Genomic DNA, 56,450 nt, shown 5'->3' with positions numbered 1-56,450 from the left:
GTGTCGTACCCGTCGGGCAACGTCCGGATGAACCGATCCGCGTGCGCCGCCCGGGCCGCCTCCTCGATCTCCCCGCGCGTGACCTTCCGCGCGGCGGCCGCCCCGTACGCGATGTTCTCCGCGATGGTCCCCCCGAACAGCCAGGTGTCCTGAAGCACCATCCCTATCCCGTCCCGGAGCTCGTCCCGGGACATGGACGCGATGTCGACCCCGTCCAGGGTGATACGCCCACCGGTGACCTCGTAGAACCGCATCAGCAGGTTCACCAGCGTGGTCTTCCCCGCCCCCGTCGGCCCCACGATCGCCACCGTGTGCCCCGGCTCGACCACCAGCGACAGATCCTCGATCAGCGGCTTGTCGGCGTCGTACCGGAAGGACACGCCCTCCAGCGCCACCCGCCCCCGCAGTTCCTCCGGCCGTACCCCGGGGACCGCGTCGGCCTCCTGCTCCTCCGCGTCGAGCAGCTCGAAGATCCGCTCGGCGGACGCGACACCCGACTGCACGAGGTTCGCCATCGACGCCACCTGCGTCAGCGGCATCGAGAACTGCCGCGAGTACTGGATGAAGGCCTGCACGTCACCGATGGACAAGGCCCCCGAAGCGACCCGCAGCCCGCCCACGACCGCCACCAGCACATAGTTGATGTTCGACACGAAGAACATCAGCGGCTGCATGATCCCGCTGTTGAACTGGGCCCTGAACCCGGCCTCGTACAGCCGCTCGTTCTCCTCGGCGAACTGCTTCGCCGACTCCTCCTGCCGCCCGAACACCTTCACGAGCGTGTGCCCGGTGTACATCTCCTCGATGTGCGCGTTGAGCTTCCCGGTGGTCCGCCACTGCGCCACGAAGTGCGGCTGCGACCGCTTGCCGACCCGCGTGGCCACCACGAACGACACCGGCACGGTCACCAGCGCGACCAGCGCCAGCAGCGGTGACACCCAGAACATCATCACCAGCACACCGATGATGGTGAGGAGAGAGTTGACGAGCTGGCCCATCGACTGCTGCAGCGTCTGGCCGATGTTGTCGATGTCGTTGGTCGCCCGGCTCAGCACCTCACCGCGCTGCCGCTGGTCGAAGTACGACAGCGGTAGCCGCGACAGCTTCGCCTGGAGCTCCTCGCGCATGTGGTAGACGGTCCGGTTGATGGCCCGGTTGGACAGCCGCGTGGCCGCCGCCATCAGCAGCCCCGCGACCAGGAAGATGCCGAGGGCAACCAGAAGAACCGTGCCGACGGCGTCGAAATCGATGCCCTTGCCGGGCGTGAAGTCGGTGCCCGCCAGCATGTCGGCGACCCCGCCGTCCCCGCGCTCACGCATGGACTCCAGGACCTCGGCCTTCGTGGCGCCCGCCGGCATGTCCCGCCCGACGACCCCCGCGAACACCAGGTCGGTCGCCTTGCCGAGGATCCACGGCCCGAGCACCGACAGCCCGACGCTGAGCACCGCGCACACGACCATCGCGTACATCGTGAACCGCTCGGGCCTGAACTGGGCGAGCAGCCGTTTCCCGGACCCCTTGAAGTCCATGGAGTGCTGATCGGGGGCCCCGGCCCCCGCCATCCGTGCCAACGGCCCGGCCATCAGGCTGCCTCCGCTTCCGTGAGCTGGGAGAGGACGATCTCCCGGTAGGTCTCGTTGTCGGCCATCAGCTCGTGGTGGCGCCCGGTGCCGACGACCCGGCCCTCGTCGAGGACGACGATCCGGTCGGCGTCCCGGATGGTCGCCACCCGCTGGGCCACGATCACCACGGTCGCGTCGGCGGTCTCCCGCGCCAGCGCCGCCCGCAGCGCGGCATCGGTCGCGTAGTCGAGCGCGGAGAACGAGTCGTCGAACAGGTAGATCTCCGGCCGCTGCACCAGCGTCCGCGCGATCGCGAGCCGCTGCCGTTGCCCGCCCGACACGTTCGTCCCGCCCTGCGCGATGGGGGAGTCCAGCCCGTTCTCCAGCCGCTCGACGAACTCCTTGGCCTGCGCCACCTCCAGCGCGTGCCACAGCTCCTCGTCCGTGGCGTCCGGATTGCCGTACCGCAGATTCGTCGCCACGGTCCCCGAGAAGAGATACGGCTTCTGCGGCACCAGGCTCACCGTCTTCGCCAGCAGCTTCGGATCGAGCGTCCGTACGTCGACCCCGTCCACGAGCACCTCGCCCTCGGTGACGTCGAACAGCCGGGGCACCAGCCCCAACAGCGTCGACTTCCCGCTGCCCGTGGACCCGATGACGGCGGTCGTCTCACCCGGCCGCGCCACGACCTCGATCGACCTGAGCACTGGCTCCTCGGCACCCGGATAGCGGAAGCCCGCACCCCGGACCTCCAGGAACCCGTGCCGCCGCAGCTCCCGTACGGGCGCGACCGGCGGCACGACACTCGTGTCGGTGTCGAGCACCTCCTGGATGCGCTCGGCGCACACCTCAGCGCGCGGCATCATCATGAACATGAAGGTGGCCATCATCACAGCCATGACGATCTGCATCAGATAGGCGAGGAACGCGGTGAGCGCGCCGATCTCCATCCCGCCGCTGTCGATCCGATGGGCGCCGAACCAGACCACCGCGATCGACGAGAGGTTGATGACGGTCATCACGATCGGGAACATCAGCGCGAGCATCCGCCCGGTTCCCAGGGACACATCCGTCAGCTCGACGTTCGCCTTCCGGAACCGGTCCTTCTCGTAGTCGTCCCGTACGAAGGCCCGGATGACCCGGTTGCCGGTGATCTGCTCGCGCAGCACCCGGTTCACGATGTCGAGCCGCTCCTGCATCGAGCGGAACAGGGGGCGCAACCGGCGCACGATCAGGCTGACGGAGATCCCGAGCACCGGAACGACGGCGAGCAGCACGCCCGACAACGGCACGTCCAGCCCGAGCGCCAGCACGATGCCGCCCACACACATGATCGGCGCCGACACCACCAGCGTGAACGTCATCAGCACCAGCATCTGGACCTGCTGCACATCGTTCGTGGTCCGCGTGATCAGCGACGGCGCCCCGAAGTGACCGACCTCACGCGCGGAGAACGACTGCACCCGGTCGAACACGGCCGCCCGGATGTCCCGGCCGATCGCCGAGGCGGTGCGGGCGCCGTAGTACACGGCCCCGATGTTGCAGACGACCTGCACCAGCGAGATGCCGATCATCAGCGCGCCGAAGGACAGGATGTAACCCGTGTCCCCCTCCACCACGCCCTCGTCGATGATGTCCGCGTTCAGAGTGGGCAGATAGAGCGTGGCGCACGTCTGCACGAACTGCAGCAGCACCAACAGGACGATAGGTGTCCGATACGGACGAAGATGACTTCTGAGCAGTCGTATGAGCACGCGAGATCTCTCGGAGTCGAGGACAGGGTTCGGGATGCACCACCCCCCATCGTCGAACACTCCACCCGTGTTACCTCAACCGAATTAACCCAGCGGTGAAGGTCCGGTGTCGAGCTCCCGAAGCCGAGATGTGCCGTTACACCCGGAACGCCCCAGGATGCGTCTGCTCACGAACCGCGACGTACTGCTGCCGAACCGCCTGCCCCACGGCCAACTCGTCCCCCGGCTCCAGCACCTGTGCCGCCGCCCCCGGCCACATCGGTGGCGTACGCGGGTCGAGCGCCCCCTGCGAGACCCCGAGCGCCCACGCCGCCTGCCGTGCCGCGCCCACCGCCGCGTAGTCCGCCGGCTGCGGCACCACCACCTGCACCCCGAACAGCGCCGGCGCCGCCGCCTGCACCGCGGGCAGCTCCGCCGCCGCCCCCAGCAGGAAGATCCGCCGCACGTCCACACCCCGCCCGCGCAGCACGTCCAGCGCGTCCGCGAGCCCGCACAGCATGCCCTCGAACGCGGCCCGCGCGAAGTGCTCCGGCTTCATCGACTCCCGCCGCAGCCCGGCCAGCGTCCCCGCCGTGTGCGGCAGATTCGGCGTCCGCTCGCCCTCCAGATACGGCAGCATCACCAGCCCGTGCGACCCCGGCGTCGACTTCATCGCCAGGTCGGACAGCCCCTCCAGATCGGCCACACCGAGCATCTCGGCGGCCCCGCGCAGCGTCCGTACCGCGTTCAGTGTGGTGACGACCGGCAGATGCATACCCGTCGCGTCGGCCAGCGAGGTGATCATCCCCGTGGAGTCGACGAGCGCCTGGGTGTGTACGGCCATGACGGACCCGGAGGCCCCCAGCGACACCACCGCGTCACCGAGCCCGATGCCCAGCCCGAACGCGGCGGCCATGGTCTCGCCGGTGCCGGCGGAGATGAGGAGCCCCTCCGGCGTCGTACCGGCGGCGTCCGAGGGCCCGAGGACCTCGGGGAGCATGACCTGATGCCCGAGCGCCATCTCCACGAGGTCCGTCCGGTACTGCCCGGTCGCCGCGTTCCAGTACCCGGTACCGGACGCCCCGCCCCGGTCGGTGGTCCGCCGGACCGGCCGCCCCAGCAACTGCCAGACCAGCCAGTCGTGCGCCTGGAGCAGCACGGCGGTCCGCATCGCGGCGTCCGGCTCCGTACGGCTCATCCAGCGCAGCTTGGTCACCGGCTGCGCGGCCCCCGGCACACAGCCGACGGCCTCCGCCCACGCCCCGCGCCCCCCGAGCGCGTCGACGAGGTCGGCCGCCGCGACCTGGGTCCGCTTGTCGCCGCCGACCATCGCCGGGCGCACGGTGTTGCCCTGTGCGTCGAGCGCGATCAGCCCGTTCTGCTGGGAGGACACCCCGATGGCCTGCACGCCCTCCAGCAGCCCGCCGCCGGCCGCCTCCCCCAGGGACAGCAGCCACGCCTGCGGATCGACGTCGGAGGGACGCCCTCCGCTCTCCGCCGGCTCCAGCGGGTGCAGGGCATACCCCTGCCTGAGCACGGCCCCTGTGTCCGAGTCACAGACGACAATGCGCGTAAAATCGGGCGAACTGTCCAGCCCGGCGACTATCCCCATGGCAGAAATTCTGCCGCACGGGAAGGGGTGGGAGCACCGCGCGGCGGTCCGGTCGACGCGATGTGGCCGTTACGTATTGCTGGTACCCCAGTCGTCCGCGGCGGCGCCGTTGGTGTTGCGTTCGCGCAGGGAGCGGACCCGCTCGGCGACCGAGTCGGGCACATGGTCCCCGACCTTCTCGCTGACCACGTGGTACGCCTTGCCGGCGAAGACGCGCCCCTGCTGGGCCGCCGACTCCGCGGTGTTGCGCACGGCGGGGTTCTGCGCGACCTGTCGCGCGGACTTCCTCAACTGCTCGTAGCGTTCGCGTCCGGCCTTCGTGCCCAGCACGTAGCCCAGGGCCAGTCCGGCAAAGAACGTGAGCCGATAGCGCATGGCGGCCACCCTTCCCTTACGTCTGCGTCGGTCCCTTGCGTTGCCCCTGCGAGGCGACGGGCGCGGGGGGAACCGATTGGCGGAGCACCCCCCTGCTTGCGCTAATGTATGTGTCGCAGCGAGCGCACGCCCCCTGGCGAATACCCAGGGAGGTACGTTCGATGCAGCGAGGCGATCCTCCGTAGCTCAATTGGCAGAGCAGCCGGCTGTTAACCGGCAGGTTACTGGTTCGAGTCCAGTCGGGGGAGCTTCGATCTTCCGTAGCTCAATTGGCAGAGCAGCCGGCTGTTAACCGGCAGGTTACTGGTTCGAGTCCAGTCGGGAGAGCAGCGGAAGGAGGACCCCGTCGGGGTCCTTTTTCATGTGCGGGGGAACCGCGCGGGCCGCGCCGAAGTCCTCAAGGTCAAGAAGCGCATGCGAAGGCCGATCATCCGAAGCAGGAGATCGTATGAGCGGCTATGCTGCGGCAGACGGCGCGCACACATGTACGCGACACGCCGCACGGGGCGGTAGCTCAGCCGGTTAGAGCAGCGGACTCATAATCCGTCGGCCGTGGGTTCGAGTCCCACCCGCCCCACTTCTGCAGGTCTCTGACCTGCGGAAACGTTCTTTTTGACTGTCGGAGCGTTAACTTCGCCTGAACGGACTGAATCCGCTGCTCGCGGGTTTGGAGTCCGGCCGTGGTCGAGGGAGCTTCAACCCCTCTGAGCTGGGGCGGAGTAGGTGTTCGAGGTTGTCGCTCGCGGTCCGGGTGGCTGCCTTGAGGGCCGATGCCAAGATCCAGGGGCCGTACAGGGGCAGTTGCTTTGCGGCCGCTCAGCCCAGGCGAAGCCTGCGTCGACGATCCGGTCGTACGGGATGGGCCCGCTGCGATGGTGGTGGTTCCTGACGGCCTGGGGAATCGTGCGGAGCGGGGGGCCTCGGGACTTCGTGCGGTGGATACGGATCGCGGCTGCGTGCTGACCTCGCCGTGCGGCAGGTCCGCTCTCTTCGGCACCTGAACCGCGCCGAGCCCTGTTTGCTGGTCATCGAGGACGGGGTCCGTTGAGGACGCTGGGCGTGACGCGCGGCCAACTCAACCGACGAGGAAGGGAAGTTCAGCGGCCTTTACCTGCCGACGACGTGTCCGTTCCCGCCCGGGTCGCGTCTGTGCCCCAGCTGGCCAGCAGCCGTAGTGCCTCGGCGGACGGGGAGTTCGGTTCGGCGTGGTACGTCACCAGCATCTGTTCGTGGTCGTCGGCCAGGTGGAACATGTCGACGCGGAGATCGAGTTCGCCGACGAGCGGGTGCCGCAGGCGCTGGATGCCGTGGCACTTCTCCTTGACGTCGTGGGTGGCCCACAGCCGCCGAAACTCCTCGCTCTTCACGGAGAGTTCGCCCACCAGCGCGGACAGTCGGGGGTCGTCCGGATGGGATCCGGCGTCCATGCGCAGCAGAGAGACGACGTCGTTCGCTTTGTGTTCCCAGTCCACGAATAGGTCGCGGCACTCGGGCCGCAGGAAGACCAGCCGTGCCCAGTTCCGCTCCTGCGTCGGCAGCTCCGTCCAGTCGCCGAACACGGCGGCGGACATCCGGTTCCAGACGAGGATGTCCGAGCGCCGCCCCACGACGATCGCCGGGACGCCGTCCATGGCGTCCAGCAGTGTCCGTAGAGTGCCCCGCACCTGCTGGGCGCGGACGGCCGGCTTCTTCTTCTGCTGCTTCGGCTTCGCCAGGTGTATGAGATGGGCGTGCTCGGCGTCGCTCAGCCGGAGCACCCGGGCGATGGCGTCGAGGACCTCCGCCGAGACGTTCCGCCCGTTGCCCTGCTCCAGGCGCGTGTAGTACGCCACCGACACCCCGGCCACCAGCGCCAGCTCCTCGCGGCGCAGTCCCGGCACCCGCCGGTGCCGTCCGAAGCCCTGCAGCCCCACGTCCGCCGGCTTCAGCCGGGCCCGCCGACTGCGCAGGAACTCGCTGAGTTCGGCACGCGGGTCCAGGGCGCCGCCGACGGGCTCGTGCACCGGTTCGGGGTGTTCGTCCATCTCTCGAGTATCCACCGGTGGACGCACCCCATCCTGACCCCGCCAGTGGTAGGAACGGCGAACGTATGCGAAGCCGTGGCCTGGGTGGATGCCGGACCGTCCGGCACGTTGGCAACCGCCGGCCGGAAGGCAGCCGGGCACGGAGCCTCTGCTAGGAGAACCCCGGCATGACCACTGTTTGCTGCATACGCCGTACCCATTGCAAGGCTCCTCGGGAGTGCACCATCGAGCACCGCGCGGTCAGCGAGTTCGAAGTCCCGATCGACATCAAGTTCGCCGGCAGCCGCGACACGGACATCCACCGGGCCCGCGAGGGCTGGGGCGAGGCGATCTTCCCGATGGTCCCCAGCCACGAGGTCGCGGGCGTCGGCTCCGAAATCGGCCCCGGTGAAGTTCGCCTTCATCAGTGCGTGTGGCGAGGCAGGACGCGGCGTTTCAGGCCGGAGCCCTTCTGGTCCCTGTCGCGGGTGCCCGATGGAGACCCCTCAAGAGAACGAGCCCTCGGGCGAACCGGAGGAATGACACGGTGGAGATCGAGCTGCGGATCAACGGGTCCGCCCAACGGCTGGACGTCTCGCCACAGGTGAGTCTGCTCGACGCGCTGCGCGAGTACCTGGGCCTGACCGGCACCAAAAAGGGATGCGACCAGGGCGCGTGCGGCGCCTGCACGGTGCTCGCCGACGGCCGGCGGATCAACGCCTGCCTCGCGCTGGCGGTGCAGTACGAGGGGCGTGAGATCACGACCATCGAGGGGGTCGACCACCCGCTGCAGGCGGCGTTCGTCCGCACCGACGGATTCCAGTGCGGCTACTGCACGCCGGGCCAGATCTGTTCGGCGATCGGCATGCTCGCCGAGCACAAGGACGGCGCGCCCAGCGCGGCGACCGAGCACCTCGCCGCCACCAGCGAAGAGCTGGACGACGAGGAGATCCGGGAGCGGATGAGCGGCAACCTGTGCCGCTGCGGCGCCTACAACGGCATCGTCTCGGCGATCAAAGAGGTCGCGAAGTGAAGTCGTTCTCCTACGTCAGCGCACCGGACACGGGCACGGCGCTGCGCACGATCGCGGACAGCGAGGGCGTGAAGTTCCTCGCGGGCGGGACGAACCTCGTCGACCTCATGCGTGAGGGCATCGAACACCCGGCGACGGTCGTGGACATCACCCGCCTGCCGCTTACCGGGATCGACGAACTGCCAGGCGGCGGGATCCGCGTCGGCGCGCTGGTGACCAACAGCCGGCTCGCGGCGGACCCCCTTATCCGGACCCGCTACCCCGTGCTGGCGCAAGCGATCCTGCACGGGGCGTCCGCCCAGTTGCGGAACATGGCGACCGTGGGCGGGAACCTGCTGCAGCGCACCCGCTGCATGTACTTCTACGACGAGACCGCCGCGTGCAACAAGCGCGCGCCCGGCAGTGGCTGTGACGCGATCGGCGGGTTCTCCCGCGGCTGCGCGGTGCTGGGGGCGAGCGAGCACTGCATCGCGACCCATCCCTCGGACATGGCGGTGGCGCTGGTGATGCTCGACGCGGTCGTCGAGGTGGAGAGCGTGCGCGGCACCCGGCGCATACCGGTCGCCGAGTTCCACCGGCTGCCCGGCGACACACCGCACATCGAGACGGTGCTGGCCGCCGACGAGCTGATCACGGCCGTCGAACTGCCGCCGGCCCAGGTCGCGGCGAACTCGCGCTACCGCAAGGTGCGCGACCGTGCGTCCTACGCGTTCGCCCTCCTCTCGGTCGCCGCCGCGCTGGCCGTCGAGGACGGCGTGGTCAACGAGGTCCGGCTCGCGCTGGGCGGGGTCGGCACGAAACCGTGGCGCGCCACCGAAGCCGAACGCGTGCTGCTCGGCCAGCCGGCGACGGAGGAGGCCTTCCGGCGGGCGGCGGAAGCCGAACTCGCCGCCGCGGAGGGCGGACCGCAGAACGCTTTCAAGATCGAACTCGCGCAGCGCACGATCGTGGCGACACTGCGGCGGCTGCTGACCGAGGGGAGCGCCGCCTGATGCCGTACTCAAAGGCAGTCGGTATGCCGAGGTCAAACGCGGTCAGTGTGACAACCATCCGTGGCCGGCTCGCGCGACTTCCGCGTACCGAGCGACTGGGCCGTATGGAAGAAGGCAGGGCGGCATGACCACGATCGGACAACCGCTCGACCGCGTCGACGGCGGCGTCAAGACGACCGGCGCGGCCAGGTTCGCCGCCGAGCACTTCTATCCCGGCCTCACACACGCCGTACTCGTGCACGCCACCATCAGCCGCGGCCGGATCACCGCCCTGCACACCGACGAGGCGAGTGCGGTGCCGGGCGTGGTCACCGTCCTCACCCACCTCAACGCGCCCCCTCTGAAACCGGCGCCCAAGCCCGGCATGTTCAACTTCAGCGGGACGTTCTCCGGCACGTCGGTGAACTATCTGCAGAGCGACGAGGTGCACTGGGAGGGGCAGCCGATCGCGGTGGTCGTGGCGGAGACCTCCGCCGCCGCCCGTGAGGCCGCCGCGCTGGTACGTGCCGAGTACACGGTGTCGAAGGCCGTTGTGGACTTCGCGGGGTCCGAGGAAGACGCACGGCCGCAACCGAACAACGCGTTCCTCCCCCGAGGGGCCAAGAGGGGCGACGCGGAGGCCGCGCTCGCCACAGCACAGGTGACGCTGGACCTGCGGTACACCACCCCACCGCAGAACCACAACGCGCTGGAACTGCACGCCACCACAGCCACCTGGGACGGCGACAGACTCACCGTCCACGACGCATCGCAGACCATCGACTGGTTCCGCACCCACCTCGCGCTGCGGTTCGGGGTCCCCATGACGAACGTGCGGGTCTTGGCGCCGTTCGTCGGCGGTGCCTTCGGCGGCAAGTCCGCGATCTGGCCCGGCACCATCCTCGCCGCCCTGGCCGCCCGGGCGACCAGCAGGCCCGTCCGGCTGGTGCTCTCCCGGGAGGCGGTCTACCGCACGGTGGGCGGACGCACCCCCTCCATCCAGCGGGTCGCACTGGGAGCCGACCGCGACGGCAAACTGACCTCGCTGATACACACCAGCGTCACCCGCACCAGCCGAATCGGCGGCCCTCCCGAGCAGGTCACCTCCGCATCCCAGCACCTCTATGCGTCCGAGCACATCCTCGCGCGGCACGACATCGTCCAGCTCGACCTGCTGTCCAACACCTTCATGCGGGCGCCGGGCGAGGCCATCGGCACCTTCGGGCTGGAGTCCGCGATCGACGAACTGGCCTGTGAGCTGGGCATGGACCCGATCGAGCTGCGCATGCGCAACGACACCGCGGTCGACCCGATCGACGGCAAGAAGAAGTTCTCGCACCGCAGGCTGCGCGAGCTGTACGCGCTGGGCGCGGAGCGGTTCGGCTGGCACGAGCGCAACCCCGAGCCGCGTTCGAAAGGCGACGGGCGGTGGCTGGTCGGGACGGGCGTGGCAACGGCGTACCACCCGGCGTTGAGCATGCCCGTCAACGTCACGGTCCGCCTGTCGGCCGACGGCCGTGTGCTGGTGCGCTGTGCCTTCCACGAGATGGGCATGGGTGCGGCCACGGCCCAGGCCCAGATCACAGCCGACGCGCTCGGCGTGCCGTTCGAGGCCGTCCGCGTGGAGTACGGCGATTCCGAGCTGCCGATGGGCCCTGCCGCCGCCGGGTCCGTCCAGACCGCGAGCGTCGCCGCCAGCGTGATGCAGGCGTGCGAGGAGCTGAAGCAGACACTGAAGTCCATGGCACGCAAGACGGGCGGTGGCAACAACGAGGAGATTCTCAGGCGCGCGAAGGTGCCGCACGTCGAGGCCGTCGTCGGATCGGAGACCCGGCTCGGCCGGATCGGCGGGCGGGTGCGGTTCCTCCCGAACTTCCTGCGCGAGAGCCAGCGGTGGATCAAGGGCGCCTCCGGTGCGCACTTCTGCGAGGTACGCGTCGATGCGGAGACCGGCGAGACACGGGTGTCGCGGTGGGTCGGCGTGTTCGACATCGGCAGGGTGATCAACGCGAAGACGGCGGCCAGCCAGCTGCGCGGAGGCATCGTGATGGGCCTGGGCCTCGCGATGGCGGAGGAGACACTCGTCGACCCGCGCACCGGACGGATCATGAACCCCAGCCTGGCCGAGTACCACGTCCCCGTGCACGCCGACATCCCCCCGATCGACGTGTCCTTCCTGGACGACCCGGATCCGATCGCGCCACTCGGCATCCTCGGCGCCGGCGAGGTCGGCATCACGGGTGTAGGAGCGGCCGTGGCGAACGCCATCCATCACGCGACCGGCAAGCGGGTGCGGGACCTGCCGATCACGCTGGACAAGCTGCTCTGAGCCGACGACGGTGGCGGTCCGCCCTCCGACAAGAAAGTCATGCACATGCTGGACATCGCGGAAGAGCTGAACCGGTGGCTTGAGGAGGGGCGGGGCTTCGCGGTCGCCACGGTCGTGGCCGTCAGCGGCAGTGCGCCGCGCGGTCCGGGCGCCGCGCTCGCCGTCGACGCCGATGGCAACGCCATCGGTTCGGTGTCCGGCGGCTGTGTCGAAGGCGCGGTCTACGACCTGTGCGCCCAGGCGCTCCAGGACGGCCGGGTGGTGCGCGAGCGGTTCGGGTACAGCGACGAGGACGCCTTCGCCGTCGGGCTGACCTGCGGCGGTGTCCTCGACATCCTGGTCACGCCGGTGCCCGCCGACGGACCGGACAGGAAGGTGTTCCAGGTGGCGCTGTCGGCCGCCGCCCGGGGTGAGGCGGCGGCACTCGCCCGCGTGGTCCGAGGCCCGGCAGAACTCCTCGGGCGGGCGCTGGCGGTCCACCCGAGCGAAGCGAGATGGGGGTCCCCCCCGGACGGAGTCTGGGGGAGGATCGTACGAAGGCGAACTCGGCGGACACCCGGACCTGGACCGCGCCGCCGTGCGGGAAACCCGCTCCCTGCTGAACGCCGGCCGCACGGGGTCCTTCGACATCGCGCAGGACGGATCCCACTGCGAGGCCGATGTGGCCCTGTTCGTCGAGTCGAGTGTCCCGCCGCCCCGGATGCTCGTCTTCGGCGCCATCGACTTCGCCGCGGCGTTGGTGCGCATGGGCAAGTTCCTCGGTTACCACGTGACGGTGTGCGACGCCCGACCCGTCTTCGCCACCCGGTCACGCTTTCCCGAGGCCGACGACATCGTGGTCGACTGGCCGCACCGCTACCTGCGCCGCACCCCGACCGACGACCGCACGGTGGTGTGCGTGCTCACCCACGACGCCAAGTTCGACGTACCCCTGCTGGAAGCGGCCCTACGGCTGCCGCTCGCCTACGTCGGCGCGATGGGCTCGCGCCGCACCCACGAGGACCGTGACCGCAGACTCCGCGAGAGGGGCCTCACCGACGCCGAACTGACCCGACTCCACTCACCTATCGGCCTCGACCTCGGCGCCCGCACGCCCGAGGAGACCGCCCTGTCCATCGCCGCCGAGATCGTCGCCGTCCGGCAGGGCGGAGCGGGTCTGCCGCTGAGCGGTTCGCACACACCGATCCACCATGACACCGAGGGGCGCCGGCTCTCCGGTGCAAGCGCGCAAGTGACAGTGTGACGCGACCGCGCACCGACCGGCAGGGCGACCGGAACACCGAGAACCCGGTTCGTGTGGTCGTGGCATGAATGATCAACTCACCCGCCCCGACAGTGCCCGGAGCGCCTTCGGGGAAATCGGCGACGGCCCTCTGACGGCGTACGCGCACGACATGCTGCTCAGCCGTCAGGCCGACGACATGCTGGGGGTTCGATCGGACTCCTGTGGTCGACGCCGACCTGAGCAGATCACGCACGAAACCCGTCGGTCCGGCACCGGTCGGGCACGGACCGACGCACGCACACCATCCTGACCCCGCCAGTAGCAGGACCAGCGGACGTACGCAAAGCCGTGGCCTGGGTGAAGACCGAACCGTCCGCCACGCTGAAACCGTGGCCGGCCGGAAGGCAGCCGGGCACGGAACCTCAGCTAGGAGAACCATCGGCATGACCACTGTTGCTGCGTACGCCGCCCCCGCCGCCAAGGCTCCCCTGGAGCGCACCACCATCGAGCGCCGGGCGGTCCGCGAGTTCGATGTACTGATCGACATCAAGTTCGCGGGCATCTGCCACTCGGACATCCACCAGGTCCACGAGGGCTGGGGCGAGGCGATCTTCCCGATGGTCCCCGGACACGAGATCGCGGGCGTCGTCTCCGAGGTCGGCCCCGGCGTGACCAGGTACAAGGTCGGCGACCGCGTGGGCGTCGGCTGCATGGTCGACTCCTGTCGTGAGTGCGACAACTGCAAGGCCGGCCAGGAACAGCACTGTGTACGGGGGAGCGTCCAGACGTACAACGGCATCGGCCGTGACGGCGAGCCCACCTACGGCGGCTACTCCACGCACGTCGTCGTCGACGAGAACTTCGTCGTCCGTATCCCCGACGGGCTGTCCCTGGACGTCGCCGCGCCGCTGCTGTGCGCGGGCATCACCACGTACGCGCCGCTCAAGCAGTGGGGCGCGGGCCCCGGCAAGAAGGTCGCCGTCGTCGGTCTCGGCGGTCTCGGGCACATGGGCGTCAAGCTCGCGCACGCGCTCGGCGCCGAGGTGACCGTCCTCTCGCAGTCCCTCCGCAAGAAGGACGACGGGTTGAAGCTGGGCGCCGACCACTACTACGCGACCAGCGACCCGAAGACGTTCGAGGAACTCGCCGGCACCTTCGACCTCATCCTCTCCACGGTGTCGGCGCCGCTGGACCTCGGCGCCTACCTCAGCCTGCTCCGGGTGGGCGGCGCCCTGGTGAACGTGGGCGTCCCGGAGGAGCCCGTCTCCTTCCACCCGTTCTCCCTCATCGGCGGCAACAAGATCCTCGCCGGATCGATGATCGGCGGCATCCCCGAGACCCAGGAGATGCTCGACTTCTGCGCCGCGCACGGCATCGGCGCGGAGATCGAGCGGATCGCCGCCTCCGAGATCAACGAGGCGTACGAGCGGGTCACCGCCAGTGATGTGCGCTACCGGTTCGTGATCGACACCGAAACCATCTGAGACCGGTCGCCTGAGACGGATACGCGAGCGATACCCCGGTCGAGCGGTTGCTGTTCGTGTTCGACCCCGATCGCCAGGCCGTGATCTTGGTCGGCGGTGACAAGGCGGGCAACTGGTCCGGCTGGTACCGCGTCGCGGTGCCCCAGGCGGAGCAGGTGTACGCGGAGCATCTGAAGCGAATCGATGGTCCTGGCTTCCCGTGTCGACCGCCTCGCCGAGTTGCGGAAGCGGCAGCACACCACGCAGGTCCAGGTTGCCGGAGCCATGGGTGTCACCCAGGCCCGCGTCTCACGCAGCGAGAAGGGCCAGCTCGAGCGCGGTGAGGTCGACACCCTCGCCGCCTACGTCAAGGCGCTCGGCGGCAAGCTGAAGATCGTCGCTGACTTCGGTGATGAGACCTACGTCCTTGGCTGATCCGATCGACACGTTGCGACCCAGGTCCATACGCAGTCTGCTGGACAGGCTCGCCTCTTGGTGTCAGGGATGATGCTCCACCCCGGGACAAGGGGCGGAGCATCATCGCGTCGGTAAGGGACTCCGCTGTGCGGGGGTTCTATGGAGGAAACGGCCCCGAGCGGTCACTCGGTCCCCGGTCAGGACATCGGGGTGGTCGAAGACGGGTCTCGTCCAGCTCCTCGGGTCAAGGACCGCGGGTAGCTGAGTGTGTTCCAAGGCCCGGTCACGGTCGGTGTGTGACAGTGGGCGGCTCCGATGAACGCGCTCAGATGGGTCACCTCCGCTCAAGCGGAGAGCACGAATCCTGCGCCCACCCGCCTGTGCCTGTGCCTGTGGAAACGTCTCATCGGGGGTGCGGATTCAGGGCTTTGGGTCAATGGGCTGAATCCGCTGCTGCTCCGTGGGTGCGTGAGATTGAGCTGCGCGATCCTCACGGTGACCGGCTCCGGATCGGCACGCCGACGGAATGACACTCTCCGGCAGGTGCTCACGGGCCATCACGTGGATGGCTGCGAACCGCCTTTTGGGGACGTCACCTCGCCCAGCGGTTCGGCGGCCCGCCGGTGGACGGCCAACTCGGCTTCCAGCTCGGCGATACGCTTGTGGGCCGCAGCCGGTTCGGACAGGTCATTGCTGGTCGTGCCAGCCAACTACCCCGTATCGACAAGGTGCTGGCGACGCCATGAACGTCATGGGAAGGGGCCGGACCACTACTGCAGTGGGTCGACCGCGGCTGAGGAGGGCGATGCCCTCATCGGTGAGGGCATCCAGGTGGCCCGCGGCGTCGCCGATGAGCAGGACACGGCCGGCGGTTCTCGAGGCCGCCCGGCTCCGCCGCTGTCCGCTCTCCGAGGGGAAGGATCAGGGCCCGCAACACCGTGGATGCCTGTCCGGACGCGGTGAGCTGCTCGACGTCTTGCGGGAGTGTTCCACGGAGGCTCCTCCGCCAGGAGCCGTCACGCGGCACGGGGAATCCGAACGCGCACCCCACCAGGTTCGATGCTTCAGCGGTCAGCATCGCGAACCCCGGTCGCCAGGTGTCATGCGTGACACGGCGCAGGAAGTCCTTCCGGCCCCGGTACTCCCAACCGGGTGGCGTGGCACAGGCTTCACGTACAGGTCCGCCAGGTCCTCTCGCAGTTCCTCGGCCTGCCGGCGGTTGAGCCGGCGCAGGCTCAGGGGCGTCGTGCGCGTGGCGAGCGGCTGGTGGTCTGCGCGTCTCCGCGATCGGATCGGCCCGGGCGGGGCTGTCACAGCACACCGCCCGGGAGAGCAGGCAGGGTTGGAGCGAGCAGCTGCGCGACCTGGTGTACGGGAGCGGGCCGTGGGGGCGGTCGGTTCCCGGCGAAGGCATCCGGGAGGGCGAGGAAGAGGGAGTCGGAGCCGGTGAGGGCGACGAGGCGTTTCAGCGCCGGGCTGGGGTGGTGCAGTCGCAGGGATCCTCCGGCCGCGGCGGTGCACAACGAGGCGTAGAGGAAGGTGTTGAGGCCGCTGCAGTCGCAGAAGGTCACGGCGGTGACATCGACGTCGATGGTGCGGATGCCATCGTGGAGGCACCGCTCCAGTGATGCGTGCACCAGAGGCGCCGAATTCAGGTCGATCTCACCGGTCAGGGTGACCAGCGCCCGGTTGTCGGTGTCGTGCCGGTAGACGTTCAGGATGGGTGGGACACTCATGGGCAGGGTGCCTCGGTTCACGAGACCGTGCCGGGCTCCCGGTACGGTCGTACTGTCGTGCAGGCAGGTGAACGACCGATCCAGCAGCCGATGTTCCGGGGCGTAGGACCCAGCCGGTTCCCTCGGGGATGCGCGGGGCGACCGGACGAGTGATCCGCTCTCCGCGGGCATGTGAGCCAAGCAGCGGTGGCCCGCCGGGGTCCGGGACGTCCGTACACAGCATAGTCCTGAGGCCGGTCCCACGGTTGGTCCGGGAGAGGGGTACCACGATGTTTACACGGCGGTGATCGGGCGGCTCCGATGCCGGGCTGCTCTGCCGCGTTGCCCACCGACACGGTCGGCGATCCGGTTTGGTGGTCATGCTGGTGACGTGAGTGCCATGTGCGGTTGACAGCACACCGGTTGGGGTCGCTGATCGCAGGGTGAAACACCGTCAGCCGGGCAGTCGTCCCCGTTGTACCGTCCGCACCGTCGAAGGAGCCTTCCATACCCTGCGCTCAGCGGAACCGCACAACTCGCGACTGGGCCAACCCGCATCGACCTTTTCTCGTCCGGTGCGAACAGCTCCATCCGCGCAGGGGGTGCTTCCACGCGACCGCGAAACGCTCACGGACCTCCGTCAAGCTCGCGTCAGCGCCACCGTGGGCGGGACAAGTCCGGCCGTCACACAGTGGCCGGCGAGTTGTCGCTCGGCTTCGTCCTCGCTCTCCGCCATCACGCCGATGGTCACGGCGTCGATGGCCCTCGGGCTCCGGAACTATCAAGGGATATTGATGGAGAATCGCAGAGAAGAAGAGGGACGGGCGCCGAAGCGCATGGTGCTCGACCTGACTGTTGTGCAGGTGGTGGCGAGCGCACTCGCGACGGTGGTGGGCGCGGTGCTGGCGTCCCTGCTGGGGGTGACCGGGACGATCATCGGCGCCGCCGTGGTCAGTGCCAGCGCGACCACCGGCGCGGCGGTCTTCTCGCATGCTTTCCGACGGACAGGCGAGGGGATTCGTAGCCGGGTGCCGCCGGTAGGAGCGCCGAGGACGCCGGGTGAGGAGCGGGCGGAACACCGCGCGGACGCCCGGGCGGCGTTCGGGTTACCGGCCGGCGCTTCGGTTGTCGACGCGGTACCGCCCTTCACGCCCTCCGAAGGTGAGTCGGTCACCACCTATCGGGGTGGCTCCGTCCGGAGGACCATCGGCTGGAAGAAGTACGCCCTGGCGACGGGCCTGGTGTTCGCCCTGGCGATGGTCATGGTGACCGCGGTGGAGCTGATCATGGGTAAGCCGGTGGCGGCCGTCGTCAAGAATGAGCCGGGCAGGGGAACCTCGGTGGGCGGTGGCTCGGCCGGTACTCCTGGTCCCGCCGACAGCCGGACACCCACCCCGGGTGCGTCCAGCGGCGGGGCGCCGCAGACGGGCAGCTCTGGCTCGCCGGACGCGAGCGCGGCACCGGACACCAGTTCTGGTCCCAGCACGAGTCCCAGCACGAGTCCCAGCCCGAGTCACAGTCCCAGCTCCGGTCCCAGCTCTTCGGCGTCGTCCGGGCCGTCCAGCAGCGGTGCCGCGAGCAGTTCCGACACCACCGCTCATTGAGCGGTGAGCCGGAACGGACTACCTGCGGCTGTACCGGCGCTTGCTACCGCCGCGCCCGCGCATCGCGAAGCCGGCGATCCAGACGACCAGCAGGACGGCGGCGACCCACCAAAGGGTCTGCATGGTGAAGCCGAACCCGAACACGGCCAGGATCAGCAGAAGGAGAAGAATCCAGAACAATCATGGCCGGGCCTCCAGATCGCGGGGATTTCCTGGTTCCGCGGGGACCGGGCGAAGCGGGAAGGCGGAATGCTTCGCCCGAGTGATCCGGGGTGCATGGCCCTACGCCGTGTTGTCGGTCAACGCCTGGCAACCTCCCTTGTCAACGCGGTGTCGGCACGGGGAAGTTCTGCGTGCTCGGCAGCGGCGGCCGGGGTGAACGGAGCCTCGGCGGGAGTGTCGAGCGGCTCGGCCGGCGGCGCAGGCAGGACGCGGTCCTCCCACCAGGACAGGGCCATCAAGGTCGCGAGCAGGACGAAGGGGGTCAAAGCGGGAACAATCAGCGCGTACATGTGTATCGCCTGTCGGTGGATACGTGCGACACGGCGGGCAGCGAATGGGCGGTGCCCACATGGGGCGCATCGAGGCTGCGCCGGGATCGCGTAGCGACGGCGAGTGCGGGGCGGCCCGTTGGCAAACGGGGCGGGTACCGGCACTGATGCGCCAGGTGCGCCCCCGAAGGAGCGCGAGAAAGGTGATCGACGCTGCCGGGGGCTCGGGCCGTACCGCACACGCTAGCCCTCGCCGCGTTCCCTGGACAGATGCCAAGTGGCCATCCGGTCCCGGCGGAAGACGCTGACGTGGGTCGCTATCCGTAACCTCTGGGGAGGACTAGTCTGTTCGTACAGGCCCCGGTCCCCGGCAGCGATGGTTTGTTCCGCTCCGGGGAGGCCCGCCGTGTTCGTCCTGCTCCTCATCTTCATCGCGGTCCTGTTCGGCTTCGGCTTCCTCGAACCCATCTGGTGGGTGGCCGCGGCGGTGCTGGCCTACGGCGCCACCCGCCACGGCCGCGATCGTGGCGGAGGTGGAGGCCGTAGCGACAGTTCCGAGTTCGGGGACTACCGGGACTACCAGGAGCGCCGGAATCGTCAGGAACGCTGGGAACGCCGCTACAGCCGTCAGCACCGGGCGCGCTGGAGGCGCGAGGACCGACGGGACCGCGAGCGCCGCGGGTGACCCGTGAAGATGCCGTCGCGGATACAGCGGGCGCCGCGTCGTGCGCTGCGGCGATTACACGCAGCAAGACCAGGGGTGCGACTCACGCTCCCCACGCAGGTCGTCCAGCTAGGGAGAGACCATGATTCACGCAGCCGACGTCCGAGAATGGCGCAACCGCGATGTCGTCGACGCCGAGTCGCGCAAGATCGGTGTCCTTGAGGCGGTCTATGTGGACACCACCACCGATGAGCCGGCCATGGCCACGGTACGGACCGGACTGCCCACCCGGCACCGTCTGGTCTTCGTCCCCATCGAGAACGCGATCGTCGGGCCGGGCTATCTCAGGGTCGGCTACGTCAGAACGCTGGTGAAGCAGGCCCCTTCGATCGGTACCGACGACGTACTGCCCGCCGAGCAGGAGGAAGCGATCTTCAAACACTACGAACTGGCCTACCAGCCCGGTGCGGCCGGCGAGCGGCAACTGGCGCGCCGCTGACCACCCACGGACAGGGCGACTGCCCTGCGAGTACGCACCATGCGCCAACTGACCACGCCCCGCGAAGAACGGCGGCTGTTGACGGCCGTGGCTTCGGCGGAGGAAAACGGCTCTACTGGCCGAGATCGTCGAACTACGCGCCAGCAAAGAGCAGTTGGGCCGCGCGCCGGCGAGCCGTCCGGTGATCGACCAGGCGCGCGGCATGGTGATGGCCTTGGCACCGTGTACCAGCGAGAGGGTCTGCCCCTTCCCTGACCCCGAAGCCGTTGAACAGGCAGAAGGCTCGAAGAGCGCCACCCGTCGGCGGCGTTACCGCGGTGGCGGCAGGTACGACGGCGGCGGTTGTGGCCAGGGGGATGAGTGCGGCTCCCGGTTTGGGCGACTCCAGGGTGACGGCGGTTGCGAAAGCCGCGACGGCGGCCGGGTGCCCGGACAGCGGGCCTGGGCCGAAGCCGGTGGCCGGCGCCGACTGGCGGCGATGCCGACGGCGGCGGAGGCCAGGGTCGGCGAGCCTGTACCGCGCAGCGCGGCACGGTGTGCGCCACGGTTGCCGGACAGGCCCATGACGGCGGCGCCGGCCGGCCACGGCAGCAGGGGGTGGGGAGAGGCGACGCGCGAGAAGAGCCGTGCATCGAGTGCGCGGAGGTGTCTCATGCCGACTGCGTACCCGCAGCGATGCCGACCACGCGGCCGCCCGCCGCCCGCCCGCCCTCACGAATCGGTCAAGGGCGTCTGCCGTGTTGCCGGTTGACCATCCGGTTGCGGACGGAACCGCCCAGGGGCGTCTCGCTCGGCTGGGCCGGCGGGGCTGTCAGGGGCGGGGACGGGTCGTGGCGTGGGTCACCCGCTGGAGAGCGTGCCCGGGCCCTTCGACGCGCCACGTTCGCCGCCCGAGCGTCCCATGGGCAGCTGCCGCTGCGTGCCGCAGAGCTTGTTTGAAGGCGGGCTGCCAGGAGACCCGTCCGAGGTGCTTCGAACCGGAGGCACGCCCCTGGGAGCAGCTGTCGCTGCTCCCCAGCGCGCTGCGGTCCGCCGCCTCCCACGCTGAGCGACGCCACCGATCAGGGAGACACGCGCCCATGACGTACGCACGCACGCCGAGCCCACGAAGCGGACGCCGCTACGACGACGCACCGGACACCGGCGCCGCCTTTCGCCGTATCGCCGCCCTGCCGGACGGTCCGGAGAGGTCCACGCTGCGGCAGGAGGTGGTGTGTGCCTGGATGCCGATGGCCGTACGGCTCGCCCGACGCTTCCGCCATCGCGGCGAGACCTTCGAGGACCTCACACAGGTCGCCCAACTCGGCCTGGTCAAGGCGGTGTCCCGCTTCGATCCCGGTCTCGGCACCGCCTTCCCGAGCTTTGCCATACCGACGATCCTCGGCGAGGTGAAGCGGCACTTCCGTGACGAACTCTGGGTCGTGCATGTGCCGCGGCGTGTACAGGAACTGCGTGGCCGGGTCCGCTCCGCCGGCCACGAGTGCTCGTCGCGGGGCGGCCACGAACCCTCCGTCCACGAGATCGCCGCGCACACCGGCCTGACCGAGGCGGACGTACGACTGGGCCAAGGGGCGCTGGAGAGCTTCGCCGCCCTGTCCCTGGACGCCGTGCCCGGCCGCTCCGCTGACAGCCCTCCACTGACCGACACCCTCGGTGGCCTGGAGCCCGGCTTCGACCTGATCGTCAACCGCGAGTCGCTCCGCCCGTTGCTGCGGGCACTGCCCGAACGCGAGCGGCGGATTCTCTACATGCGGTTCTTCTGCGAGATGACGCAGGACCGCATCGCCCTGCAGCTCGGTCTTTCGCAGATGCACGTCTCCCGGCTGATCACCCGCATCTGCGCACGCCTGCGCGAGCAGGCCATGGCCGACACCCCCCATCCGGGGACGGCACCGTGACGACACCCCGGGTGCACAGGCGACGCCGGACCACCAGGCCCGATACCCGTCGCTCCGCGGAGAGGCGGAAACTGACTGCCGCCGGACGGGCGGGCTTCGCCGCGCGAGGCGTGGTGTACGTCCTCATCGGTGTACCGGCCGTCCGGATCGCCCTCGGCAGCGGTGGCGAGTCGGCAGACCGCCAGGGCGCGCCGGCCCAGATCGCGGCGCAGCCCTTCGGGAAGGCGATGCTGTGGGCGCTGGTCGTCGGGTTCGGCTGCATGGCGTCGTGGCGGGGCGCCCGCGCGATCTTGGGCAGGAGGCCTCGGCGCAACGCGGCCTCGCGAGTGCTTGACGGCGGCCGGGCGCTCTTCTACGCCGCGGTCTGCTGGGCCACCGCCGCGTACGCCGCCGGGGGCGGCCAGGTTCCAGTGGCAATGCGCAGTCGCAGGACTGGACGGCATCGGCGCTCGAACCGCCGTACGGCCGGGTGCTGGGGGTGCCGCGGGCTGCCTTCTGATCGGCGTCGGCGCGAGCGCGATACCGAGCGCACGAGCAGGTACAGCACGGCGGCGATGAGGAGCAGCACGGCGATGGAGAGCAGATACAGCACGCCGTCGACGACAGCGCCGATGACGACCAGAGCGATGGCGCCCCCAAGAAGAACCAGGAAGAAGACCATGGCGCCATGCCTCCTGGGGTCGTGGCGGATGGGCGGACCAGAGGTCGTCCACCAGTAGTGCCCGCGTCCTCCGGTCTCGCCTCTACCTCAATCTCTGGGTAGACGCAACCTCTGGCGGTGGCGTGCCGGGTAGAACGGTTCTACCGTGAGGGCAGGCAGCAGATCCCAGGAGCACGTCATGATCATCCTCGGACTCATCATTCTCGTTGCCGCGGTAGGCATCGGCGTCGTCGGCGTTCTTTCCAACAGTGGTAGCGCCCACGAGTTCACCGGGGGATTCTCCGTCTTCGGAGTCGACGTCACCGGCTCCACCGGCACCCTCTTCCTCTACGGCATCGTCGTCGGGGCGGCGGCTCTGCTCGGGCTGAGCCTGCTCCTGACCGGTACACGCCGCACCGCTCGTCGCGGCCGCACCGCACGTCACCGGCTCAAGCAGTCTCGGCGCGAGACAGCCGCAGCCGAACAGGAACGCCGCGTTCTGCTCCACGAACGCGACTCCGCCCGCTCGGGGACGGCGCAGAGGGAGAGGCATGACGAAGACCCTGCCGGACCGGTCGATCGCCCCCGTCACAAGGACCACTGGTTCCGCCACCGGGCCGCTCACTGACGATCCAGGTCGGCCGCCTGGCGACCCGCAGCGCACGGGTTCCCCGCCGGATGCCTCTCTTCTCGGCTGTGGGTACGTAGGGAGTGGGTGTTGCTCATGGAATGGCTGAGAAGGCTGCCTGTGGTCGGACAGCTGATGCGTACGCACGCCTGGCGGGCGTACGAGCGGCTGGATGCCGTCCACTGGGCCCGGCTCGCCGCGGCCATCACCTTCACCAGTTTCGTCGCGCTCTTTCCGCTGATCACCGTGGGCGCGGCGATCGGTGCCAAGCTGCTGAGCGACGACCAGCTGGGGAAACTCCAGGACAAGATCGCCGACCAGGCGCCGGGCCTCTCCGACCTGCTGGACCTGGACAGTCTTGTCGCGCATGCCGGTTCCGTCGGGCTGATCGCGGGCGCGCTGCTGCTTGTGATCGGCGTCAACTGGGTCGGCGCCGTGCGCGGCTGCCTGCGTGCGGTGTGGGAGAAGGAGCAGGACCCGGGCAATCCGTTCCTGCTCAAGTTGAAGGACTCCGTGGTGCTGGTCGGTCTAGGCGCGGTCGGGCTGGTCGCGATCGGCAGTTCGGTGCTCGCGAACAGTGCCGTCGGCTGGGCCGCCGACAAGGTCGGGATCGAGGGCGGGGCGGGACGGGCCCTGCTGTTCTTCGCCGGCCTGGCCATCGCCCTGGTCGTCGACTTCCTGCTGCTGGTCTATTTGCTCACCCGGCTGCCGCGGGTGCATCCCGACCGACGTGAGGTCGTGGTCGCCGGGCTGATCGGTGCGGTGGGCTTCGAACTGCTCAAGTGGCTGCTGACCGGCTACCTGCAGGGCGTTGCGGCGAAGAGCATGTACGGCGCCTTCGCCGTGCCGGTCGCCGTCGTGCTGTGGATCAACCTCATGGCCAGGCTGCTGCTGTACTGCGCCGCTTGGACAGCGACAGCGGCGGGGACGGCGGTGCGGTCCGGCGAGACAGCCGAGGGCGAGGGCCCGGAGCCCGGGACCAGCCCCGCAGCCGGCGGCGCACCACTGCGGGCGTCAGCCGACAGCCGCGCAGCAGCACCGCGCCTCCAGAAGCACGGCCCGTGATCCGAGCGTGATTCCTCGTGCTTGGGCAGCTGCGTGCGGTCGCCGCCTCGGCGTCGGTCTCAGGCCACCAGGCCGGGGAGGGGTTCGGAGTCGTCGATGAAGGCGCGGGCGACGTCGGACAGGCGTCGGTTGTGGGCGCGGGCGTAGCCGCGCAGTGCGGTGAAGGCCTGCTCCATGTCGATGTTCTGGCGTTCGGCGAGTTTCCCTTTGGCCTGCTCGATCAGCACCCGGCTGTTCAACGCCGCCTGCAGCTGTTCGTTGAGGACGGTGCTGCGGTGGGTGGTGCGTTGTTGCAGGAGGCTGATGGTGGCGACGTCGGCGAGGGCCTGGGCGATGAGGGTGGCGGCCGGGTCGAAGGGGCCGGGGGTGGCGCGGAAGAGGTTCAGGGCGCCGACGACCTCGTCGCGCAGACGCATGGGCAGGGCCTGGACCGCGCCGAAGCCGCTGCGGTGGGCTGCCGTGACGAAGCGTGGCCAGCGGTCGACCTCGCGGGTCAGGTCGGGGACGATCACCGGTGTGCCGGTGCGGAAGCACTCCAGGCAGGGGCCTTCGTCGTTCTGGAGCTGGAAGAGTTCCAGCAGGCGTACCTGTTCGTCGGAGGCGGCCATGACGCGGAGTTCGCCGTCACGGTCCGCGAGCAGCACCCCGGCCGCACTGGCGCCGAGCATGCCCACGCAGCGGTCGGTGAGCAGGCGCAGGAAGTCGATCAGGTCGAAGTCGGCGACCAGGTTGTCCGCCAGCTCGACGAAGGTCTTGGCCAGAAGCTGCTGATTCATCGTGACACCCTCGCTTGAGACTTCTCCCGCCGGGAGGGGGCGGAAGTGCAGCACGTTCGTCGGTCGGCACCGGTGCGTCAGGTTTCTTCGTCGGTCCGTCTCGGTTCCGCGTCGGGGGAGAAGCGGAGCCGGTGGGCCACCACGTCGGCGGCCACCTCGGCGAGTCGGCGTCCCTGGGTGTAGGCGTAGGCGCGGAGCCTGACGAAGGCTTCGTCGATGCCGACGCCGAGCTGGACGGTGAGGATGCCGGTGGCCTGGTCGATCTCCGGCCGGTATCCGCCCAGGTCCTCGAAGCCACGGTCCGGCAACGGTCCGCCGGTCGGCGCGCCCGTCTCCTCGATCCGAGTATCGAGCAGGAGCAGTGTCGCGAGATCGGCGAAGGCCAGCGCGTCGGCCAACTCCTCCGCGTCCAGCACGGTCGGTACGTTGGCGTACAGGTCCAGGACTCCCGGGCTGATCGCCCCTATCTGCAGGGGGAGCGCGAACACCGCGCGTGCCCCGGCTTCCAGCGCCGCATCGGCGAACACGGGCCAGCGGTCCTGCATCGCGCCGGTCAGCAGATCGGGTGTCAGGATGGCGGAACCCTGTGTGAAGGCGTCCACGCAGGGTCCCTCGCCCAGGGTGAGCTGGAGCTCCTCCAACTGCTCGCTGATGTCGTCGGTGCTGCACAGCGGATGGCTTGTCGTGGTCCGGGACATCGCGGACACTCCGGCTCCGCCGACCGGCAGAGCGGCCACGGCCGCGGTGCACACGTCCACCACGCCGACCCGGGCTCCGCGGCGGGCCGCCTGCTCGGCGACCAGCGCCTGGATACGGGCCGAGCGGCTGTCGGACCTCACCCGGGCCACCGGGTCCAGGCATCGTGCGCCAAGCCCTCCAGCCTCGCCGCGGTTCGTTCCCCTACGGGAAGGACCAGCACCCGGAGCAGCGTGGCGCTGATCGGCCTCCAGATCTCTCCCACGTCCAGCCACCCCCAGGAACGGAGCGCAGTGAGAGTTGGGCGATCAGCCCGGTCCACCAAGGTTGCGCCGAGCGACGCCTGGTGATCTGTCAGCAGCCGCTCCTGCAACCGGCGGGCCACGTGCTCGTCCTGCGGGTGCGGGCGGACCAGGATGTCGGTGATCGCGAAGACTCCGCCCGACTCGGTGAGTTGCTCGATGCTGCGCGGCAGTGCCCCGTCGAACCCGAGCCACCAGGAGCCGTCGCCACGCACCGGGAAGCCGAAGGCGCATCCCACCAGGCCATCCGTTTCTGCGATCACCATGGCGAACCCCGGTCGGCGGATGTCGCTGGTGAGACGGTTCAGGAAGTCTTGGCGGCCGGGAGCACGGTAGGTCTCACGGGGAGACGTCTCGAGGGAGTCCACGTACAGATCCGCCGGCTCCCCGCCCAGGCCCTGCGCCTGCCAGCGGTTCACCCGACGCAACCGCACCGCGTCCAGCGCGGGCGACTCGCCGCCACTGGGCCCGTACGCCTGCCCCCGCATGGGCCGGGCCGTCACCGCACATCGCCCGAGAGGACAGGCGCAAGCGGAACATGCCGGTGCGGCGGGGCTTGGGCGGCAGGGTCTGGGGCACCCGCCGCGAGAGGAGGTGACAGGGGCCCGAACGGCAGGCCAAGGAGCAGGAACCCGCAGCCGGTGAGATTGAGTATCCGGCCCAGTGCCGGTGGCGGGTGGTGCAGTCCCAGGGTCCCGCCGGCCTCGGTGGTCTTCTGCGCGGCGTCGAGGAAGGCGTTGAGGCCGCTGCAGTCGCAGAAGGTGACGGGGGTGAGGTCGACGTCGATGATGCGGATACCGTCGCCCAGACACCGCGCCAGTGCCGCGCGCACCAGCGGCGCCGATTCCAGGTCGATCTCGCCGGCCAGGGTGACCAGTGCCCGGTGCCTTCGGTCATGGCGGTAGACGGTGAGCTGCGGAAGGGGCATGACGCCTCGGTTCGGAGGACCATTCGGCAGCGCACGCGGTGACGCCGGGATTCCCGGCCCCCTCGGTGTGCTGTCGGCAGGGACGTACGTTCGGCGGAGGTGGAACAACGGTCGGTCCCACAGCCTGTGCGACAGGACAGCGGCCCCACCCAGTTCCCTCCAGGGATGCGCCGGGTGACGGACGAAAGATCCGCTCCCCGGAGCCATCTGTGTCGAGCAACGACAAGCCGCCGGGGTCTGGGGCGTCCGTACAGCAGCATAGTCCCTGACCCGGTCCGGTGGACGGCCGGAAGCCGCCCATTCCCAGGAAGTGGGTGGTGCCGAAACGCGGTGGTGCGCATATCCGCCGCACCGTGAGGTACCGGCGAGTGCGGCACGAGACTTGTCGGCCGACGGCCGCTCGGGCACGGCAGTCCGTGCACCGCCCGAGGTGGTGGCTTCGCATGACGGGGCCGAACAGTTCAACCCTGCACAAGTCCGATCCCGATGAGTTCCGCACCGGCGTCGGCACGATGCTGCAGGCCGCACGGCCCGGCCACAGGGACCACCGGGGCCACGTGACGAAACGGCCATAGCGGACGGGGTGGTGGAGAAGATCGTCCGGATCGCCGCACGGGAGGTCCCCGGAATCAACGCACTGGGCGGCGGATTCACTCGAACCATGGGCGCCGTGCGCGACCGGGGCCCGGGCGGGCACGCGAGCGCGGGGCGCGGCGTCAGGTCGAGGTCTGTGAGAAGCAGACCGCTATCGACCTCCAGGTCGTCGTCGCATGCGGGGTCAGTATCCGCCAGGTCGCCGCAGAGGTCCGTGAGAACGTGATCGCGGCGGTGGAACGGAGGCGGGGCCTGGAAGCCGTCGAGGTGCACATCGCCGTCAACGACGTGCGCCTGCCGGACGGGGACACGCCGCAGACCAGCGAGGACCGTGTGGTCTGGTCGCGAGGCGGCCAGGGGCAAGGACTCCGCCCCATCGCTCCTCCGCGGCATACAGTCAGCCACCGACTGCAGGCGGGTGATCGCCTGATCCGGGCGCAACTCCGCCCCGCTGATGGGAGATACCCGGCCGCTCCCTGTTCGGATCCGCCGGCACGAGGATGGAGCGCATCACTTCCTCAGCGCCGACGCCCGCTTCCCCGGGAGGACCAGCCAGACCCCACGCCGGCCGAGTGCACAGCGAGGAAAGCGAGCCCGGCAAGCATGAGGCTCGTCGGGCTGAAGATCACCTCGGTCGACGTCTCGGTGACATGGATGATGAAGGCGATGACGAAGAGTGCGGCGGCCACGAATGCGAGCATCTGACTACCCCTGTCGGTGGACGACGCACCACACGTGATCCCGGTGGCTGCGCCGCTACATGTACATGCTGGGTTCCCCGGACGGCGCCGATCAGTCGCGTAAATCCCGTGTCGGAGTCGGTAGCGACACCCGTCGCCTGACCTGCCGGTGCTGTGAACAAGGCAACCGAGACTGCTGCTGCCGCGAACCCCCTCGGCCGCCCAACCCGCAGGTCGACCCATCCGACATGTCGAGTTCATGAACAGATCCGGTGGGCCGTTCCACGAACGCGGTCCGTGCAACTATGGGAAGTGGACAGGCCGCCACCGAGCACCCGGATCGTGATCGGACGCCGCGGTCGGCCATCTGCGACAGTGAGGAGCGCCCCATGGGCGCGAACACGGCCGAAGCCGCGGTACCTGACGCCATCCAGGATCTGACGGACCGGCTGACGGCCGCCTACGCCAACCTGTTGACGGCTGCAATCGTGCGGGATGTGGTGCAGGACTGCTACCAGCCACTCAGCAACGCTCGTATTCCCAACTACGTGCCGATCCTCGTCGAGCACTGCAGCCGCGCCAAGCTACGACAACTCACCCGGCGCTCCGATCCCACCGTTCTCCTGCGCGAGCACTCCGACGGGATACGCGGCCACTCGATCGCGAGGGCCTGTCGAAGGGTTCGAGCCGCCCTCACCCGCTCGGCATAGGCGCGGCGCCCATGGAAGGCGCACTTGGCGCACGGGCCCGCTCGACCATCTGCTGTGCCAGTTCCCGGTCCGGTCCGCCTCTCGGACGCCTGCGGGGATGGTCCACGCATCGCTCAGGGCTGCTCAGCTCGCCCTGGCGCAGTCCGTCACCGGTAGCCTGCGCGTAGATGTCCTGGCCGGCGGCAACTGCCGCAGAGGCTCCGTCCCGAGTACCGGGCGGAGCCTCTGCGCATGGGAAGGGAAATCCGCTGCGAGCCTCTTTCTGAGCTGGCGTGATGAACGGCCCGTACCTGCGCCCCACCTGGGCGGGCCTCATTGAGGCCGCGTTGAGGATGCTGCTGCCGTGGATGTGTTGGGGTGCAGGTCCGGCGGCCGGGTCGAGTCGGTAACAGCCCCTTCGGGACTGATCGTCGAGGAACGCACGGCGCTGCGGACCTGAGGTGGCCGGCTGGCCGAGATCAGTCTCGACGAGGTCGCGGAAGCCTGTTGGGCCGGCGCTCGAGTCGCGGCCCTGACCTGCTCGGTCGCCCGTCCCAACCTGCCGTGGCGGAACCAGTTGGCACAGCCGACCAGTCGACAGTGGCGCTCGACGGACAGGAGTGCCGGGCCGAGAGGTTCCGCCCAAACCGTTGACGCGTTGGGCGGATTCAGCCCATCATCGGGCCGCTCGGTGTCATCGATGACACAAGTCAACGATGACACCCCCGGGTCGGCGGTGTGGACGACCAAGCCGACCCGGCATCACTCTTCCGTCGGCCCACGTCGGAGCCGCAGGCTCCGCACCGTGGACGGCCGCAGCGCAGGAGACGCCATGAACTCTGGACGTGAATCCCGGCATGCCCGTATACGAATGATCGCGGCGTGGCGACCGTCTGCGCCCTGTCCGCAGCCCCGCTGGCTCCTTCAGCCGTAGCTGCCGACACCCCGCCGTACTCCGAGACCTACCGGCCCCAGTTCCACTTCACTCCGGAGAAGAACTGGATGAACGATCCCAACGGCCTCGTGTACTACAAGGGCGAATACCACCTCTTCTACCAGTACAACCCGAACGGCAACTCCTGGGGCGACATGTCCTGGGGCCACGCGGTGAGCAAGGACCTCGTGCACTGGGAGGAGTTGCCGCTCGCCCTGTCGCACGACGACGAGGAGATGGTGTTCTCCGGCAGCGCGGTCGTCGACTGGGACAACACCACCGGCTTCGGCACGGAGAAGAACCCGGCCATGGTGGCCATCTACACCAGCCACGCCAAGGACACGGGCATCCAGGCCCAGTCCCTCGCCTACAGCACCGATCGCGGCCGCACCTGGACCAAGTACCAGGGCAATCCCGTCCTCGACATCGGCTCCAAGGAGTTCCGCGACCCCAAGGTCCAGTGGTACGCGCCGACCAAGAGCTGGCTGATGACGGTGTCGCTGTCCACGGAGCACAAGGTGCGGTTCTACTCGTCGAAGAACCTCAAGGACTGGGAGCTGCAGAGCGAGTTCGGGCCGGCCGGCGCGACGGGCGGTGTGTGGGAGTGCCCCGACCTGTTCCCGCTCGCGGTCGACGGGACAAGAAGAAGATCAAGTGGGTCCTGGTCGTCAACATCAACCCCGGTGGAATCGCCGGTGGTTCGGCCGCCCAGTACTTCGTCGGCGACTTCGACGGCGAGAAGTTCACCGCCGACGACAAGGGCACCTACACCCCGCCCACCGGCACCGTGGTGCAGGACTTCGAGGGTGCCGACTTCGGTACGTGGACGACCACCGGCACCGCCTTCGGCGACGGACCGGCGGCCGGGGCGGTGGCCGGACAGGGGACCGTCGAGGGCTTCGACGGCAAGGGCCTCGCCAACAGCTTCCACTCGGGTGACGGCACCACCGGCACCCTCACCTCACCCGAATTCACCGTCGACAGCTCCTACCTGAACTTCAAGATCGGCGGCGGCCGGCACCCGCACGAGTCCGGAACCGTCATGGAGCAGGGGCCGCCGCCGGAGGGCACCGTCCTCGCCGACTTCGAAGGCGGCGGCTACGGCGACTGGACGACGACCGGAGACGCCTTCGGCTCGGCACCGGCCACCGGCACGATCGGCAACCAGCAGGAAGTCTCCGGATTCCTGGGCGACGGACTGGTCAACAGCTACCTGGACGGCGATAGCACCACCGGCACCCTCACCTCGCCCGAGTTCACCATCGACAAGAAGCACATCAACTTCCTCATCGGCGGCGGCAACCACCCCACCGGCTACGCCAATCCCACCGCCATGGAACTCGTCGTCGACGGCGAAGTGGTGCGCAGTGCCACCGGAAGGGACAGCGAGGCTCTCAACTGGGCTTCCTGGGACGTCGGCGATCTCGCCGGCAAGCAGGCGCGGATCAGGATCGTCGACGACAACACCGGCGGCTGGGGCCACCTGAACGTGGACCACATCATGCTGTCCGACGCCTTGGCCCAGCCCGTCTCCCAGGAGACGTCCGTCGACCTGATCGTCGACGGCCAGGTCGTCCGCAGCGCCACCGGTGCCAACAGCGAGACACTGGACTGGGCCTCCTTCGACCTGCGTCCCTACGCGGGCAAGAAGGTGAAGATCCAGATCGTAGACATGAACAATGCCGGCTGGGGCCACATCCTGGCCGACCAGTTCACCGAAGCCGACACCGCCGCCAAGTCCGTCGTGCAGCGCGCCGACTGGGCCGACTACGGCAAGGACTACTACGCGGCCGTGTCCTGGGAGAACGCCCCGGGCGGCAAGCGGTACATGGTCGGCTGGATGAACAACTGGGACTACAGCGGCGCCATCCCCACCTCCCCCTGGCGCGGCGCGCAGAGCGCCCCCCGGGAGATGGCCCTGCGCACGGTCGACGGCCAGATCCGGCTCACCAGCAAGCCGGTCGACGGCCTGGAGTCCCTCCGGAAGAAGAGCCCCGCGACGGCGGCCGACGTCACCGTCAAGAGCACCACGAAGCCCCTGATCGGCCCCGCGGCCCAGGGCAAGGCACTCGACATCGAGGCCACCTTCTCCCTCAAGGACGCCGACCGCTTCGGCCTGAAGGTACGCACCGGCGCCGACGGCGAGGAGACCGTCATCGGCTACGACACCACGACGCGGGAGCTGTACGTCGACCGCGCCAACTCCGGCGCCGACGACTTCAACAGCACCTTCCCCGGCATCCAGACAGCGCCGCTGAAGGCCAAGAACGGCAAGGTCAAGCTGCGGATCCTCGTCGACTGGTCCTCCGTCGAGGTCTTCGGCGGCAACGGCGAAGCCGTGATCACCGACCAGATCTTCCCCGACCCGGCCAGCCAGGGAGTGGAGGTCTTCGCCGAGAACGGCACGGTGAAGCTGGATGAGGCCGTTGTCTGGCACCTCGGCTCCTACCGCGACCGATGAGACCGCTGCACCCCACGACGCGAGGCCGCGACTAGCGTGCCTCCCCGCAGGTCACGGCCCGGCCCACGTCGGCAAGCTCCTCCGGAAGGGCCGGTGCCGTGGCAGGCAGCACCCGCCAGCGAACATCCAAGGCAGCATCCCGCCATGAAGTCCCGTACCACCGTGCCGGCCTTCGCCCTCTGCGCCGTCTCCGTCGTGCTCGCTCCGCTCGCCGGATGCGGTGGCGGAGCCTCTGCGTGGCAGAAGGTGAATCCGCTGCGTGCGAGGCGGTCGGCAGGCGGATGAGCTTGAGTCTCCCGTAGGGGAGACAGCAAGGGTGAGGGCATGGACGGCGACACGCTCTGCTCGATCGGCGAACTGGCCGGGCTGACCGGCCGGTGACTCTCCCGCGGGAGAAGTGACCACGCCCGGGTCCGGGGGGTGTCAGGCCGGCTGCGCGGCGGAGTGCGGCACGGGGGTGAGGGCGGGGGCCGGGATGTTGGGGGTGTGGGGGTAGGCGGCTGTCCGGTGCTGGAAGGAGAGGATCTTCGGGTTCAGGACGACGCCGTCGCGGATCTCGATGGCCTTTCCGACCGTGGGGTCCGCGTCCCATGCCGCGGGGCCGCTCATGACTTTGCGCAGATAAGGGAGGAGCGCCTCGCTGATCTCCCACGTGGCCGAGTTCCACAGGTGGGACGGGCTGTGGTCCACCCCGTAGTAGTGGCACCCCGGCCCGACCATGGGCATCGGATCGCCGAAGGTGGTCGGACGGGCCCAGGCGAAGCCCATGCCCTCGTCGCAGGAGACGTCGATGAAGAAGGAGCCCGGCCGGAACAGGGCGAGTTCCTCGTCGGTGACGAACGTCAAGGGCGCGTCGGTGTCCTGCCGGACGCAGTTGACGATGATGTCGAACCCGGCGAGATACTCCGCGAGCGGCACGGGTCCCGCCGGGGTAAGCGCCTGTAGACGCGACGGATCGTCCTGGTGCTCCTCGAAGTGACCCATCACGACCGACGGCATCGGTGAGGCCACCGCCGCCGCGGCGCGCTGGGTGAGCACCGTGACGTCGGAGACTCCCATGGCGCCCAGGCCCGTGACCGCTCCGCGCGCCGTGGCGCCGAAGCTGATGACCACGGCGCGCAGGCGCCGCCCGTAACTGCCGGTCAGTCCGCCGAGCTGCAGGGCGTGCAGCACCGAACAGTAGCCCGCGAGCTCGTTGTTCTTGTGGAACAAATGGACACTGAAGGCGCCCGTGGACGTCCAGTGGTTCATGGCTTCCCAGGCGATGAGGGTCAGCTGACGGTCGATGGCGAGCTGCGTCATCCTCTCGTCCTGCACGCAGTGCGGCCATCCCCACAGCACCTGGCCCTGGCGCAGCGCGGCGACGTCCTCGTGCATGGGCTTGGGCAGCAGCAACACATCGCACTCGTCGAGGAGTTGCTCGCGGGAGCGCAGTCCCGCCACGAGCGGTCGCAGCGCGTCGTCGGCGACGCCGAACCGTTCGCCGTAGCCCTGTTCGAGGAAGATCCTCTCTCGTACGTCCGAGGCGATCCGGCCGAGGTGGGCGGGGTGCAACGGCAGGCGGAACTCGTTTTCCTTGCGGGAGGAGGCGAGTACTCCGAGACTCAACAGGCTCATACGCTTCCTCATCACTTCGTTCGGGTCATTTCGTTCGCGTCGTACTTGCGGTGGCTGCCCGGGTCTCCGGATCAGGAGCCGTCCGCCCCGTGCCTGCGCACGCGCTCAGTCAGCGGGAGGGGCGTCTCGTCCAGACCGTCGACCGACCCGCTCGCCATGCGCGCGCACGTGCCGTGGCAGGCGAGCAGCTGCTTGTCGTCGCGGTGGGAGACCACCACCACCTGCGGATCGGGGGCGTTCCGGTAGTCGGTGCCGCACATGAGGCAGGCCAGCCCGGAGAGCATCTCCGGGGTAGGTTCGGGGCGGCCGCGGCGGCGGCTGGAGATCGAGTCCTGTGAATACATGCGTCCGCATCTCTTGATCGGTTCAGGGCCGTGCTCATCGGTTCGGAGCCGTGCTGATCGGGTCGGGCGTACTGGTCGGCAGCCAGGAAATCCGCTACCTCGCTGCGCGGGACCGGATACGGGAGGGGGCGGGGCAGTACAGGCCAGGAGGCATGGCGCGGCTCTTCTCCGGCCGGATCCGATGCGCGCCGGCCTGTGCCGTTCTCCGAGGGCGACGCCGAAACGGGTGACGGCGTGCGAGGTGCGCTCGGTGCCGCAACCGTACTCCCCTCCGGGGCCCACACGTGCCGGTCCGGACTCCGGAACCGCCCGCCCGCCGGGGGCGTCACCGAGCCCTTCCCGGCCCAGGCGGGAACATTCCCGGCGCACCGGACGTTGTAGCGAGTGGTTGTGGTTGAAGTTTGCGAACGTGGAAGCGCCCGCGGAGTTCTGACAGCGGGCGTTTTGTCGTTTTGGGGGTTTTCTTCGACGGTTGGCGACCAACAGCCCGGGACCGCGCGATCGCGCGCATACCCGACCTACTCGCCATCTCGAAGGAGACATCACATGGCTCAAGGAACCGTGAAGTGGTTCACCGCCGGCCAGGGCCTCAAGGGCACGCAGGCCGACCAGGTCCGCGCGCTCTGAGGACATCTCGTCACGACGGCCCGCATCGCGGGCCTGTCTTGTGTCGCGGGCCTGTCTCGTGTCGCATCCGTCTGTTTCCGTACGGGACTTCCCGCGTCCGGCGCCCTGCCCCCGCGCCGGTGGTACCGGCCCCGCACATTCCGAAAGGAATACTGTGAGCAGTGACATCATCAACCGGGGCACCGATCAGACGGCCCACGTCGCCGAGACGACGGACCCCCCTCCCGGAACCCGGGGCAGCGACTACGCCGCGCTCTCCCGTGAGGTGAAACGGAGCGGGCTGCTGAAGCGGCGGCCGGGCTACTACTCCGTCAAGGTCGGCGCGAACCTCCTCCTGCTGGCCGCCGGCTGGACCGCGTTCGCGCTGATCGGGCAGTCGTGGTGGCAGCTGCTGACCGCCGCCTTCCTCGCCGTGATGTTCACCCAGACCGGATTCATCGGGCACGACGCGGGACACCACCAGATCGCCGGTTCCAAGCGCGTCAACAACCTGCTCGGCCGCGTGCACGCCGACCTGCTGATCGGCCTCAGTTACGGCTGGTGGATCGCCAAGCACAACCGGCACCACTCCCACCCGAACCACGTCGACCGCGACCCCGACATCGCCGACGGCGCGATCGCCTTCACCGAGGACCACGCCCGCGTCCGCAGCGGGGCGTACGCATGGCTGGCCCGTCACCAGGCCTGGCTGTTCTTCCCGATGCTGCTGCTGGAAGGACTCGCCCTGCACGTCGCCGGCGTACGGGCGCTGCTCGACCGCACCGGCACGGCGACCTCGCGGACGACCAAGGTGGCCGAGGCGGGCCTGCTGACGGCGCATCTCGGCGGCTACCTCGCCGCACTGTTCCTGGTCCTGACCCCCGTGCAGGCAGTCGTCTTCCTCCTTGTGCACCAAGGTCTGTTCGGCCTGTACATGGGGTGCTCGTTCGCCCCGAACCACAAGGGCATGGCCCTGTTCGGCAAGGACGACAAGGTCGACTTCCTGCGTCGGCAGGTACTGACGTCACGCAACATCCGCGGTCACCGACTCACCGACTTCGCGCTCGGCGGGCTCAACTACCAGATCGAGCACCATCTGTTCCCCTCCATGCCGCGGCCCAGCCTGCGCCATGCGCAGGAACTCGTGCGCGCCTACTGTGCCCGGCACGGCATCGCGTACCACGAGACCGGGCTCGTCGACTCCTACGTCCAGGTACTGCGGTACCTCCACACGGTAGGCGGCCCGCTGCGCCTGCGCCCCGAGCTGGAGTACTGATCACCCCGCCGTTCGAGTCTTCCTCGGGAGCGATTGCGTCGGGAGCGTACTTGCCTGGTGGGTCGGCTGGTGGGTGATCGGCGGGCTGTCTGCCACGGGTCAGCAACAGCGGCCGCCTTCCAGGCCGCCCATCGCCGATTCGGCCGCGGGCCGGGGCGGCGCTGAGAAAGCTCAGCCGTCGATCATTGATGGCTCACAGGTTTCTCGTCATCTTCCGCGACGGTGATCCTGTCACCCAAAACGGAGAGAGCAGGGCGGATGACACTGCTCCGCTGCATGCTCCTCCTCCTCCGGCGACGGACGTGCCGACCGTCCGCGTAGAGCAGAGGACGGAATCCGCACAGGGAGGGGCCGCGAGGTGGCGTTGCGCATGGTGTTCAGGACGGTCGGTACGGCGAGAGGGGCACTCAGAGGGACCAGAAGCACGGCGATCGCGGCGGCGGCGATGGCCGCGCTGACCGCCTCCCAGGCGCAGGGGATCCCGGCACAGGCCGTGGAGCCGGCGCGGAACGCGGCGCGCGTCGAGCGCGGGCCGAGCGTGTCCGGCGACGCCCCGTACCGCACCCAGCTTCCGCCACTGCGCGCCGGGAAGTCCGACGAGGAGACGGCCGCGGGGCCGGCCGGCGGCGCACTGCCCGCGACCGTGTTCGCCGCGTACCGGCGCGCCGAGTCGGCGCTCGCGGGCACCGCACCGGGATGCCGGCTGGAGTGGCAGTTGCTGGCCGCCATCGGCCAGGTGGAGTCGGGGCAGGCGCGCGGCGGCCGGGTGACCTCGGACGGCACGGCCGTGACACCGATCCTCGGCCCCCGGCTGAACGGCGGCGCCTTCGCGGTCATCCGGGACACCGACGGCGGCCGGTACGACGGGGACACGACGTATGACCGGGCGGTCGGCCCGATGCAGTTCATCCCGTCGACCTGGACCCGCTGGGGCGCGGACGGCAACGGCGACGGACGTGCCGATCCGAACAACGTCTTCGACGCGGCGCTCGCCGCCGGGCGCTACCTCTGCGCGGGCGGGCGGGACCTCTCCGACCCGGCCGACCTGGATCGGGCGATCCTCGGCTACAACCACTCGGTGGCCTATCTGCGCACGGTCAGGGCCTGGTACGCGTACTTCCTGGAAGGGCATCGGGTGGTGCCGGACCAGAGCGGCGGGTCGTCCGTGCGACCGGAGCCCCCGCGACCGAGGAGCACCCGCGAACCCTCGCCGGAGCCGTCCGAGCGCTCGGGCGCGAGCCCGTCTCCTACACCGTCCACACCGCCCGCCTCACCCTCCCCCTCGCCCTCTCCGTCCCGTCCGGCGGGCGGAGCGCGGGAGACGGAGGAGCCGCCGCTCCCCGTACCCGATCCGGGCGTTGAGCTGCCCGGCGACGACGTACTGCCCGGTGCCGGCCCGCTGACCAGCAGCGGTGCTGACCAGCAACGGTGAGGACACGATGCGCCCCTGCCCCTCCACAACCGTGGATACCGGGCGGTAATGTCGCCCTCCGCCGGACGGCACGAGACGGCGGAGTGAGCGCGAAGGGGCCCTCATGGCGACGGACATGCCTGCTGAGACAGAGGCGGCCACAGCGGCTGGGGCAGAGGCGGCCATGCCTGCCGGGACGGAGGAGGACCACCACCGTTGGCAGCGCATGTGGAGCCACCGCGAGCAGTTGCTCAAGGTGGCCCGGCGCAGGTCGATGAGTCCGGAGGACGCCGAGGACGCCGTGCACGAGGCGATGCTGCGCGCCGCCGAGCGCCCGGACCTCGACGACGAGCGCCTCGGCGCCTGGCTGACGACCGTGACGATGCGGCTGTGCGTCGACCGGTACCGGCAGGTCAACCGCGAGGCAGAGGTGCGCACCAGCCCCACGCTGATCGCACCGGGCCCGGTGCCCGTCGAGGAGGCGGTGTGCGACCGGGCCGAGGCGAGGTGGCTGGCCGTGCGCAGCGGGGAGCTGCCCGCCCGGCAGGCGGAGGCGCTGCGGCTCAAGTCCGAGGACCTCGACGTCGGCCAGGTCGCCATGGAGATGGGGCTGAGCTACCGGACCGTCGAGTCGCTGCTCGCCCGGGCCCGGCGGACGCTGCGCGCCTCGCTGGCCGGGACGCTGGGCGTGGTGCTGTTCCTGCTCGGGCGCGGGCGGCCGCGGGGAGGCGGGAAAGCTCATGCCGTGGCTGTCGCCTCGACGGCGGCGACCCTGGCGGTGGCGGGGTTCGTGATGCCGTACGCGCTCGACGGGAGCACGGACGGTCCGGCTCCGCGGCCCTCCGTGTCCGGGCCCTCGGAGGCGCTCACGACCGATGGGGACGGCCAGGCGCGCGCGCCGGAGCCGCGCGGATCGTCGCCCGCGTCGGCGGCTCCCGGCGACGGTCCGGCGGGAGCCGAGGCCGACGACGGATCGATGCTGCCGCTGTCCGTGCCGCCCTTGCCCGAGGTCTCGGTGCCCTCGCTTCCGGGGCTGTCGGCGCCCGAGGTGCCTGAGGTTCCCGGGGTGCCTGAGGTTCCCGAGGTTCCCGAGGTTCCCGAGGTTCCTGAGGTCCCGGGCGTGCCCGAGGTCCCGGGCGTGCCCGAGCTGCCGGAGACGCCACACATATCGAGCGTCCCCGATGTGCCAGATCCCCCCGATGCGCCGGTCGAGTCCATCGTCCCCTCACTGACGTCGATGTCGTCGGTTCCGGACACGTCCGTCGTACCGTCCGCTCCCCTCTCGCTCCCCGCCGCGACCGCGCTCCCGTAAACGCGCAGGTCCGGCGGCTCGTAAGGCCGCCTGCCCAGCCGTCCACGACCCCGTCCACGACCCCGGCCGTGACCCCGTCCGCAAACCCGTCCGAAAAAAATCGGCCTCGTCGCGACGGACGCCCCGCCCCTCCCCGTAGAGCAGATGTCGGAGCTGCTCCACGGCTGAAGGGTGAACCGGATGGGTGTCGAGATCTGTGTGGAAGGGCTGACCAAGTCCTTCGGTCACCAGGTCATCTGGCAGGACGTCTCGCTGACGCTGCCCGCCGGGGAGGTATCGGTCATGCTCGGCCCCTCGGGCACGGGCAAGTCGGTGTTCCTCAAGACGCTCGTCGGGCTGCTGAAGCCGGAGCGCGGCTCCATCACGATCCAGGGCCGGGACATCACCAAGCTCCGCGAGCACGACCTGTACGAGGTGCGGAAGCTGTTCGGCGTGCTGTTCCAGGACGGCGCGCTGTTCGGCTCGATGAACCTGTACGACAACATCGCCTTCCCGCTGCGCGAGCACACCAGGAAGTCGGAGAGCCAGATCCGGCGCATCGTGCTGGAGAAGATGGACATGGTCGGGCTGATCGGCGCCGAGGGGAAACTGCCCGGCGAGATCTCCGGCGGTATGCGCAAGCGGGCCGGCCTGGCACGGGCCCTGGTGCTGGACCCCGAGATCATCCTCTTCGACGAGCCCGACTCGGGCCTCGACCCCGTACGCGTCGCCTACCTCAACCAGCTGATCGTCGACCTCAACGCGCAGATCGACGCCACTTTCCTGATCGTCACGCACGACATCGCCTCGGCCCGCCAGGTGCCGGACAACATCGGGCTGCTGTTCCGGCGCGAGCTGGTGATGTTCGGCCCTCGCGAGAAGCTGCTGACCAGCGACGAGCCCGTCGTACGCCAGTTCCTGAACGGCCGGATGCAGGGGCCTATCGGCATGGCGGAGGAGAAGGACGCCGCGCAGGTCGAGCAGGAGCTGGCACAGCTCGGCGACGGCGAGCACACCACGACGCCCGGCAGTCAGGAGCTGCCTCCCCGCCTGCTGCCGGGTCCGGGCATCACCAGGCCGCCCCGCTGGGAGGCCATCGCACGACGAGAGGCCGAGCTGCACCGGAAGGAGGTGGCCGGAGCGTGAGCCTGTCGCCGACCGGAGCGCTGCGGCACTCGGGCAACCTGTTCGCCATGGCGCTGGACGTCGTGCGGACCATACCCCGACGGCCTTTCCAGGCAAGGGAGTTCATCCAGCAGGCGTGGTTCGTCGCGAGCGTCACGATCCTGCCCACGGCCCTCGTGTCGATCCCCTTCGGGGCCGTCATCGCCCTCCAGATAGGCAGCCTGACCCGGCAGCTCGGCGCCCAGTCCTTCGCGGGTGCCGCCTCCGTCCTCGCCGTCCTGCGGGAGGCCTCGCCGATCGTCACCGCGCTGCTGATCGCGGGCGCCGGCGGCACGGCGATCTGCGCGGACCTCGGGGCGCGCAAGATCCGGGACGAGATCGACGCCATGCAGGTGCTCGGCATCGACCCGATCCACCGGCTGGTCGTACCCCGCGTACTGGCCTCCATGGTGGTGGCCGTGCTGCTCAACGGCCTGGTGTCGGTCGTGGGCGTGGCCGGCGGCTACTTCTTCAACGTGATCCTCCAGAACGGCACACCCGGCGCGTACCTGGCGTCCTTCACCACCCTCGCCCAGCTCTCCGACCTGTGGGCGGCCGAGGTGAAGGCGCTGGTGTTCGGGGCGATCGCCGGGATCGTCGCCTCGTACAAGGGGCTCACCGCGAAGGGCGGCCCCAAGGGCGTCGGCGACGCGGTCAACCAGTCAGTGGTGATCACCTTCATGTTGCTGTTCGTGACCAACTTCGTGATGACCGCGGTGTACTTCCAAGTCGTCCCGCAGAGGGGCTGAGGGAACCGACGATGCGACCTCCACGACTCCTCGACCGCCCGCTCCGCTCGCTGGAGGAGCTGGGCACCCAGCTCTCCTTCTACGGCCGCTCACTCGCGTGGACGGGCCGCACCCTGCGCCGCTACAAGAAGGAGATCGTGCGGCTGCTCGCCGAGGTGAGCTTCGGGCGCGGGGCGCTGGCCGTCGTCGGCGGCACGGTCGGCGTGATCGCCTTCCTGTCGTTCTTCACCGGCACCGAGGTGGGCCTCCAGGGCTACGCGGCCCTCAACCAGCTCGGCACCTCCAACTTCGTGGCCTTCCTGTCGGCGTACTTCAACACCCGGGAGATCGCCCCGCTGGTGGCCGGGCTCGCCCTGTCCGCCACGGTCGGCGCCGGGTTCACCGCACAGCTCGGCGCGATGCGGATCAGCGAGGAGACCGACGCGCTCGAAGTGATGGGCGTGCCCTCGCTGCCGTTCCTGGTCACCACCAGGATGATCGCCGGTTTCGTCGCCGTGATCCCGCTGTACGTGATCGGCCTGCTGTCCTCCTACCTCGCCGCCCGCACCATCACCACCGTCTACTACGGGCAGTCGACCGGCACGTACGACCACTACTTCCACCAGTACCTGCCGCCCGTCGACGTGCTGTGGTCCTTCGGCAAGGTGATCGTCTTCGCCGTCCTGATCATCCTGGTGCACTGCTACTACGGCTACTACGCGAGCGGCGGACCCGCCGGGGTCGGCGTCGCCGTGGGCCGCGCGGTGCGGACCTCGATCGTCGCCATCAACGTCCTGGACTTCTTTCTGAGCCTCGCGATCTGGGGCGCCAACACGACCGTGCGGATCGCGGGGTGAGGCCGATGAGAGGGATGAGAGTGCTGAGGCTCCGGTTGTACGGCATCGCCTTCATCGCCGTGCTCGCGCTGCTGCTGTCGCTCGCCGTGGCCGTCTACCAGCAGGCGTTCACCTCGGTGGTGCGCATCACCCTGGAGGCCGGCAGCCTCGGCAACCAGCTCGATCCGCGCGCCGACGTCAAGCTGCGCGGGCTGCTGGTCGGCGAGGTGCGCGCGGTGCGCGCGGACGGCGAGAAGGCGACCCTCGACATCGCGCTCAAGCCGGAGCACGTCGCGTCCATCCCGTCGGACGTGCACGCCCGGCTGCTGCCCAAGACACTGTTCGGCGAGAAGTACGTCGACCTCGTGCCACCGCGCGGTTCCTCGGCCCGGCCCATCCGCGCCGGGGACGTCATCACCCAGGACCGTACGAAGGTGGGCATGGAGCTGCAGCGTTTGCTGAACGACCTGCTGCCGCTGCTGCGCACGGTCGAGCCCGGGCAACTGAACGCCACGCTCTCGGCGTTCGCCACCGCGCTGGAGGGCCGTGGCGACCGGATCGGCGACAACCTCACCCGGGTCGAGAGCTATCTGCGCCGCCTCAACCCGCACCTGCCGTCCCTCAGGGAGGACATCTCGCGCTTCGCCGATGTCGCCGAGGTGTACGGGGACGCGGCGCCCGACCTGATGCGGATCCTGCGGAACACGGTCACCACCAGCCGCACGATCGTCGAGAAGAAGGACCGGCTTGCCGCCGCGCTCCGCACCACGGCGACCGTCGCGGGTACCGGTGAGGACTTCTTCGACGCGAACGGCGACCGGCTGATCACGCTGGGCCGGGTCTCCCGCCCCACCCTTCAGCTGTTCGCCCGCTACTCACCCGAGTACCCCTGTCTCCTCGAAGGCCTGGTCCGGCAGGAGAAGGCGTCTCAGGAGGCGTTCCGGGGCGGCCGGATGCGGATCACCCTCGAAGTCGTACGCCCGCAGGCCGCGTACGAGCCCGGCGAGGAGCCGCGTTACGCCGAGCGGTCCGGGCCGAACTGCCGGGGGCTGCCGAATCCGCGGGTGCCCGCTCCCCACACCGACCTCAACGACGGCACCTCGTCCGGCCGTTCGAGCGACGCGCTGCCCGGAGGTGTCGACGTGTCCGCCACCGAGGCCGAGCAGCGGGCCGTGGGCTCGCTCGTGGCCCCCGTCATGGGCGTACCGGCGGACGAGGTGCCGCCCGTCGCGACCCTGCTGTTCGGCCCGCTGGCCCGGGGAACGGCGGTGAGCGTCGCATGAGAACCACAGGAGCCCGTCAAACGGCCGCCCCACTGGTCAAGTTCGGCTTCTTCGCGCTGGTCACGATCCTGGCGACGGCCCTGCTCGCCGCCACCATCGTCAACATCTCCTTCGCGCCGAAGGACACGTACCGGGCGGTGTTCAGCGATGTGACCGGCCTGGAGGAGGGCGACGACATCCGCGTGGCCGGGGTGCGGGTGGGCGAGGTCGAGGGCATCCGGATCAAGGACCGGACGCTGGCCGAGGTCACCTTCACGGTCACCACGGAGCGCCCGCTGCTCACCAGTACCGGCGCGGTCGTCCGCTACCGGAACCTGGTCGGGCAGCGGTACATCGCGCTCACCGAGGGCGCCGGCGACGGCACCCGGCTGCGGCCCGGCGGCACCATCCCGCTGTCCAGGACCCAGCCCGCGCTGGACCTCAACGCGCTGCTGAACGGCTTCAAGCCGCTGTTCGCCGCGCTCAGCCCCAACGACGTCAACCAGCTCGCCACCGAGATCATCAAAACCCTGCAGGGCGAGGGCGGCACGGTGAACAGCCTGCTCGCGCACACGGCGTCGCTCACCACGACGCTCGCCGACCGCGACGAGCTGATCGGCTCCGTGATCGACAACCTCAACGCCGTACTGAAGACGCTCGACGAGCGCGGCGGCCGTTTCTCCGGACTGCTGAAGCAGCTGCGGCGGGTGATCTCCGGGCTGTCCGCCGACCGCAAGCCCATCGGGGAGTCCCTGGTGAGCATCGGCGACCTCACGGAGGCCACGTCGGGGCTTCTCGACGACGCCCGCCCGCCGCTGAAGGACGACATCACCGAGCTGGGCGAACTCACCGGAACGCTGAACAGGAACGAGAAGACCGTGGAGGGTGTGCTGAAGCGGCTGCCGAACAAGCTCACCGAGCTGACGGGGACTGCGTCCTACGGCTCGTGGTTCAACTTCTACCTCTGCGACTTCGACGGCCGGATCGTGCTGCCGAAGACGAAGCAGGTGCTCACCCCCGAGTTCCACGTGGCGCGGGCGAGGTGCGGCGCATGAGGATCCGCATCGTGCCGCGCGGGACGCGACGCCGCCGCCCGGAGCCCCTGATGAAGGTGCGCGTGGAGCCACCGAGGCTGCCCGGGCTGTCGAAGCTGCGGCTCCCGCCCCGCAGGAGGCGCCGCCCCGAGCCTTTGATGAAGGTGCGCGTCCTGCCGCCCAAGCTGCCGAGGATCAGGCTGCCCCGGAAGGCGGGCCGCCCACGTCTGAAGCCGTTCCGGGACCGCAACCCCGTGGTCGTCGGCGCGGTCGGGCTCACCACCCTCGCGCTGCTGGCCGTGGCCGCGTTCAACGCCGACAGCCTGCCGGTGATCGGCGGCGGCGAGACGTACAGCGCCGCCTTCTCGGAGGCGGGCGGACTCAAGCCGGGCGACGAGGTACGGATCGCCGGCGTCAAGGTCGGCAAGGTCGAGGACGTCGATCTGGACGGCAACCACGTCAAGGTGACCTTCAAGGTCAAGGACGACCCGGACTTCGGCACCGACACCGGTGCGTCGATCCGCGTCAAGACGATCCTCGGCGCGAAGTACCTGGCGCTGCACCCGAAGGGGCCGGGCCAACTGAATCCGGGCAGCGAGATCCCGCTGCGGCGGACGGTGTCCGCGTACGACGTCGTGCAGGCGTTCAGCGACCTGACGACCACGACGGAAGAGGTCGACACGGAGCAGCTCGCGAAGGCACTGGACACGATCTCCACCACCTTCCAGGACTCGCCCGCGGAGGTGCGCGAGTCCATCAAGGGTCTGTCACGGATCTCCCGGACGGTGGCCTCCCGCGACAAGGCGCTGCGCGGGCTCCTCGACCACGCGAACGGGGTCACCGAGGTGCTGGCCGAGCACTCGGAGGACTTCTCCGCGCTGGTGAAGGACGGCGACAAGCTGTTCAAGGAGATCAGCAAGCGGCGCGCCGCGATCCACAAACTGCTCAAGAGCTCCGCTCTGCTGGGCATCGAGCTCTCCGGCCTGGTCGAGGACAACCGAGAGCAGATCGGGCCCGCGCTGAAGAACCTCAACACCTTCGTCAGGATGCTCGAACGCAACCAGGCGAGCCTGGACCGGAGCGTCAAGCTGCTCGCGCCCTATGTCCGGGTCTTCACCAACACCCTCGGCAACGGCCGCTGGTTCGACTCCTACGTCCAGAACCTGGTCGCCGCCCCGGTGGTGCCCCGTACGGGAGGCTCACGATGACCAAGCGGCTCCCGGTGAAGAAACCCCTCGCCCTGCTCACCGCGCTCGCGGTCCTCGCCGCGCTCGCCGTCGTACTGTGGCCGCGCACCGGGACCGTCCGGGTCACGGCGTACTTCCCGCGCACCGTCGGTATCTACCCCGGCTCGGACGTCCGCGTCCTCGGCGTCCGCATCGGCGAGGTCAAGCGGATCATGCCCGAGGGCAGCCGGGTGCGTGTCGAGCTGGAGTACGAGGAGGGCCGCAAGCTGCCCGCCGACGCGCAGGCCGCCATCATCAACTCCTCGGTGGTCAGCGACCGTTACGTGCAGCTGCTGCCGGTGTACCGCGAGGGACCGGTGCTGCGGGACGGCGACGTCATTCCCGAGTCGCGCACGGCCGTCCCCGTCGAGCTGGACCGGATCTTCGACAGCCTGCACACCACGTCCGAGGCGCTCGGCCCGAAGGGCGCGAACAAGGACGGCTCCCTGTCGCGGCTGCTGGGCGTGAGCGCGGACAACCTCGAAGGCCAGGGCGAGAACCTCAACCAGACCGTCGAGGACCTCTCACAGGCCGTCACCACCCTGTCCGACGGGCGAGGCGACCTGTTCGGCACCGTACAGAACCTCCAGGTGTTCACGGCCGCGCTGGCGGCCGACGACGAGAGCGTCCGGTCGTTCAACGGCAGCCTCGCCGACGTGGCGGAGCAGCTCGCCGGGGAGCGCAAGGACCTCGCGGCGGCGCTGAAGCACCTGGGTGCGGCACTGGGTGACGTGTCGGAGTTCGTGAAGGAGAACAAGAAGTCACTGACCTCGAACGTGCGGGGCCTCAGCAAGGTCACCAAGGTCCTCGTCACCCAACGCGCCGCGCTGGAGGAGCTGTTGGAGGTCGCCCCCACGGGGCTGTCGAACCTGCAGAACGCCTACAACGCCTCCGCCGGCACCCTCGACACCCGCAACAACCCCGAGGAGCCGCAGGACCCGGCATCCCTCCTGTGCTCCCTCCTGAAGACGACCGGGGACGAGGGCGGCAAGAACCCCGACTGCGCGGAGCTGAAGAAGCTCTTCGACTCCCTGCCCGAGGTACCGACGGCCCCCGCCACGACGGGCACGGTCGACCGAACGCTCGGCGGAATCCTGGAGGCCCGAGCATGAGTGTCTCCCGTAGGACGGGCGTGGCCGCGTGGACGGCCGCCGGTTCGCTGCTGCTGTCGGGCTGCCAGTTCAACGGCTGGTACGACGTCCAGCTCCCCGGCGGAGCGGCGGCGGACGGCCGCGCCTACCACGTCACGGTCGAGTTCAGGGACGTACTGGACCTGGTGCCGCAGTCGGCGGTCAAGGTCGACAACGTCACCGTGGGCGCGGTCGAGAAGGTGGAACTGGACGGCTGGCACGCCCGGGTGCGACTGCGCGTCGCCGACTCGGTGAAGCTGCCCGCCAACGCGGTCGCCGAACTCCGGCAGACCAGCATGCTCGGCGAGAAGTACGTGGCGCTGTCCCCTCCGGTCGGCACCGCGCCCGTCGGACGGCTCCGCGACGGCGACCGCGTCCCGCTGTCCCGCAGCGGCCGCAACCCGGAGATCGAGGAGGTGCTGTCCGCCCTGTCCGCGCTCCTCAACGGCGGCGGCGTCGCCCAGCTCAAGACGATCACCGTGGAGCTCAACAAGGCCCTGGAGGGACGCGAGAACCGGGTCAGGTCCCTGCTGGAGGAACTCGACACGTTCGTCGGCGGCCTCGACGGGCAGCGCGCCGACATCGTCCGCGCCCTCAAGGGCGTCGACCGGCTGGCCAAGCGGCTGAGGAAGGAGAAGAAGACGATCGCGAGTGCCGTCGACACGCTGCCGCCCGCGCTGAAGGTCCTCGCCGACCAGCGCCGCGACCTGACGCGGATGCTCACCGCCCTGTCGAAACTGAGCAGGGCCGGCACCCGGGTCGTGAACGCCTCGCGGGACGACACCGTCGCGGGCCTCAAGCAGCTGAAGCCGATCCTGCAGCAGCTCAACAAGGCGGGCGACGACCTGCCCAACTCCCTTGAACTGCTGACCACTTACCCGTTCCCCCGCAATGTGGTCGACGCCGTCGAGGGCGACTACGTCAACCTCGCGGTCACCGCCGACCTCGACCTGGCGGGCCTCTACGGCAACGTCAAGGACAAGCCCGGCGACTCCGGCGGCTCCGGCGAGGGCGACGACGGCTCCGGCACCCCGGACCTGCCGGACCTGCCGGACCTGCCGGATCTCCCGGACGTGCCCGGTGTCCCGACGCCGACCCCGCTGCCCGAGACCCCGGAGGTTCCGGTCGAACCCTCGGCGCCCACGGACGGCGACGACCTGCTGTGCCCGCCGGTGTGCACCGCGGGCTACGGCCCCCGAGCGGACTCCGGCCGCCTCCCGGCGGGCATCGACCTCGCGCTCGCCGAGCTCATGCTGAAGGGAATACAGCCGTGATCACCCGTACGGTCAAGGCCCAGCTGCTCGCCTTCGCCACCCTCACCGCCGTCGGGGTGTCGTACGTCGGCGCCGAGTACACGGGCCTGGTGGACGACGTCCTCGACCGCGGCTACACCGTGCGGGCCGACTTCGCCGCGTCCGGGGGCATCTTCTCCGGCGCCGAGGTCACCTACCGAGGGGTGCCGGTGGGCCGGGTGGGCGAATTGCGGCTGTCCGGCCGAGGGGTGTCGGTGGCCCTGGAGATCGAGGACGACGCGCCCCGTATCCCGGCCGACACCCTGGCGGTGGTCGCCAACCGTTCGGCGGTGGGCGAGCAATACGTCGATCTGCAACCGCGGCGGACCGGCGGCCCGTACCTGCTCGACGGCAGCCCGATACCGCGCGAGCACACCCGGGTGCCGCTGCCCACCACCGACCTCGTCGTCAGCCTCGACCGGCTGGTCAACTCGGTCGGCAAGGACGATCTGCGGACCACCGTCGACGAACTGGGCAAGGCGTTCGCCGGCACCGGGCCACGGCTGAGCCGACTCGTGGATTCGGGCAACGAGCTCGTCGAGGCGGCGTCCGACACGCTCCCGGAGACGATCTCACTGATCGAGGACTCGCGGACGGTGCTCAAGACCCAGGCCGACCAGGGCTCGGCCATCAAGTCGTTCTCCCGCGATCTGGCGGCGCTCACCGCCGAGTTGAAGTCGAGCGACGGGGACCTGCGTCGGCTGATCGGCAACGCGACGCCCGCCGCGCAGGAGATCGACTCCCTGCTGAAGTCGACCCGGCCGGATCTGCCGGTCCTGCTGGCCAACCTCATCAGCGGCGGCCAGGTCACCGTGGCGCGGCTGCCCGGAGTCGAACAGGCCCTGGTCACCTTCCCGGTCGTCGTCGCCGGCAGCCACACGGTCATCCCGGGCGACGGCACCACCCACTTCGGCCTCGTCCTGGGCGCCGACGACCCGCCGCCGTGCACCCAGGGGTACGGCGGGACGCGGCGGCGCGACCCCGCCGACACCAGCACCCGCCCGGCGAACACCGACGCGCGCTGTACGGCGCCGCGCGGCAGCGACACCTCGGTGCGCGGCGCGCAGAACGCCCCCGGCGCGCCGACGGGTTCGTACGGCGCCGAACGGGCCGCGTACGTCACCCCGTACGACCCGGACACCGGCACCGCCACCGGCCCGGACGGGGTGCCCGTCGAGATCGGCTCGACGGGCGGCGAACAGACCGTCTTCGGAAAGGAGTCCTGGCAATGGCTACTCGTCGGACCGATGGCATGAACGCCGAGACCGATGGCTTGAACGCCGGCACCGATGGCATGAACGCCGACGGCGGGGAGCGGGCGCGCCGCAGGGCGCTGTCCGCCGGACTCGTCGTCGCGACCGTCCTGACGACCGCGCTGTCGGTCTGGCTGGCCGTGGGGTTGTCCGGGCAGCGCGCGGCGGAGCAGCGGCGGCAGGACGTCCTGGCGGCGGCCCGCCAGTCGGCGCTGAACTTCACCTCGCTCGACTACCGCCACTACGACCGGGACAGCGCCAACGTGCTCAAGGGCGCCACCGGCGACTTCAAGGAGCAGTTCGCCGCGCAGACCGAGCAGTTGACCGAGCTGGTCGCCGAGAACAAGTCCGTGTCCGAGGGACAGGTCCTCGAAGCGGGCATCGTGCGGTCCGACACCCGGTCCGCCCGGGTCCTGGTCGTCGCCGACAGCAAGGTGACCAACACCGCCGTGCCCAAGGGAGAGGCGCGCACGTACCGGCTCCAGCTCGACCTCGTCCTCAAGGACGGCCACTGGCTGACGTCCGACGTCGAGTTCGTGGGCTGACGACCGGCCTCCCGCACGAACAGCAGGCACGAGAGTTGAGGAGAGAGACCGTGGCGAACACGACCTCACGAGGCCGGGGCGCCGGCTCCCCCGCCCGCCGCACCATGACCGCGGCCGCCCGCGCGGCGGCCAAGCGCACCCGACGCGTGGAGCACCCCGCGGACGAGGCACCACCACGGGCCGAGGAGCGGTACTCCGGGCGCACGGTGGTGATCGACGCTCCGGGCGGTGACGGGTGGGACGACCCGCCGGAGCCGGCACCGGAGCCGGATCAGGTGCCTGAGTCCGAGGAGGTGCCTGAGTCCGAGGAGGTGCCAGAGTCCGAGGAGGTGCCAGAGGAGAGTGCTTCCGTACGACGGCCCTGGCGACGGCTGCTCACCATGGCGCTCTGCGTCGCTCTCGTGGCGGGTCTGGTCGCCATCGCCGTGCTCGGGTGGCAGTACCGGGAGGGGCGGCGCGCGGAACAGGCTCGGGGAGAGGCGCTCGCGGCCGCGCGGACAGCGGCGCCCGTCGTCCTGTCGTACGACTACCGGCATCTCGACCGGGACTTCGCGCGGGCCCGCACCCATCTGACCGGTGCCTTCCGTGACGAGTACCGCAGGACCACGGCGACGGTCGTCGGACCGACCGCCAGGAAGTACCACGGCGTGGTGAAGGCGACGGTGGCGGCACCCGCAGGTGGTGCCCGGCCCGCGGCGTCCGTCGTGTCGGCAGGACCGGACAAGGCCGTGGTCCTGCTGTTCGTCAACCAGGTCACCACGAGCACCCAGGTCACGGGGTCCCGTGTGGATCTGAACCGGGTGCGGATGACGCTCACCCGCACTTCCGAGGGCTGGAAGGTGAGCGCCGTGGACGCGCTCTAGGACGCCGGCGCCGAGTCAGCTCAGCCGGAGCGCCATCGCCAGGGGGAAACGAGCACGTTCACCCGCCCGTGTAGCCGGCGGTGGCGCCGCAGTCCTGTGCCAAGTCCTTTCCGGGACGGCGGTGTCGGCAGGACTCAGCAGCTCGCGCACCTCGGGCGACTGGCCGAGGTAGGCCTCTGAGAGCAGGGGGTGCCGCAGTCGAACGCGCCGATGGTAGGGGGAAGGAGGCGCCGCGCGGGGAGGCGGTGGCGTCGCCGAGGGCTCTTGGTGTTGCGCAGGGACACGACGCGTACGGTCATCGTCTTGCAGAGGTGGGAGACCTTGCCCTGGAGCACTTCGTAGGCGACCTTGACCGGCGTCGGCCGACCGGGTCGGTCAGGGTGAGATGTGAGGTGAAGTCCGCGTCGTCCGGGGTGAGGCCGAGCGGGCTGGGCGGGACGACCTCGACGCCGTCGATGGCAATCGTGTACTGCGGGGCGCCGGCCTCCAGCCGCAGGGTCACTCGGACTCGCCCGCAGGGGGAGATGACGACGACCGGGCGACACCGGCGGTCGCGGGGGCGGCGACCTGTGCGGAGCCGCCGTGAGCTGAACCGCCAGGGCTGCGGTGGTCGTGGCCGCGCCGGCGACGACGGTCCTGCGGGAGAGATGGCCTGAACGCTCGTGGTTCATACGGGATACGGATCCTTCGCCTCGGGTGGGGTGCCGACCGACGTTGGCCGTGGGCGGTGCAGGGATGGTGTTCGTGGCTGAAGGTTCGTGGAGCAAACCAGGACCAGAACGGGTGGTGGCCCGGCGGGTCCGGCCCGCCCGCGGGGCCTCTCTCTGCTGCCCTGTCGTGCCAAAATGGGGCTGCCGTGCGTTCCGTCTCACCGTCTCCGTACTGATCCCCGAGGTTCTCTCCGTGACCAAGCCCGTGGCCCGCGAGCCGATGCGCCGCAATGCGCGGTCCAACCGGGCGCGCATCCTGGCCACGGCCCGGGTGGAGCTGGGGCGGAACCCCGACATCACGCTGGAGGAGCTGGCGCGGGCCGCCGGGGTCGTGCGGCGCACCCTCTTCGGACACTTCCCGGGGCGGGCGGCGCTGCTGGAAGCCCTCGCCGAGGAGGCCTCCGAGACGCTGCGGAGCACGGTGGCGGCCGGGCCGGAGCCGACGGAGCCGGCCGAGCGGGCGCTGGCGGGGTTCGTGTTCACCCTGTGGCCGGTCGGGGACCGTTACCGGATGCTCCTGGCGCTGGCCCGGCGTGACCTGGGCGCCGAGCGGGTGGCCGAGGTGCTGGCGCCGGCCCGGGAGGCGGTCACGGGCATTCTGGAGCGGGGCCAGCGCGACGGTGTCTTCCACTCCCATCTGCCGCCCGCCGTGCAGAGCGCCGGGCTGGAGGCGATGCACGTCGCCCTGCTGGAGGCCGTGAACACCGGGGCGTTGGAGGACGACGGCCACCGGGTCGCCACCGCCACGCTCATCGCCGCCGGCGTGCCCGAGAAGCGGGCGAGCGCCGTGGTGGAGGAGGTTGGGTCGGCGATGAGCGCGGCCCGGGCCGAGGACGCCTGACTCGTCGTAGGTCCGCTTCCGTACGACTTCCGTACCGCCCGGGGTCGCCCTGGGGGCGTGGCGGTCGTAGGGCGGGCGGGAACGGTCGTACGTCGCCTGGCCGTTGTCGTACGCGTACGCGTACGCGTACTCGTACTCGTGCAGCGTGCTCGTTTTCGTCTTCGTCCTCGGGCCGGACTGGTACGTCGGTCTCCTCCTGAGGGCTTCGAGGGTCTCCGGCGTTTCTGGGTGACTCGAGGGTTTCAGAGGGGCTGTGGGGGCGACCCGGTCCCGCGCAAGTGACCGACCCTCTCGGTGGCGTCGGCTGGGGCGACCCCGGCGGCGATCAGGGCGGCGGTGGCGGCGCCGGTGCCGTCGTCGGACCAGATGCCGCGGTTGACGCAGTCGAGCAAGGCCAGCAGATGGGCCTCGATGGCGCGGGCGAGCGGGTCGGGCGGGAGTGTGGTCCGGAAGACGCCCTGCCGCTGACCGCGGGCGAGGATCCCGGTGATCCGGTCGCGGGCCGGGGTCAGCAGTTCGTCGGCGCGGTCGCCGCCGAGGTTTTGGCGGGCGAGCCGGATGAGGGTGCGGTAGCGGTCGCCGACCGGCCACACGGTGAGGACGAAGCGTGCCAGGTCGGTCGCGGCGTCGGGGGTCGCGGCGGGGGCGCCCGTGACCGCGAGCCGGATCGCCTCGGCGGCCTCCGCGGCCAGGCCCTCGACGAGCGCGGCCCGGCCGGCGAAGTGGACGTAGACGGTGCGCCGGGCCACCCCCGCGGCTCCGGCGATGTCCTCGAGACGGCTGTCGGGGTCGCGGGTCAGTTCCCGTCGGGCCGCCTCCAGGATCCGTGCGCGGGTGGCGCGGCCGTTCCGGCGCTGCGCCGGCTGCGGCGTCGAGGGCGGCATCGGTGTTGGTCGGCTGGTCACATCGACACCTCGGGGATCGGCGAGGGAAGGGGGGTGGCGCGATAGTTGCACACGAATGAGCAATAAACTAGTCTGCACATCGATGGGCAATTAAGTGGTTCCGCTCGTCCTTCCCGTCCTCTCTAGGAGCTTTCGATGCCCTTCCTCGCGAACACCCCCGTGGAGAAGATGACAGGGCCGTACACACGGCGCTGGTGGGCGCTGATCGTGCTGTGCCTGAGCCTGCTGATCGTGGTGATGGCGAACACCTCGCTGATCGTCGCCGCCCCGGACATGACCACCGACCTGGGCCTGAGCAGCAGCGACCTGCAATGGGTCGTCGACGGCTACACCGTCCCGTACGCGGCGCTGATGCTGGTGCTGGGCTCGATCGGCGACAAGTACAGCCGGCGCGGCGCGCTGATCCTGGGGCTGCTGATCTTCGCGGGCGGATCGGTGATGGGCAGCCTGGTCGACGAGACGTCGCTGGTCATCGCGGCTCGCGCGATCATGGGCGTCGGCGCCGCCGTGGTGATGCCGGCCACGCTGTCGCTGTTGGTCGCGACCTTCCCCCGGAGTGAGCGGGTCAAGGCCATCACCGCCTGGACCGCGACCTCGGGTCTGGCCATAGCCGTCGGCCCGCTGGTGGCCGGCTGGCTGCTGGAGGACCACGCCTGGGGCTCGACCTTCCTGATCAACGTGCCCATCGCCGTCCTCGCCGTCGTCGGCGCGCTCGTCCTGGTGCCGCCGTCCAGGGCGGAGGGCATGGGCCGTATCGACTACGTCGGTGGGCTGCTGTCGATCGTCTCCGTCGGTTCCCTGGTGTACGCGGCCATCGAGGGTCCGCACTTCGGCTGGGGCGCCGGCCCGGTCACCGCGGCCGTCGTCGCCGGCGTCGGCCTGATCGCCTTCGTGGCCTGGGAGTCGCGCCACCCGCACCCGATGCTCGACGTTCGCAGGTTCACGCTGCGGCCCTTCAGCGGCTCGATGCTCGCGGTGCTGTTCTTCTTCTTCGGCACCTTCGGCGCGATCTACTACTCCACCCAGTTCCTGCAGTTCGTCCTCGGCTACGACGCCCTCGACACGGGTATACGGCTGCTGCCGCTGGCCGGTGCGGTCTTCCTCGGTGCCGTGGTGACCGGGAAGCTGACCCCGAAGCTGGGTGTGAAGGCCATGGTCGTCACCGGCATGCTCATCGGCACCGCGGGCGTGTTCCTGCTCACCCAGATCGACAAGGGCTCGACGTACGCCGACTTCCTGGCGCCGATGATGATGCTGGGCTTCGCGATCGGGCTGAGCGTCTCCCCGGCCACCGACACGATCATGGACTCCTTCCCCGAGTCCGAGCTGGGCGTCGGCGGCGGCGCCAACGACACCGCGCTGGAGCTGGGCGGCGCGCTCGGCATCGCGGTCCTCGGCTCGCTGCTGGGCACGGCCTACCGGGACGAGCTGACCGGCCTGGTCGGCGACCGGCTCCCGGCCGCCGCGATGGAGACCGCCAAGGACTCGGTCGGCGGTGGCCTGGCCGTCGCCGAGCGCCTCGCGCAGGACCCCTCTGTCGGTCCGCAGCAGGCCCAGGCCCTCGTGGACGCCGTCCACCAGGCCTTCGCCCATGGTGTCGCCCAGACCAGCCTGATCGGCGGGATCATCATGGCCGCCGGAACGCTGATCGTCCTCGCGGTCCTGCCGGGCCGGCGGGACTTCGGCAAGAAGGCGGCCGAGCGGGCGACCGGGACGGCGGAGGCGCGACGGGTGGAGGAGCACGCCGGGTCCGTACGGTGACCTCGGGGGCCGTGGAGGGACCACGCGCGGCGCGTACTTCGCGGAGTCGGGGCCGGGCGGGTGTGTCCGCGGGCCTGGTCGGGGCGCTGATCGGACGGGCGCGGGTTGACGGTGGCTGGTCGCTCCGTTGCCCGCGCCCCTTCAGGGCGCTGGTGTCGGCCCCAGGTTCACGGCGGCCTGTTGGAGGGCCTGGACCACCGCTGTGGTCAGGGGCTGTGGGGTGGGGCCGGAGGGGCGCCAGACGGCCGCGATGCGGCGGTGGCCGGCCATCGGGACCGTCGGCAGGGCCACCGTTTCGGATGGGGTGTCGGTGAGGGCGAGGGTGGGGACGACGGCGGCGCCCAGGCCGGCGCGGACCAGGGCCAGGACCGTCGGGAACTCCAGGGCGGTGTGGGCACGGTGCGGTGTGAAGGCGTACTGGGCGGAGATCCGGGCCAGGGCGCGACCGCACGCCGTGCCGGGCGGCGCCGCGACCCAGGGGCGGTCGGCGAGGTCCCGGACCGAGCGGGGCGTCGGTGACCAGTCGGCGGGGCTGATCACGCGGTACTCGTCGTCGGCGACCGGGGCGGACGCCAGGTCCCGCCACTGCTCGTCCGGATCGGGGTCGGCGGCGTCGTACTCGACGACCAGCAGGTCCAGGCCGCCGGTGCGCAGCTCGCGCAGGGCGTCGGGGCCCTCCGTCTCCACCACCTTCGGCCGCAGACCCGGGTGGGTGCGGGCGAGGGTGCCGAGGGCCGGGACGAGCAGGTGACACACCGCCGAGGAGAACGCGGCGACCGTCACCGGCCCGGTGGAACGGCCGGTCAGCTCGGCGAGTTCACGGCGGGCCTCCGCCAGCTCCCGCTCGATCCGCTCGGCCCGCGCCGCCAGCAACCGCCCCGCCGGGGTCAGCCCCGCGCGGCGCCGCGAACGGTCCACCAGCGGCTGACCGACCTCCCGCTCCAACTGCGCCAGATGCTGCGACACGGCCGACGGGGTCAGATGCAGCACCTTCGCCGCGTCCACCACGCCACCGCGCAACGCCACCGCGCGCAGCACGCGCAGACGGCGGGGGTCCAGTTCCATAAGCCGTACTGTAGTGCCGCTTCAGTAAATCTTGCTTGTGGTGAAGTGGTGCTACAGGGAGGATCGGGGCATGAACAGCAAGCCACGGCGGATCGTCGACCTCAGCCACCCCATCCGGCACGGGATGATCACCTACCCCGGGCTCCCCGGCCCCGAGATCGGCGAGCACCTCACCCGAGAGGCCTCACGGGAGATCTACGCCCCCGGCACCGAGTTCGCCATGGGCCGGATCTCGATGGTGTCCAACACCGGCACCTACGTCGACAGCCCCTACCACCGCTTCGGCGGCGGACACGATCTCGCCGCGCTGCCGCTCGAGAGGCTGATCGACCTCGACGGCATCGTCGTACGCGTCCAGGGCGCCGGCCGCCGGGCCGTGGACCGGGAGGCGCTGCTGCCGTACGACGTCACGGGGCGGGCCGTGCTGATCCACACCGGCTGGGCCCGGCACTGGGGCACCGACCGGTACGGCCACGGCCACCCCTACCTCACCGCCGACGCCGTCGCCTGGCTCGTCGAGCAGCGCGCCGTCCTCGTCGGCATGGACACCCTCAACATCGACGACACCGACGACGGCACCCGCCCCGCCCACACCGGCCTGCTCGCCGCCGGCATCCCGGTGGTGGAACACCTGCGGGGCCTGGAGCAACCGCCCACCCAGGGCTTCCGTTTCCACGCCGCACCCCCGGCCGTCGAGGGCATGGGCACGTTCCCGGTACGGGCGTACGCGCTCCTCGACGACGAGGCGAGCGTGGACGACGCCTAGGCTGACGCCGTGACCGAACTCGACATCAGTCGCGTGGACGGTGCCGCCGGCGACGAGCGACTCGAAGCCTGGCGGTACGTCCACAACACGATCATCCCCACGCACCTGCTCTCACTCGACGACGTCCGACAGCGCGCCGTACGCAACGACCTGGAACTCGCCTACGCGGACGGCGTCCTCGTCGGCAACTCCACGGTCCGCCCGCCCGAGGGTGACACGGCCACGGCCACGGTCATCGCGCGCGTACTCGCCGAACACCGGCGGCGGGGGTTCGGCGAGGAGCTGTACGAGCGGGCGTGGCGGCGGGCGCGGGAGCTGGGTGCCCGCGTGATCGAGACCTGCGTGCTGGAATCGAACGAGGACGGGCTGCGGTTCGCGCTCGCGCACGGTTTCGTCGAGGTCGAGCGCTATCTGCTGGACGGCGACACGATCCCGTGGATCGACCTACGACAGCGGGGTTGAGCTACAGCTTCCCGGCGATGTCCAGCGCGGCCACGTACCCGAACGTCATCGCCGGCCCGATCGTCGACCCGGCCC

The 56,450-nt window shown here is 70.1% G+C and carries 51 protein-coding genes, 3 tRNA genes and 6 pseudogenes (2 of these 60 cut by a window edge); 40 read left to right on the top strand and 20 right to left on the bottom strand.

All coding sequences use genetic code 11. The features are described 5' to 3' along the window. The 4 genes from ACWD26_RS24360 to ACWD26_RS24345 all read right to left on the bottom strand — a co-directional run. On the bottom strand, nt 1–1,583 hold the 5' portion of the coding sequence (locus tag ACWD26_RS24360; RefSeq protein ID WP_451273372.1) for an ABC transporter ATP-binding protein. Its footprint begins 352 nt before the window's first position; only the first 1,583 of its 1,935 coding nucleotides appear in the window; its start codon is at nt 1,581–1,583; its stop codon lies off the left edge, out of view. Then, entirely contained in the window at nt 1,583–3,316 is a 1,734-nt protein-coding gene (locus tag ACWD26_RS24355; RefSeq protein ID WP_451273370.1) for an ABC transporter ATP-binding protein, read from the bottom strand. The genes ACWD26_RS24360 and ACWD26_RS24355 overlap by 1 nt, the downstream gene beginning before the upstream one ends. A gap of 136 nt (nt 3,317–3,452) precedes the next feature. Further along, nucleotides 3,453–4,907 carry an FGGY family carbohydrate kinase gene (locus ACWD26_RS24350; protein WP_451273368.1) on the bottom strand — a complete coding sequence of 485 codons (1,455 nt, stop codon included), beginning with the start codon at nt 4,905–4,907 and terminating at the stop codon, nt 3,453–3,455. A gap of 69 nt (nt 4,908–4,976) precedes the next feature. Further along, nucleotides 4,977–5,282, bottom strand: coding sequence for a YtxH domain-containing protein (locus ACWD26_RS24345; protein WP_451273366.1), 306 nt, complete (start codon nt 5,280–5,282; stop codon nt 4,977–4,979). A gap of 175 nt (nt 5,283–5,457) precedes the next feature. Here ACWD26_RS24345 and ACWD26_RS24340 point away from each other — a divergent pair. The 3 genes from ACWD26_RS24340 to ACWD26_RS24330 all read left to right on the top strand — a co-directional run bounded on the left by ACWD26_RS24340 (nt 5,458) and on the right by ACWD26_RS24330 (nt 5,859). Next, nucleotides 5,458–5,530 (top strand) — tRNA-Asn (locus ACWD26_RS24340). Nucleotides 5,531–5,536: 6 nt separating this feature from the next. Continuing rightward, a tRNA-Asn gene (locus ACWD26_RS24335) sits at nt 5,537–5,609 on the top strand. Nucleotides 5,610–5,785: 176 nt separating this feature from the next. Beyond that, nucleotides 5,786–5,859 (top strand) — tRNA-Ile (locus ACWD26_RS24330). 520 nt (nt 5,860–6,379) lie between these two features. On the opposite strand, the gene ACWD26_RS24325 is transcribed toward ACWD26_RS24330, so the two are convergent. Next, nucleotides 6,380–7,306, bottom strand: a complete 927-nt coding sequence (locus ACWD26_RS24325; RefSeq protein WP_451273364.1) for a helix-turn-helix domain-containing protein — start codon at nt 7,304–7,306, stop codon at nt 6,380–6,382. A 167-nt stretch (nt 7,307–7,473) separates the two neighbouring features. On the opposite strand from ACWD26_RS24325, the pseudogene ACWD26_RS24320 reads away from it, so the two are divergent. The 7 genes and pseudogenes from ACWD26_RS24320 to ACWD26_RS24290 form a co-directional block, all read left to right on the top strand. Continuing rightward, nucleotides 7,474–7,695, top strand: a pseudogene (locus ACWD26_RS24320) (alcohol dehydrogenase); the annotation flags it as partial. 137 nt (nt 7,696–7,832) lie between these two features. Beyond that, nucleotides 7,833–8,318 carry a (2Fe-2S)-binding protein gene (locus ACWD26_RS24315; protein ID WP_451273362.1) on the top strand — a complete coding sequence of 162 codons (486 nt, stop codon included), beginning with the start codon at nt 7,833–7,835 and terminating at the stop codon, nt 8,316–8,318. Beyond that, nucleotides 8,315–9,310 carry an FAD binding domain-containing protein gene (locus ACWD26_RS24310; protein WP_451273360.1) on the top strand — a complete coding sequence of 332 codons (996 nt, stop codon included), beginning with the start codon at nt 8,315–8,317 and terminating at the stop codon, nt 9,308–9,310. Before ACWD26_RS24315 ends, ACWD26_RS24310 begins: the two co-directional genes overlap by 4 nt. Before the next feature lie 124 nt (nt 9,311–9,434). Beyond that, nucleotides 9,435–11,618 carry a xanthine dehydrogenase family protein molybdopterin-binding subunit gene (locus ACWD26_RS24305; RefSeq protein ID WP_451273358.1) on the top strand — a complete coding sequence of 728 codons (2,184 nt, stop codon included), beginning with the start codon at nt 9,435–9,437 and terminating at the stop codon, nt 11,616–11,618. Nucleotides 11,619–11,663: 45 nt separating this feature from the next. Continuing rightward, nucleotides 11,664–12,861: pseudogene (locus tag ACWD26_RS24300) on the top strand (XdhC family protein). A 425-nt stretch (nt 12,862–13,286) separates the two neighbouring features. Beyond that, nucleotides 13,287–14,327, top strand: a complete 1,041-nt coding sequence (locus tag ACWD26_RS24295) for an NAD(P)-dependent alcohol dehydrogenase (protein ID WP_451273356.1) — start codon at nt 13,287–13,289, stop codon at nt 14,325–14,327. Nucleotides 14,328–14,510: 183 nt separating this feature from the next. Then, entirely contained in the window at nt 14,511–14,741 is a 231-nt protein-coding gene (locus tag ACWD26_RS24290) for an XRE family transcriptional regulator (protein ID WP_451273354.1), read from the top strand. A gap of 762 nt (nt 14,742–15,503) precedes the next feature. Here the strand turns inward: ACWD26_RS24290 and ACWD26_RS24285 are convergent. Continuing rightward, nucleotides 15,504–15,629: pseudogene (locus tag ACWD26_RS24285) on the bottom strand (monooxygenase); the annotation flags it as partial. Nucleotides 15,630–16,033: 404 nt separating this feature from the next. After that, entirely contained in the window at nt 16,034–16,459 is a 426-nt protein-coding gene (locus tag ACWD26_RS24280; protein WP_451273352.1) for an STAS domain-containing protein, read from the bottom strand. A 773-nt stretch (nt 16,460–17,232) separates the two neighbouring features. On the opposite strand from ACWD26_RS24280, the gene ACWD26_RS24275 reads away from it, so the two are divergent. Further along, entirely contained in the window at nt 17,233–18,042 is an 810-nt protein-coding gene (locus tag ACWD26_RS24275) for a hypothetical protein (protein ID WP_451273350.1), read from the top strand. An 18-nt stretch (nt 18,043–18,060) separates the two neighbouring features. Here the strand turns inward: ACWD26_RS24275 and ACWD26_RS24270 are convergent, their stop codons facing one another. Then, a complete protein-coding gene (locus ACWD26_RS24270; protein WP_451273349.1) occupies nt 18,061–18,222 on the bottom strand; it encodes a hydrophobic protein in 162 nt (53 codons plus the stop codon). Between the two features lie 119 nt (nt 18,223–18,341). Then, complete coding sequence (locus tag ACWD26_RS24265) at nt 18,342–18,554, bottom strand: hypothetical protein (RefSeq protein WP_451273347.1); 213 nt, start codon at nt 18,552–18,554, stop codon at nt 18,342–18,344. A 385-nt stretch (nt 18,555–18,939) separates the two neighbouring features. Between ACWD26_RS24265 and ACWD26_RS24260 the strand changes: the two genes are divergently transcribed. The 4 genes and pseudogenes from ACWD26_RS24260 to ACWD26_RS24245 form a co-directional block, all read left to right on the top strand. Continuing rightward, nucleotides 18,940–19,218, top strand: coding sequence for a hypothetical protein (locus ACWD26_RS24260; protein ID WP_451273346.1), 279 nt, complete (start codon nt 18,940–18,942; stop codon nt 19,216–19,218). A gap of 121 nt (nt 19,219–19,339) precedes the next feature. Continuing rightward, nucleotides 19,340–19,696: a PRC-barrel domain-containing protein gene (locus tag ACWD26_RS24255; RefSeq protein ID WP_451273344.1), complete on the top strand. Its 357-nt coding sequence runs from the start codon at nt 19,340–19,342 to the stop codon at nt 19,694–19,696. Between the two features lie 1,079 nt (nt 19,697–20,775). Further along, nucleotides 20,776–21,594, top strand: coding sequence for a SigB/SigF/SigG family RNA polymerase sigma factor (locus ACWD26_RS24250; protein ID WP_451273342.1), 819 nt, complete (start codon nt 20,776–20,778; stop codon nt 21,592–21,594). After that, a pseudogene (locus tag ACWD26_RS24245) lies at nt 21,591–21,827 on the top strand (DUF1206 domain-containing protein); the annotation flags it as partial. The gene ACWD26_RS24250 and the pseudogene ACWD26_RS24245, both read left to right, overlap by 4 nt. A gap of 119 nt (nt 21,828–21,946) precedes the next feature. On the opposite strand, the gene ACWD26_RS24240 reads toward ACWD26_RS24245, so the two are convergent. Continuing rightward, nucleotides 21,947–22,255: a hypothetical protein gene (locus ACWD26_RS24240; protein ID WP_451273576.1), complete on the bottom strand. Its 309-nt coding sequence runs from the start codon at nt 22,253–22,255 to the stop codon at nt 21,947–21,949. Between the two features lie 178 nt (nt 22,256–22,433). Between ACWD26_RS24240 and ACWD26_RS24235 the strand changes: the two genes are divergently transcribed. Both ACWD26_RS24235 and ACWD26_RS24230 read left to right on the top strand, forming a co-directional pair. Continuing rightward, on the top strand, nt 22,434–22,862 hold the full coding sequence (locus ACWD26_RS24235) for a hypothetical protein (RefSeq protein WP_451273340.1): 429 nt from the start codon (nt 22,434–22,436) through the stop codon (nt 22,860–22,862). Between the two features lie 96 nt (nt 22,863–22,958). Further along, nucleotides 22,959–23,927 (top strand): YihY/virulence factor BrkB family protein, encoded by a 969-nt coding sequence (locus ACWD26_RS24230; protein WP_451273338.1) that lies wholly within the window; start codon nt 22,959–22,961, stop codon nt 23,925–23,927. A gap of 59 nt (nt 23,928–23,986) precedes the next feature. On the opposite strand, the gene ACWD26_RS24225 is transcribed toward ACWD26_RS24230, so the two are convergent. From ACWD26_RS24225 to ACWD26_RS24210, 4 genes are all read right to left on the bottom strand, one after another. After that, nucleotides 23,987–24,703 carry a GAF and ANTAR domain-containing protein gene (locus ACWD26_RS24225; protein WP_451273336.1) on the bottom strand — a complete coding sequence of 239 codons (717 nt, stop codon included), beginning with the start codon at nt 24,701–24,703 and terminating at the stop codon, nt 23,987–23,989. Between the two features lie 77 nt (nt 24,704–24,780). Beyond that, on the bottom strand, nt 24,781–25,542 hold the full coding sequence (locus tag ACWD26_RS24220; RefSeq protein ID WP_451273334.1) for a GAF and ANTAR domain-containing protein: 762 nt from the start codon (nt 25,540–25,542) through the stop codon (nt 24,781–24,783). Further along, complete coding sequence (locus ACWD26_RS24215; protein WP_451273332.1) at nt 25,539–26,189, bottom strand: hypothetical protein; 651 nt, start codon at nt 26,187–26,189, stop codon at nt 25,539–25,541. The genes ACWD26_RS24220 and ACWD26_RS24215 overlap by 4 nt, the downstream gene beginning before the upstream one ends. An 11-nt stretch (nt 26,190–26,200) precedes the next feature. Next, complete coding sequence (locus ACWD26_RS24210) at nt 26,201–26,629, bottom strand: STAS domain-containing protein (RefSeq protein ID WP_451273330.1); 429 nt, start codon at nt 26,627–26,629, stop codon at nt 26,201–26,203. A gap of 526 nt (nt 26,630–27,155) precedes the next feature. Here ACWD26_RS24210 and ACWD26_RS24205 point away from each other — a divergent pair. Next, a pseudogene (locus ACWD26_RS24205) lies at nt 27,156–27,553 on the top strand (Asp23/Gls24 family envelope stress response protein); the annotation flags it as partial. Nucleotides 27,554–27,741: 188 nt separating this feature from the next. Here ACWD26_RS24205 and ACWD26_RS24200 read toward each other — a convergent pair. Further along, a complete protein-coding gene (locus ACWD26_RS24200) occupies nt 27,742–27,912 on the bottom strand; it encodes a hypothetical protein (protein ID WP_451273328.1) in 171 nt (56 codons plus the stop codon). A 380-nt stretch (nt 27,913–28,292) separates the two neighbouring features. On the opposite strand from ACWD26_RS24200, the gene ACWD26_RS24195 reads away from it, so the two are divergent. From ACWD26_RS24195 to ACWD26_RS24180, 4 genes and pseudogenes are all read left to right on the top strand, one after another. Then, nucleotides 28,293–28,613, top strand: a complete 321-nt coding sequence (locus ACWD26_RS24195) for a three-helix bundle dimerization domain-containing protein (RefSeq protein ID WP_451273326.1) — start codon at nt 28,293–28,295, stop codon at nt 28,611–28,613. Nucleotides 28,614–29,594: 981 nt separating this feature from the next. Then, a pseudogene (locus tag ACWD26_RS24190) lies at nt 29,595–30,104 on the top strand (glycoside hydrolase family 32 protein); the annotation flags it as partial. Nucleotides 30,105–30,130: 26 nt separating this feature from the next. Beyond that, entirely contained in the window at nt 30,131–31,987 is a 1,857-nt protein-coding gene (locus ACWD26_RS24185; protein ID WP_451273324.1) for a GH32 C-terminal domain-containing protein, read from the top strand. Between the two features lie 144 nt (nt 31,988–32,131). Then, on the top strand, nt 32,132–32,272 hold the full coding sequence (locus tag ACWD26_RS24180; protein WP_451273322.1) for a hypothetical protein: 141 nt from the start codon (nt 32,132–32,134) through the stop codon (nt 32,270–32,272). Nucleotides 32,273–32,410: 138 nt separating this feature from the next. On the opposite strand, the gene ACWD26_RS24175 is transcribed toward ACWD26_RS24180, so the two are convergent. After that, nucleotides 32,411–33,604, bottom strand: a complete 1,194-nt coding sequence (locus ACWD26_RS24175; protein ID WP_451273320.1) for a N(5)-(carboxyethyl)ornithine synthase — start codon at nt 33,602–33,604, stop codon at nt 32,411–32,413. A gap of 71 nt (nt 33,605–33,675) precedes the next feature. Beyond that, nucleotides 33,676–33,948, bottom strand: a complete 273-nt coding sequence (locus ACWD26_RS24170) for a hypothetical protein (RefSeq protein WP_451273318.1) — start codon at nt 33,946–33,948, stop codon at nt 33,676–33,678. A gap of 781 nt (nt 33,949–34,729) precedes the next feature. Here ACWD26_RS24170 and ACWD26_RS24165 point away from each other — a divergent pair. The 15 genes from ACWD26_RS24165 to ACWD26_RS24095 all read left to right on the top strand — a co-directional run bounded on the left by ACWD26_RS24165 (nt 34,730) and on the right by ACWD26_RS24095 (nt 51,416). Beyond that, the gene (locus ACWD26_RS24165; protein ID WP_451273316.1) at nt 34,730–35,830 is read left to right on the top strand and encodes a fatty acid desaturase family protein; all 1,101 of its coding nucleotides are present in this window, start codon (nt 34,730–34,732) and stop codon (nt 35,828–35,830) included. 370 nt (nt 35,831–36,200) lie between these two features. After that, complete coding sequence (locus ACWD26_RS24160) at nt 36,201–37,262, top strand: lytic transglycosylase domain-containing protein (RefSeq protein WP_451273314.1); 1,062 nt, start codon at nt 36,201–36,203, stop codon at nt 37,260–37,262. Between the two features lie 115 nt (nt 37,263–37,377). Further along, entirely contained in the window at nt 37,378–38,553 is a 1,176-nt protein-coding gene (locus tag ACWD26_RS24155) for an RNA polymerase sigma factor (RefSeq protein ID WP_451273312.1), read from the top strand. Between the two features lie 180 nt (nt 38,554–38,733). Beyond that, complete coding sequence (locus ACWD26_RS24150; RefSeq protein ID WP_451273310.1) at nt 38,734–39,678, top strand: ABC transporter ATP-binding protein; 945 nt, start codon at nt 38,734–38,736, stop codon at nt 39,676–39,678. Next, a complete protein-coding gene (locus ACWD26_RS24145) occupies nt 39,675–40,445 on the top strand; it encodes an MlaE family ABC transporter permease (protein ID WP_009313612.1) in 771 nt (256 codons plus the stop codon). Before ACWD26_RS24150 ends, ACWD26_RS24145 begins: the two co-directional genes overlap by 4 nt. Nucleotides 40,446–40,456: 11 nt before the next feature. Next, on the top strand, nt 40,457–41,281 hold the full coding sequence (locus ACWD26_RS24140) for an MlaE family ABC transporter permease (protein WP_451273308.1): 825 nt from the start codon (nt 40,457–40,459) through the stop codon (nt 41,279–41,281). Between the two features lie 14 nt (nt 41,282–41,295). After that, nucleotides 41,296–42,543: an MCE family protein gene (locus ACWD26_RS24135; protein ID WP_451273560.1), complete on the top strand. Its 1,248-nt coding sequence runs from the start codon at nt 41,296–41,298 to the stop codon at nt 42,541–42,543. Next, nucleotides 42,540–43,577, top strand: coding sequence for an MCE family protein (locus tag ACWD26_RS24130; RefSeq protein ID WP_451273306.1), 1,038 nt, complete (start codon nt 42,540–42,542; stop codon nt 43,575–43,577). The genes ACWD26_RS24135 and ACWD26_RS24130 overlap by 4 nt, the downstream gene beginning before the upstream one ends. Beyond that, entirely contained in the window at nt 43,574–44,764 is a 1,191-nt protein-coding gene (locus ACWD26_RS24125; protein WP_451273304.1) for an MCE family protein, read from the top strand. Before ACWD26_RS24130 ends, ACWD26_RS24125 begins: the two co-directional genes overlap by 4 nt. Next, nucleotides 44,761–45,894 carry an MCE family protein gene (locus tag ACWD26_RS24120; RefSeq protein WP_451273302.1) on the top strand — a complete coding sequence of 378 codons (1,134 nt, stop codon included), beginning with the start codon at nt 44,761–44,763 and terminating at the stop codon, nt 45,892–45,894. Before ACWD26_RS24125 ends, ACWD26_RS24120 begins: the two co-directional genes overlap by 4 nt. Next, complete coding sequence (locus tag ACWD26_RS24115) at nt 45,891–47,186, top strand: MCE family protein (protein WP_451273300.1); 1,296 nt, start codon at nt 45,891–45,893, stop codon at nt 47,184–47,186. The genes ACWD26_RS24120 and ACWD26_RS24115 overlap by 4 nt, the downstream gene beginning before the upstream one ends. Next, entirely contained in the window at nt 47,183–48,460 is a 1,278-nt protein-coding gene (locus tag ACWD26_RS24110; protein WP_451273298.1) for an MCE family protein, read from the top strand. Before ACWD26_RS24115 ends, ACWD26_RS24110 begins: the two co-directional genes overlap by 4 nt. After that, complete coding sequence (locus ACWD26_RS24105; protein WP_451273296.1) at nt 48,433–49,002, top strand: hypothetical protein; 570 nt, start codon at nt 48,433–48,435, stop codon at nt 49,000–49,002. The genes ACWD26_RS24110 and ACWD26_RS24105 overlap by 28 nt, the downstream gene beginning before the upstream one ends. Before the next feature lie 50 nt (nt 49,003–49,052). Then, nucleotides 49,053–49,865 (top strand): hypothetical protein, encoded by an 813-nt coding sequence (locus ACWD26_RS24100; RefSeq protein ID WP_451273294.1) that lies wholly within the window; start codon nt 49,053–49,055, stop codon nt 49,863–49,865. Nucleotides 49,866–50,768: 903 nt separating this feature from the next. Further along, complete coding sequence (locus ACWD26_RS24095; RefSeq protein ID WP_451273292.1) at nt 50,769–51,416, top strand: TetR/AcrR family transcriptional regulator; 648 nt, start codon at nt 50,769–50,771, stop codon at nt 51,414–51,416. A gap of 242 nt (nt 51,417–51,658) precedes the next feature. On the opposite strand, the gene ACWD26_RS24090 is transcribed toward ACWD26_RS24095, so the two are convergent. Beyond that, the gene (locus tag ACWD26_RS24090; protein ID WP_451273290.1) at nt 51,659–52,321 is read right to left on the bottom strand and encodes a TetR/AcrR family transcriptional regulator; all 663 of its coding nucleotides are present in this window, start codon (nt 52,319–52,321) and stop codon (nt 51,659–51,661) included. A 135-nt stretch (nt 52,322–52,456) separates the two neighbouring features. Here ACWD26_RS24090 and ACWD26_RS24085 point away from each other — a divergent pair, with 135 nt between their 5' ends. After that, nucleotides 52,457–54,082 (top strand): MFS transporter, encoded by a 1,626-nt coding sequence (locus ACWD26_RS24085; RefSeq protein WP_451273288.1) that lies wholly within the window; start codon nt 52,457–52,459, stop codon nt 54,080–54,082. Nucleotides 54,083–54,223: 141 nt separating this feature from the next. Here the strand turns inward: ACWD26_RS24085 and ACWD26_RS24080 are convergent, their stop codons facing one another. Further along, a complete protein-coding gene (locus ACWD26_RS24080) occupies nt 54,224–55,147 on the bottom strand; it encodes a LysR family transcriptional regulator (RefSeq protein WP_451273286.1) in 924 nt (307 codons plus the stop codon). A gap of 70 nt (nt 55,148–55,217) precedes the next feature. Between ACWD26_RS24080 and ACWD26_RS24075 the strand changes: the two genes are divergently transcribed. Beyond that, the gene (locus ACWD26_RS24075; RefSeq protein WP_451273284.1) at nt 55,218–55,913 is read left to right on the top strand and encodes a cyclase family protein; all 696 of its coding nucleotides are present in this window, start codon (nt 55,218–55,220) and stop codon (nt 55,911–55,913) included. 9 nt (nt 55,914–55,922) lie between these two features. Further along, on the top strand, nt 55,923–56,375 hold the full coding sequence (locus ACWD26_RS24070) for an N-acetyltransferase family protein (RefSeq protein WP_451273282.1): 453 nt from the start codon (nt 55,923–55,925) through the stop codon (nt 56,373–56,375). Between the two features lies 1 nt (nt 56,376). Here ACWD26_RS24070 and kstD read toward each other — a convergent pair whose 3' ends face one another. Beyond that, nucleotides 56,377–56,450: the 3' end of a 3-oxosteroid 1-dehydrogenase gene (gene kstD, locus ACWD26_RS24065; protein ID WP_451273280.1), read on the bottom strand. The gene runs 1,729 nt beyond the window's last position; only the last 74 of its 1,803 coding nucleotides appear in the window; its start codon lies beyond the right edge, outside the window — the gene reads right to left on this strand; the stop codon is at nt 56,377–56,379.

This window comes from Streptomyces sp. NPDC002787, assembly GCF_053592095.1.
The sequence above is the reverse complement of the archived record's forward strand: the minus strand, read 5'-3'. Positions and strand labels throughout refer to the sequence as shown.

What these genes read in the sequence shown, in the direction of transcription:
- ACWD26_RS24150 (WP_451273310.1), top strand. Translation starts at nt 38,734, where the DNA reads ATGGGTGTCGAGATCTGTGTGGAAGGGCTGACCAAGTCCTTCGGTCAC.
- ACWD26_RS24135 (WP_451273560.1), top strand. Translation starts at nt 41,296, where the DNA reads ATGAGAGTGCTGAGGCTCCGGTTGTACGGCATCGCCTTCATCGCCGTG.
- ACWD26_RS24160 (WP_451273314.1), top strand. Translation starts at nt 36,201, where the DNA reads ATGGTGTTCAGGACGGTCGGTACGGCGAGAGGGGCACTCAGAGGGACC.
- ACWD26_RS24325 (WP_451273364.1), bottom strand. Translation starts at nt 7,306, where the DNA reads ATGGACGAACACCCCGAACCGGTGCACGAGCCCGTCGGCGGCGCCCTG.
- ACWD26_RS24345 (WP_451273366.1), bottom strand. Translation starts at nt 5,282, where the DNA reads ATGCGCTATCGGCTCACGTTCTTTGCCGGACTGGCCCTGGGCTACGTG.
- ACWD26_RS24250 (WP_451273342.1), top strand. Translation starts at nt 20,776, where the DNA reads ATGACGTACGCACGCACGCCGAGCCCACGAAGCGGACGCCGCTACGAC.
- ACWD26_RS24075 (WP_451273284.1), top strand. Translation starts at nt 55,218, where the DNA reads ATGAACAGCAAGCCACGGCGGATCGTCGACCTCAGCCACCCCATCCGG.
- ACWD26_RS24225 (WP_451273336.1), bottom strand. Translation starts at nt 24,703, where the DNA reads ATGAATCAGCAGCTTCTGGCCAAGACCTTCGTCGAGCTGGCGGACAAC.
- ACWD26_RS24305 (WP_451273358.1), top strand. Translation starts at nt 9,435, where the DNA reads ATGACCACGATCGGACAACCGCTCGACCGCGTCGACGGCGGCGTCAAG.
- ACWD26_RS24240 (WP_451273576.1), bottom strand. Translation starts at nt 22,255, where the DNA reads ATGGTCTTCTTCCTGGTTCTTCTTGGGGGCGCCATCGCTCTGGTCGTC.
- ACWD26_RS24130 (WP_451273306.1), top strand. Translation starts at nt 42,540, where the DNA reads ATGAGAACCACAGGAGCCCGTCAAACGGCCGCCCCACTGGTCAAGTTC.
- ACWD26_RS24195 (WP_451273326.1), top strand. Translation starts at nt 28,293, where the DNA reads ATGGGCGCGAACACGGCCGAAGCCGCGGTACCTGACGCCATCCAGGAT.
- ACWD26_RS24180 (WP_451273322.1), top strand. Translation starts at nt 32,132, where the DNA reads ATGAAGTCCCGTACCACCGTGCCGGCCTTCGCCCTCTGCGCCGTCTCC.
- ACWD26_RS24155 (WP_451273312.1), top strand. Translation starts at nt 37,378, where the DNA reads ATGCCTGCTGAGACAGAGGCGGCCACAGCGGCTGGGGCAGAGGCGGCC.
- ACWD26_RS24175 (WP_451273320.1), bottom strand. Translation starts at nt 33,604, where the DNA reads ATGAGCCTGTTGAGTCTCGGAGTACTCGCCTCCTCCCGCAAGGAAAAC.
- ACWD26_RS24120 (WP_451273302.1), top strand. Translation starts at nt 44,761, where the DNA reads ATGACCAAGCGGCTCCCGGTGAAGAAACCCCTCGCCCTGCTCACCGCG.
- ACWD26_RS24085 (WP_451273288.1), top strand. Translation starts at nt 52,457, where the DNA reads ATGCCCTTCCTCGCGAACACCCCCGTGGAGAAGATGACAGGGCCGTAC.
- ACWD26_RS24275 (WP_451273350.1), top strand. Translation starts at nt 17,233, where the DNA reads ATGGAGAATCGCAGAGAAGAAGAGGGACGGGCGCCGAAGCGCATGGTG.
- ACWD26_RS24265 (WP_451273347.1), bottom strand. Translation starts at nt 18,554, where the DNA reads ATGTACGCGCTGATTGTTCCCGCTTTGACCCCCTTCGTCCTGCTCGCG.
- ACWD26_RS24080 (WP_451273286.1), bottom strand. Translation starts at nt 55,147, where the DNA reads ATGGAACTGGACCCCCGCCGTCTGCGCGTGCTGCGCGCGGTGGCGTTG.
- ACWD26_RS24350 (WP_451273368.1), bottom strand. Translation starts at nt 4,907, where the DNA reads ATGGGGATAGTCGCCGGGCTGGACAGTTCGCCCGATTTTACGCGCATT.
- ACWD26_RS24105 (WP_451273296.1), top strand. Translation starts at nt 48,433, where the DNA reads ATGGCTACTCGTCGGACCGATGGCATGAACGCCGAGACCGATGGCTTG.
- ACWD26_RS24215 (WP_451273332.1), bottom strand. Translation starts at nt 26,189, where the DNA reads ATGCGGGGGCAGGCGTACGGGCCCAGTGGCGGCGAGTCGCCCGCGCTG.
- ACWD26_RS24295 (WP_451273356.1), top strand. Translation starts at nt 13,287, where the DNA reads ATGACCACTGTTGCTGCGTACGCCGCCCCCGCCGCCAAGGCTCCCCTG.
- ACWD26_RS24280 (WP_451273352.1), bottom strand. Translation starts at nt 16,459, where the DNA reads ATGAGTGTCCCACCCATCCTGAACGTCTACCGGCACGACACCGACAAC.
- ACWD26_RS24235 (WP_451273340.1), top strand. Translation starts at nt 22,434, where the DNA reads ATGATCATCCTCGGACTCATCATTCTCGTTGCCGCGGTAGGCATCGGC.
- ACWD26_RS24255 (WP_451273344.1), top strand. Translation starts at nt 19,340, where the DNA reads ATGATTCACGCAGCCGACGTCCGAGAATGGCGCAACCGCGATGTCGTC.
- ACWD26_RS24290 (WP_451273354.1), top strand. Translation starts at nt 14,511, where the DNA reads ATGGTCCTGGCTTCCCGTGTCGACCGCCTCGCCGAGTTGCGGAAGCGG.
- ACWD26_RS24210 (WP_451273330.1), bottom strand. Translation starts at nt 26,629, where the DNA reads ATGCCCCTTCCGCAGCTCACCGTCTACCGCCATGACCGAAGGCACCGG.
- ACWD26_RS24140 (WP_451273308.1), top strand. Translation starts at nt 40,457, where the DNA reads ATGCGACCTCCACGACTCCTCGACCGCCCGCTCCGCTCGCTGGAGGAG.
- ACWD26_RS24170 (WP_451273318.1), bottom strand. Translation starts at nt 33,948, where the DNA reads ATGTATTCACAGGACTCGATCTCCAGCCGCCGCCGCGGCCGCCCCGAA.
- ACWD26_RS24115 (WP_451273300.1), top strand. Translation starts at nt 45,891, where the DNA reads ATGAGTGTCTCCCGTAGGACGGGCGTGGCCGCGTGGACGGCCGCCGGT.
- ACWD26_RS24230 (WP_451273338.1), top strand. Translation starts at nt 22,959, where the DNA reads ATGGAATGGCTGAGAAGGCTGCCTGTGGTCGGACAGCTGATGCGTACG.
- ACWD26_RS24125 (WP_451273304.1), top strand. Translation starts at nt 43,574, where the DNA reads ATGAGGATCCGCATCGTGCCGCGCGGGACGCGACGCCGCCGCCCGGAG.